Here is a 57,298-nt window from a genome sequence, read left to right on the forward strand (position 1 = left end):
GCGCAGCCGTTACGGCTTGGGCAGCACGCAGCCGCTCGCGCTCAGTTCGAGCTTGTTGTCCACGCCGAAGCAGGCGGGGAACTGGTAGGTCTGCTGGGCGTAGTTGATGCCCTGGCGGACCGTCACGTTCCCGCTCTCGTCGACCTCGCACGGGTTGTTGACCGTGCAGCGCTCGCCGTCCTCGTTGCCGGTGTTGTTGACGGCGACCACCGTGCGGGTGGCGTCGTCCACGACCGGCGAGCCGGAGGTGCCGCCGATGGTGTTGCACTCGGAGGTGTAACGGACCGAGTCCTTCCAGGTCCAGTCGCCCTCCTTCATGCGGTACACGAAGCCGTCCACGGAGCAGCTGTAGATCCGCTTCCAGTAGCCGGAGACCACGCTGATCGCGGTACCGGCCTGCGGGTGGCTGTCCGCGAGGGTCAGCGGGTCGATGCCGTACGCGCTCTTGATCTGCGCGTACGTCGTGCCGAGCCGGTAGACGGCCGCGTCCGTGTCGGTCATGGTCGCGTACAGCAGCCGGTCGGCGCGCAGGGTGGCGACCTTGGAGCCGGAGGAGTTCAGCAGCCCGAAGGTGCGGCTGGACGCCTGGTCGACGACGACCTGGCCGGGCGCCGGGAAGCCGCTCTCCAGGCAGTGGCCGTTGGTCAGCACCAGCGCCGGGTCGTCGGCCGCCGAGTCGGGCATGCGGACGACGGAACCGGAGCAGTTGCTGAGCGAGACGGTGCCGGCGAAGTTCACCGCGCCCTCCTTGGGCGCGGTGAGGCCGTTCAGGGTGTCCGCCGCGGTGCCGACCGTGCTGTTGACGACGTCCATCAACGTGGTCGGGCCCGCGCCCGTGGTCGTGTCCGCGCCCGTGGGGGAAGGCGCGGCGGCGACCGCGGGAGCCGCGCCCGCCCCGGCGAAGGCCAGGGCGCAGAGCGCGACGACGAGAGGTTTTCTCATGGGGGTCCCCTCAATGCGACGACGGGCGACCGGAAATCCTCCGGTCGCCCACAGAATTGTCATGCGCATTGTCAGCACGCGGACGGTGAGGGGGCAAGGACTTGTTTCCGGCCGGTAGCTTCGCCGGACGGCGACTCCGGCACCCGCACCGGAACCCGCGTCCACCTGGACCGTTGCGGGCCCCGACCGCGGCCCGGCCGGCCGTCGACGTCGCCCGGACCAGGGTGGCCCGGGGCCGTGGAGGCGGTGGGGGTCGCGGTGGGGAGGGTCGGTGTGGAGGTGATGGAGGCGTGGCCGCGGGCGTCGCGGGCCGGGCGCGGCGGCGTCCCGCGGGAGCACACGTTCGGCGGAACCCGGCGCTCCGGCACTCCACGCCTCCGCCGCCGCGGCCGAACGGGGCCGAACAGGGCCGCGCGGCGCGGGAACAGGACGACGTCCGGATCCTCGGGCGGACATTCCCGTACGAACCGGTTCGTCTCACGTGTCGGAAAACACGGCCCGAACGGCGATACCGGGTCGTAAGCTCCCAGCATGCAGGTGATCCAGTCGACCAAGCTCGCCAATGTCTGTTACGAGATCCGGGGCCCGGTGCTCGAGGAGGCGATGCGGCTGGAAGCGGCCGGTCACCGCATCCTCAAGCTGAACACGGGCAACCCGGCCGCGTTCGGGTTCGAGTGCCCGCCCGAGATCCTGGAGGACGTCCTCCGCAACGTGTCGTCGGCGCACGGCTACGGCGACGCCAAGGGCCTGCTGGCCGCGCGCCGGGCCGTGGTCATGCACAACCAGACCCTCGGCATCGAGACCGACGTGGAGCACGTCTTCATCGGCAACGGCGTCTCCGAGCTGATCGTGATGGCGATGCAGGGGCTGCTGGACGACGGCGACGAGGTGCTGGTCCCGGCCCCCGACTATCCGCTGTGGACGGCGGCCGTCTCGCTGTCCGGCGGTACGGCGGTGCACTACCGCTGCGACGAGCAGTCGGACTGGATGCCCGACCTCGCCGACGTGGAGCGCAAGGTCACCGACCGCACCAAGGCGATCGTCATCATCAACCCGAACAACCCGACCGGCGCCGTCTACGACGAGGCGGTGGTCAAGGGCCTGACGGACATCGCCCGCCGCCACAACCTGCTGGTCTGCTCGGACGAGATCTACGACAAGATCCTCTACGACGACGCGCGGCACGTCCCCACCGCCTCCGTCGCCCCGGATCTGCTCACGCTCACCTTCAACGGCATGTCGAAGGCGTACCGGGTGGCGGGCTACCGGGTGGGCTGGATGTCGATCTCGGGGCCGCGCGCGCACGCCGACTCCTACATCGAGGGCCTGACGATCCTGGCGAACATGCGCCTGTGCGCGAACATGCCGGGCCAGCACGGCGTGGTCGCCGCGCTCAGCGGACGCCAGTCGATCAACGACCTGGTACTGCCGGGCGGGCGGCTGCGCGAGCAGCGGGACGTGGCGTACGAGCTGCTGACGCAGATCCCGGGAGTGAGCTGTGTGAAGCCGAAGGGCGCGCTCTACCTGTTCCCGCGCCTCGACCCGGACGTCTTCAAGATCAAGGACGACCGGCGGATGGTCCTGGACCTGCTCCGCCGCGAGAAGATCATGGTCGTGCAGGGCACCGGATTCAACTGGCCGGAGCCGGACCACTTCCGGGTCGTCACCCTGCCGTCGGTCACCGACCTGCGGGACGCGGTGGGCCGGATCGCCCGCTTCCTGGACGGCTACAGCCAGCCCTGAGCTTTTTAAGACCGGCTCAACTTTAGACGGAATCCAAGCTAGGATGGTTTCCTGTCAGCACCCAGGAGGCCATCCCATGTACGAGCCGATCCGCAGCAAGTCGGTCCACAGCACGATGGCCGGCACCTCCCACGACTTCCCGCACCGGACCCGCGAGGAAGAGCTGGACATCCAGCTCGCGGGTCATCTGGCCGCGCTGCTCGCCGTCACCGACGAGCTGCGCGCCGCGGCCCCGACGGCCGACCTGGACGCCGCGGCCGAACGGCTCGCCGAGCAGGTCACGCGCCTGCGGGGAGGACATGCGCCGGCCCGCGCGTCGGTGACCACGACGGGCCGCGAGCCGAACGCGCAGGCGCTGCACCGCCGGGCGCACACCCTCGCGGGCCGTGCCCTGGTCGTCGCCGCCTCCCGCGCCGACACGGCGGCCGCGATCCTGGCCGCCGAGCGGATGGACGCGCACACCGCGGCGCTCCGGCCGCGCGAGCTCGCGCCCCGCTGAGCCCTCACCGGGCTCCCTCGGTCGGCCCCGGTCCGCGTGCACCCGCAGCGACGCGCGGACCGGGCGCCACACACCACCGACGGGGCGCCCCGGGCAGCACGCCCGGGGTGCCCCGTCGCCGTGTGCGCGGTCAGCGGGTGACGTCGACCGTCGCCGACGCCGTGGACCCCTCGTGCAGGGCGTCGCCGGGCCAGCTGACCGTGTAGGTCGTCTCGCGCCGGGTGCGCGGCAGGTCGTCGACGGTGAAGGTGCCGTCCGCGGCGACCGTCACCGACGACAGGGTGCCGGTGCCGAGCCGGTCGGTGCGCTGCACCGTCAGCGTGGCCCGCTCGGGCAGCGCCTTGCCGTGCGCGGTGAACGTGCCGGTGATGCGGACACCGGTGCTCATCGACGCCTGCGCGGGCGCGGTGAGCGCGATCGCGCTGGCCGCCTTGCCGACGTACACGGTGTGGGTGACGTCGGTGGCGGGGCGGTGCGTCAGGTCGCCGAGGAACGACACCGTGTACGTGGCCTCGCCGACCAGGTCCGGCTCGTCGAGCACGGTGAACGTGCCGTCGGCCCGGACGGCGGTGGTGCCGAGCTCGTGCGTGCCGTTCGCGTCGGTGCGGGTCGCCGTGACCTTCGGCGGCTCGGCCGGGGCCGGGCCGTCCAGCTCCAGCTTGCCGCGCACCGCCAGCGGCTCACCGGCGACCGCCTCGGCGGGGCCGTGCGTCAGCCCGCCGGTGAAGCGGGCGTCGTACTGGGCGGCCGGCGGCTGGACGACGTGCAGCCAGTACTGGTTGCCGGCGGTGTTGGTGGTGACCGCGAACAGCCGGGAGCCGTCGGCGGACCACTCCAGGCCGCGGGGCGCGACCCGGTCGCCGTCGAGGCTGCCCTCGAAGGCGAACTCCAGCGGCGCGGTCGCGTCGCCCGGGTCGGCGGGCGAGAGCAGCAGGTCGGGCGTCGAGCCGGACGCCGAGGCGCCGCGCGCCAGGTACTTCCCGTCGCCGCTGAAGGCGACGGCGGAGGCGGCGGAGCCGGCGGGCAGCGCCGGGTGGGCGGTCCCGGCGTCGGACAGGTCGGCGGTGTTCAGCAGCCGCGTACCGGCGGCCGCGTCGGCGACGGCGACCTTGGTGCCGTCCGGCGAGAACGCCATGTCCTTGAGGTTCAGCGCGCCCTTGCCGTCGCTGTCGGCGAAACGGCGGCCGGCGGTGCGCACCAGCGTCTCGCCGCTCGCGTCGAACACCGCGAGGAACGGGTCACCGGCCTTGGCGTTGACCGGCTGCCCCATCAGCAGCCGGTCACCGGGGCCGGCCTCCAGCTGCAGCTTGCCGCTGTCCTGCCAGCCGGTGCGCTGCCAGGTGTTGTCGGCCTGGTGGTTGTCCAGGTAGGTGAGCGTCGTGTCGCAGTCCGACATGTAGTTCGCGTACGTCGTCGTGTGGTACGGCTTGCCGCCCGCGAAGGCCATGCTGCGCCCGCAGGTGTCCGTGCCGGCGGTCCCCGAGGCCAGCGGCTGGTACGTGGCGGTGTCGTACCGCAGGATCCCCTCGCGGCCGCCCGCGTACAGGACGCTGCCGTCGGCGTTCAGCGCGAGGCCGGAGATGTGGCGGGTGGTGGTGAGGGTGGTGATCCGCTCGCCGGAGAAGTCGTAGACGGCGATGAGGCCCTTGTTGTCGTAGTAGCCGAGATTGCTGTCGGCGACGTACACGCGCTGGTGCGCGGAGTCGACGGTGAGCGCCGAGAACGAGGTGATCGGCAGCTTGGCCACCAGGGCGGAGGCCGCGGCGTGCGCGGCGGGCGCGGCGGCGACGGTCAGGCCGCCGCCGGTGAGCGCAGCGGCCAGCAGTGCGGCCGCGAGGCGTCTGGTGCGTCGTGCTGTCTTCAACTGTGCCCCCCACAGGATGAGTTGTGTACCCGTGCACCACGGCCGTCCCCCAACCCCCAGTCGGGGAACAGCCGTTCGGATCATGCAAGGTCAGTGAGCGTACATCGATATGCCCGCTGTACGGCGGATTTCCGGAAGTGCGGCGTAGAGCGTCGCGCCCGGGCAGAGCGTGGCGTAGCCGTCGCGGTGCCCGGAGATCGTGTCGAGCGTCGCCTGCTCACCGGTCCGGTAGACGCCGGTGTCGCCCGCGGCGGTGAGCGTCACCTTCGCCTCCGGGTCGACGCCGTGCAGACCGAGCTTCCAGGCGGAGAGGTCGGCGATCGCCTGCTGCGCCGCGGCGGTCGGGGTGCCGCCGTTCTCGTAGTCGCCGAGGAGCGAGACGCCGGAGGAGTAGCCGTTGAAGCCGTAGGTGTGGGCGCCGCGGACCGGCTTGTCGACGCCGCCGGCGCGGCCCTCGAAGACGGTGCCGCACTTGTCGACGAAGAAGTTGTAGCCGGTGTCGCTCCAGCCGTTGGTCTGCACGTGGTACGTGAGGATGGCCCGGATGACGGCGGGCGACTCGGCGCAGTCGTAGTCGTTGGTACCGGCGGTGTGGTGGACGAAGACGGCGTCGACCTTGTCCAGGTAGGACGGCGGGTCGGTGACCAGCGACTCGTCGGCACCCCATTCGGCGCGGCTGACGATGGCCGGTGCGGCGGGCGCGGACGGCGACGCGGAACCGGTCGGTTCCGGCTGGGCGCTCGGCTCCGTCGTGGGTTCGGTGGCCGGGGCCGCGGTGGGCTCCGCGGTCGGCTCCTCGCTCGGCGCGGGGCCGGCGGGGCCTTCCGTCGGCTCCTGCGTCGGGTCGGGCGAGGGCGTCGGTGCCGTGGGCTCCTCGCTCGGGCCGGCGGGCTCGGAGGCCGGCGCCTCGCTCGGGGCCGGGGCGCCGGCATCGGCCGTCGGTTCCTGGGTCGGCTCCTCGGAGGGGGTCGGGTCGTCGGAGGGGGTCGGCTGCTCGGCGGCCGGGGCGTCCGTGGGTTCCGGTGCCGGCTCGGCGGACTGCTCGGGGGCGGTGGTCGGCTCGGCGTCCCCGCCGACGGTCGGGGCACTGGCGGTGGCGCTCTCGCCGGCGGCGGGCCCGGCGGAGGGCTTGCCCTTGCCGTTGCCGTTCCCGTTGGCACTGCCGCCCTTGCCGCCGCTCCTGTCCTGCCCCGTGCCGCCCTTCTCGTCACCCGGGTCGATCATGTCGAGCCGCAGCGCGTCCGGCACGGCCGTCTCCTCGCCGTCGGCCACCACCCGGGCCTCGACCGCGTCCGACGGCCCCACCCACAGCGGCTCCGACGCACCCCGGACCGCCGAGGCGTCGCCCTCCTCCGTCTCCGGTGCGCGGATGCCGAAGTCGAGGTCGCGCCAGTCGGTCCAGGTGCCGCTGTCCGCGCTGCGCGTACGGATCTGCGCGGTGCCCTCGAAGTCGTCGGCGCTGTCCTCCCAGGAGACGCCGACGAGGGAGAACGACTGCGTGTCCGTGCGCGGCAGTTCGCGCTTCTTCGGGTCCTTGCCGTCCAGCGCGAGCGTGTGCGCCCGCGCTGGACGGGAGGTGTCGTCGGCGCCGGTGACCCCGGAGCCGCCGGTCACGGACACCGCCGTCGCCCCGGTACCCGCCAGGACGGCGACGCCGACCGCCAGCCACATCGTGCGCTGCGACGCCCTCGAACGCCGCGCGCGGATTCCCCTCGGACTCATGCCCACCCCTCGTGCAGTGTGTACGTCGTGATCAGTTGTGGCGCGCTGCGGCCGGCCCGGCCGTCGCCCGCGGTGTGCGTGCCGTTCCGCGCGTCGTCCTGTACGCCGCCCTGTGCGCCGTTCTCTGTGCCTCCCGAGAATGCCAAGGGCTGACATGAAAAGGGCTCAGCTTTCGACGACCCGGGTCAATGCGGCATACAACTGGCGTGCATCCGGGCGGTTGTACACCACCGGGAGTGCACCGCGCGAGCGCGCAGACATAAAGGGACGAAGCGACGACGCTTCACCCTTCAAATGCACCTGAATGTCCGCCTGCTTGACAGGCCACCAGACAGATGATCCATAATTCCGCCGCCGCGCCCGCGACCGGTGTTTCGCCTGTTCGCGCGGGTGCTGCACAGCCATGCATCACGCCACCTCCCGCCTGGAGGGCGCGAAGATCGCGGGCACGCCATTGCCGCACGCCGCTTGCGCGGCCCCGTCATCGGAGCCCGAAAGGAGTGGCCGAGCGGTCCCACCGGCCGGAGAGGTTTTTCCATGTGGGTTCAGCGGCTGATCGAGTTGACCAGCTGGGAGCCGTTGAGGCTCTCCGTCGACTGGGAGTCGGTCGAGGGGGAGTTGCAGGCTCCGCTGCCGGCGGACTACAAGTTACTCTTCGAGACGTTCGGTGGCGGCGTCTTCAGTGAGTCCGTCTACTTCTTCGGGCCTTCGGGACCTCCCGCCTTCGACTTTCTCACGCAGTGGCGGGCCTCCCTTTCGGCCGGTGGAGACGATGACGCATACCCTTTCTACTCTCCCGGAGAAAAGGGTGTCATCGTGTGGGCGGCAGCCGAATGGGCCGATGAATACGCCTGGCTTGTGGACGCGCGGAACCCTGGCGCGTATTCCGTTCTCGTCCGAGGTGACGTCGGCGAGTGGCGCACCTATGACATGTCGACTGCTGAATTCCTCTACCGGGTCCTTGCGGATGAGGATTTCAAGCCTTTCGGAATCGCGCAGTGCGACCTTGACCCGACGTTCGAGCCGGGCCGCCCGGTCCACGGCAGTTAGCAGAACAGGCAGCATCAGACAGATCAGATGGATCGGAAACGAGGAGCGTTCGTGACGTCGCGACGTGCGGGCCGCGGACTCAGAGTCGCCGCCTGGGTGCTGGTTCCGCTGGGGTTGGTGCTGTTGCTGGGAGCCGCTGCTGGGATCGTGGGCACCGGTGTCCTGGACCGGGAGCGGATCACCGTCGGAGGTGATGCGATGCGGCCCACCTATCGTCCGGGCGATCGGTTGACCATTGAGCGCGTCGACGAAGCCGGGATACGCCGCGGCGATGTCGTCCTCGTCAGTGTGCCGGGGCGGTACGGGGGTGCGCCGGTCCTGCAGCGGGTGATCGGACTGGGCGGCGACCATGTGGAGTCCCGCGACGGTGCGCAGGTCGTGGTGAACGGCAAGCGGATCGACGAGCCGTACGTGATGCGCGACGAACTCGGCACGACCGGCGCACCGTTCGACGTGACCGTGCCGGACGGGCGGCTGTTCCTTCTCGGCGACAACCGGCCCAACGCGAACGACTCGCGCTACTTCCTCGATGAGCAGTCGGGCAGCGTCGCGGCCTCGGGGGTGCGCGGCCGTGTGCCGCAGGAGGAGCGGGCCGTCTCCGTGGCGCCGCTGGCCCTGGGGGCCTTCGGAGCCGTGCTGACGCTCGTCGGGGTCGGGCTGGGCATCGGGGGGTTCATGGCCGGGCGGCGCACCGGCTACGGCTACGGCTACGGCTCCTGAGGTGCCGGCACGTGACCCGGCGTCCGCTGTCCGAGCGTGAGCATCGCCCCGGTCACGGCGTCGATCGCCGCATCGGGGATCGCCGTGGCGGCGTCCTCGAGGACGAGCAGCCGTGCCCCGGGGATCTCGCGGGCGATCGCCTCGGCGTTGCCGACGGGGAAGAAGCGGTTGCGGCGGCCGTGGACGACGAGCGTGGGCACCTTGATCTCGGGCAGGCGCTCGCGCCAGCGGGGTGTGCAGTCGAGCCGGGAGAACACCATGCCCAGGTGGTTGGCCATCCGGACCGCCGGTGCGGCGCCGGGCGTGCGGTCCCAGATGCGCGCGGCGACCGCGCGTGCGGCGACCGGGTCGTCGCCGAGGATCTCCGCGCCGGCGGCGGCGAAGTCCGCGACCGCCTCGCGGTCGGTCCAGTCGGGCATCGCGTGCGTGAACAGCCGGCCCATCGTCGCCCGGTCGTGGTCGGGCAGGTCGTCGTCGGTCGGGCCGGGCGCGACCGAGCGGGTGCCGACCAGCGTGAGCGCCGAGAACGCGTCCGGATGGTCGAGTGCGGCGACCTGGGCGACCATCCCGCCGACGCCGATCCCGGCGAGGTGCGCGGGCCGGCCGCCGAGCGCGTCGGCGAGGGCCGCCGCGTCGGCGGCGAGGTCGCGCAGGGTGTAGGCGGGCGCCTCCGGGTCCCTGGTCGTCGACTGCCCGCTGTCCCGCAGGTCGTAGCGCACCACGCGGCGCCCGCCGGCGGCGAGGCGTTCGCACAGCGCGTCGGGCCAGGAGAGCATCGTCGTCCCGCCCGCGAGCAGGACGAGCGGCGCGTCGTCGTCGCCGAAGGACTCGATGCCCAAGGTGATCCCATGGACGTTGACAGTGGTGGTGAGGTGAGTCATGCCGGGGCAGACCCGTCCCGCCGCCGGAACTCATCGCTCGCGTGCCGGCCGGTCGGCGCCCCCGTCCGGGTCGGCGCCGCCTGCTGTCGGTGGGCGGCCCCGACCGGTGAGCGAGGACGGACTGCCCAAGGGGTGGGCGCCGCCGTCCCGGTCGGTGAACCAGCGCCGATGCCGGTGGTCTCCGGGGCCGGCGCCCCGAGACCACCGGACGGGGATCAGCCGCCCAGGACGGAGCCGAACTCGGCGTTCGGGTAGGTGAGGCCGAAGGACGCCGCGCCGAAGGAGGTCGCGCCGGCCGCCGTCAGGCCGTCGGCCGTGCCGCGCAGCACCCAGTCGGCGCCGTCGCGCGCCGTGCCGTCGCCGGTGTCCTCGCCCTTCGCCGCGACCGTGAGGTCCGCCTTGCCGTCACCGTCCACGTCGGTGAGGGCCACCGCGGAGCCGAACCAGTCGTCCGCCGCCCCGGTGCCGGGCACGCCGTCGGTGTCCTGGTGGAACACCTGGGCGCCGGTGTCGGTCAGGCCGGTGGCCGAGCCCTTGAGCAGGACCGTCGCGCCGGTTCCCGGCACGCCCCGGAGCGTCGCGCCCGGCGCCCCGGCCGCCACGTCGGCGTAACCGTCGCCCGTGACGTCGCCGACCGCGACGGACGCGCCGAAGTTGTCACCGGACCGGCTTCCGCCCGGCGCCTCCAGCGTGCCGGTGCGCTGGGCGCCCAGGCCCTGCGCGCTGCCGTAGCGGACGTGGACGAAGCCCGCCGCGTCCGCGTACTCGCCGGAGGTCGTCGCCGACGCGGGCACGTGGCCGGTGACGAGGTCGGCGAAGCCGTCGCCGTCGATGTCACCGGCGGCCGTCGAAACGGTCGGCGCCTCGTTCGCACCGGTGGCGTCCGCGCCCGGGTCGGACAGCCAGACCTCCTGCAACCCGCTGTCGCTCCACGTGTAGACGCCGGTGAACTGGCAGCCGCCCTCCGTGCCGCAGTTCTCCGGCCCGGTGACGACGAGCTGGGCGCCCGCGGTGCCGGTGAAGCGGCCCGCGGTGAGGGTGCGCGGCTGGACGTAGGCGTTGTAGTTCTCGAAGTGCCGTACGTCGGTGGGCGCCGTGCGGCCCGCCAGGTCGTCGTACACCCACAGGTTGGTGCGGCTGAGCGTGGCGATCTGCGGGACGCCGTCGCCGTCCAGGTCGGCGACGACGACCTTCTTGCCGTAGTCCTTCTCGGAGGACCACTCGCTGGTGGCGTACGGGCTGGCCAGCGAGATGCCGTCGCCGGTCAGGCCGCTCGGGCCGCCCCACAGCACGCTGACCGTGCCGTAGGAGCTGCTGTACGGCACCGAGTCGCCCGGCGTGCCGACGACGAGGTCGGTGTAGCCGTCGGCGTCCAGGTCACCGGCGGCGTGGGTGGCGCCGAACAGGTCGTGCGAGCGGACGTCACCGGGGACGCCCGCGGAACTCTGGGTGAGGGTGGTCGAGCGGGCGGGCGCGACGCCGTCCGCGGAGCCGTAGAGGACGGTGACCGAACCCGCGTTGACGTGTCCGTCGACGGGAGCGTTGGGAGTGGCGACGACGAGGTCGGCGACACCGTCGCCGTTGAAGTCGTCGGTCGCGGAGGTGGCCGCGCTCGCCGTGGGGGCGAGGGTGAGGGACAGGCCCGCGGCCGCCGAGGCGACCGCCAGGGCGACGGCCAAGGTGCGTGTGCGCAAGATGGCTCCAGTTCGGAGAACAGGTGAGGCGTGGGGGGCCACTTGCACGACGGGCACGGTCGATCAAGGGTTGTACCCGGTCACAAACGACCCCGGTTCGTTCACCTGTGCTTCACAACCGAAGCGCGGAGCAGGACGCGGACGTCAGTCCGTGCGCACTGACTTCAGGGACGCGACGAACGACGTCCACGCCGGCGCGGCCACGGTCAGCACCGGGCCGTGCGGCACCTTGGAGTCACGGACGGGGACGACGGCGGTGTGTGCGTCGCACACTTCGAGGCAGTCGCCGCCGTCGCCGTTGCTGTAGGTGCTCTTGCGCCAGGCCGCCGCGCCGGGGAAAGCCTCGGCGACCTCGACGCAGTTGCCGCCGGTGCCGTTGCTGTAGCTGCTCTTACGCCAGACGGCTGCGCTCAAGTCAACTGCGTAGCTTGCCATTTCTGCCATCCTCAGCCGCTTGCTCGATCAGGGCGAGGGACGCCTCCGGAGGCAGCGCGGCGGCCCTGAGCAGATCGTAGGACCTGCGGTAATCCTCAACGAGGGCTGGATCTTCGATTGTGTCCCCGCTGTGCTGCGACTCCAAGTAGACCAGCGGCGGGGCGTCAGGGAAAGCCATAATCGTGGCCGCACCCATCATGAGGGGGTGTGGCCCACAGTCCCACGGAAGGATCTGCGGCACGATCCGGCGCCGCCGCGCCATCTCAGCGATGTGCTGCCATTGTTCCGCCGACCGCTCAGGCGGAAGGATCGGCTGCCGCAACAGCACTTCCGGCAGGATTGCCCAGTACATGGGGGTCCTGTGGTTCTCCTCGAAGAGCTGAGCTCGCGCCAGCCGCGCGCTGACCTTCTCCTCCACCTCCTCGTCCGGAGCCAGGGGCATGGCGGCCCGGACCAGCGCCCGAGCGTAGGCATCCGTCTGGAGCAGGCCTGGAATCAAGGTCGGGCACCACTCCTCAATGGACTTGGCGTGCTTCTCCGCCTCCAGCACCCGCTCGAAATAGCTGGCGTGCCCGCGCCGCTTCGCCCGTCGCACGTCCTCGCACCGGCGTCGGAAGAAGCCGTCCGTGCCGAGGACCTTGTCCACGTGCTCGGCCAGTTCCGCCGGCATGCGGCGCGTGCCGCGTTCGATCTCGCTGAGGTGGCTCGGGCCGTAGAAGCTGCCCTCGACCAGTTGCTGGAGGGTCAGTCCGGCTTCCTCGCGTTTCCACCGCAACTCGCTGCCGTAGAACGTCGGGACGCTCGTCGAGCCGTCGATGTCCTTGCGCTGCCCCATGGTTCACCGTCCTTGGTGTGCCGTTGCCGCCCGCTTCCCGGCCGCTACCAACTGCCCCGCGCATCCGTGCAGTTCGGAGCCGGGAGCCCGAACCCCTGTCACGCTACGCACACCGGCGGCACAGTGTGAACGGTTCGTCACACAGCGCACCGGAAGGTATGAACCCCACATGCACGACCACTCCCCCGAGGCGGCCGACGCCTGCGTCGAGGAACTGCGGGCCGCGCTCGCCGCCCACGGCATCCGCCTGCCGTCCCTCGGCGTCGACGTCCCGACGTTCGCCTCGCGGTACCCGGCCCGGCCGCTGATCGCGCTCGGCAACTGCAACCTGCTCACCGCGCGGGCCCTGACCGCCGCACTGCGCCGGGACGGCGCGTGATGCGCGCGCCGCTGACGCTGGGGCTGCTCGCCACTCCGGCGGCCGTGGCCGGTGTGCGGCGGGCCCTGGCCGACTACGGCACCGACGTCCAGCTGTGTGCGAGCGAGCTGGTCACCAACGTGGTGGTGCACCTCGGCGAGGGCGTGCCCGTGACCGTCCGCGTGTTCCGTGACGGCGGCCGTACGCGCCTGGAGGTCACCGACCCCGACCCGTGCGCGCTGCCCGTCCGGCGCCCGGCGGTCGGCGCCGACGAGGAGTCGGGGCGGGGACTGGCGCTGCTCGACGCGCTGGCGCTGGACTGGGGCGTGACGCAGGGGTCCGGTGAGAAGACCGTGTGGTGCGAGCTGGTGGCGGAGCCGCCGGAAGGCCGCGTCCTGCCGGGACGCGGGGCGATGTCGGTGGCGTCGGTTTGAATGGCGGCCATGGACGTGGTGGAGGAGTTGCTGTCGAGCATCCACCGGCTGACCGCTCAGCGGGCGGGCACGCCGGTGTGCGGGCGGCACGGGCAGGCGCCGGGGCACGTGTGCCTGGTGCCGACGGCGGAGACCGGTCTCGCGGAGATCGGTCTCGCGGAGCTCGAGGAGGCGATCGGTTCGCGGTTCGGTGAGCCGCGCAGCCTCGCCAGGCGCGGCGCCGTCGACCCGGCCGTGAGCGCGCGGACCGGTCTGCCGCTCCTGGCGCCGTTCGGTGAGCGGACCGTCGAGATGCGGGCGTGGGCGTACGGGGACCGGTGGATCGGCTGCGGTACGGCGCGCGACGACGACGGTGACGGTGACGTCCGGGTCGTGGTGCTCGTCGCCGAACGGCCCGGCCCGGCGGAGGGTCCGGCGGAGCCGGCGTCCTGGGTGGACCGGATCGTCGCCGTCACCGGGTGGGACACGACGCGGACGCGCACGGTGGACTGGGCGGCGGTCGAGGACCGGCTCGGCACGCGGCTGCCCGGCGACTACAAACGGCTCGTCGAGATCTTCGGCGGGTCGGGCGCCTTCGACGGGTACCTGCAACTCCAAGTCCCCGACGCGTACGACAGGAGCACCGACATCGTCCGGCACACCGAGTGGCTGGCCGAGTGGACCCGTGCGCGGGGCAGCCGCCTGTGGGATCCGTACCCGGTGTACCCGGCTGCGGGCGGGGTGCTGCAATGGGCGAGCACGGAACAGGCCGACGGCTTCTACTGGCTCACCGGGGACCCCGACCCGGACACGTGGCCCGTGCTGGCGCAGGAGGAGATACCCGACTCCTGGCAGCGGTCCGAGGCCACGACCGGTGAGTTCCTGTACCGGCTGCTCACCGACCCGGACCACCCGTTCTCCACGGCCCGGCACTTCGACGTCCACTGGTTCCAGAGCTACGGCGCCGACGAGCCACCGGCGGAAGGGAACTGACGGCGGGCGGAGCGCCCGGAGACCGAGTGACGCGGCCGACGACGACACGCGACGGGAAGGGAGCGGGGTCCCCGGCCGTGGTCCGATGTCGGTGGCGTCGGTTTGAATGGCGGCCATGGACGTCATGGAGAAGCCGGGTGCGGCGGACGGCAGCGGGACGGGGAGCCGGCCATGAGCGGAGCACCCGACGCGCGGGACACGGCCCGGAGGCTGCGCGCGATCCGCGACGAGTTGTCGGAGCGGTTCTACGAGCGGGCCGACGTCGTACGGACGCTGGTGGTGGCGTTGCTCGCCGGGCAGCACTCGCTGGTGCTCGGGCCGCCGGGCACCGCGAAGTCGGAGCTGGCGCGGGAGCTGACGGGCCGGATCGAGGGGGCCGCGTACTGGGAGATCCTGCTGTCGAAGTTCACCGCGCCGACGCGGATGTTCGGCCCCATCGACGTCGCCGCGCTGGCCCGGGGCGAGTACCGGCAGGTGTACGACGGGCGGGCCACGACCGCGCACGTCGCGTTCATCGACGAGATCTTCAAGTGCTCCACGGCGGCCCTGAACGAGACGCTGGGCTACCTCAACGAGCGGATCTACCACCCCGAGAACGGCGGCGCCCCGATCCGCTGCCCCCTGATCGCGGCCATCACCGCGAGCAACGAACTCCCCAGCGGGGAGGACTCCGCCGCGATCTACGACCGGCTGCTGGTGCGGATCGAGGTCGGATATCTGGAGGACCCGTCGAACTTCGCCGCGCTGGTGCGTTCCGCCGTCGGCCGCCCGGCGGCACCGGCGCCTCCGACCACCGTCGAGCTGGCCGCGTTGCAGCACGCCGTGACCGGGGCCGTCCCGGCCGTGGACGTGCCCGACACGATCGTGGACGCGATGGTGACGCTGCGGGCCGCCCTGCGCCGCAAGGAGCTCGTCGCCTCCGACCGCCGCTGGCGGCAGGCGGTGCGGCTGCTCCAGGCGTCCGCGTACCTCGACGGGCGTACGGCGGTCACGGAGACCGACCTGTCGGTGCTGACCCATGTGCTGTGGGACTCCCCCGCCCAGCGCCCGGTCGTCGAACGGGAAGTGCTGCACCTGGTGAACCCGGACGCCAAGGAGGCGCTCGACCTGGCCGATGTCATCGACGAGCTGGAGGCGCAGCTCGACGCCATGGCCGGGCAGTCCCGGGAGGCGCTGAGCGAATGGGTGATCAAAAAGGCGCACAACCAGCTCGCCATGGCGGGCAAGCGGCTGGAGAAGCTGCGGGAGGAGGCGGCGGGCGCCGGGCGGTCCACCGCCGCGATCGACCGGGTCACCGGCCGCCAGCGCGCCGTCCGCGCCCGCGTCCTCACCGAGGCCCTCGGCATGGACGCGAGCATGGTGCAGGCCCAGCTCTGAGACGCCGCGATGGGTGAACAGCGCAGCAGCATCGACGCGTTGGCGGTCCGGTCCGGGCCGTGGCTGGCCCGGACCGCCACCGCCGCCGAACGCAACACGACGGCCGTCGTCGCGGGCCCGTTCGACCGGGTCGTGTGGCGGGAGGTGTACGAGCAGTCGGCCGGGCTGCGGGAACTGGCGGCCGAGCTCGGCTCCCGCCACGCCCACACCGACGACCTCCTGACGGACGTGTTCCTGGCCGCCTACCAGGCCGCCCCGCGACTGCGGGAGGCCACGGCGATGGCGCCCTCCCGTCTGGTCAACCACCAGGTCGTCACCTCGCTGGTACGGTCACCGGACTTCGCCGGACTGCACCGGGAGACGGCCGGCGACGCCTACGCCGCCGCCCTGGCCGTGCTCGCCCAGTCCTCCGTGCTGCGCGGGCTCCTGGAGCGCTCCCAGGACGCCCGGGACCGGGCCGGGCAGGCCGAGGCGGCCTGGCAGAACGCCGTCGCGGCGGCCACCGCGGTGAGCGAGGCGGTCCGCCGGGCAGCCGACGAGGCCGGGACGGACGGCACCGTGCCGGCCCCGGCCGCCGACGCCGTACGCCGGGCGATCCAGGCCGCCGAAGCCGCCGAGGCCACCGCCCGGCAGGAGACCCGTGCCGCCGCGCAGGCCCTCGCGGCGGCGCTCCCCGGTATCCGTGCCGCCGCCCGGAACGCGACGGCGTCGGCCGCCGAAGCGGTCCGGCAGGAGGCCGCGCTGATGCGCGCGTGGGGCGTCGGAGCCGGCGAACTGGAGCGGATGCCGTTCGACGAGCGGGCCCGGCTCGCCGAACGGCTGCGCTCCGGACGGCTCGCGCGGTGGGCCGAACTGATCGGCCGATTCCGGCAGATGGCGGGCGGAGAGCGGGCCCGCAAGGTGGAGAACGCCACCGGGGAACTGGTCGGCGTCACCCTCGGCGACGACCTCTCCCGGGTCGTCCCCTCCGAGCTGGCGGTCCTCGGCCTGCCCGCGCTGCGGGCGGTGTTCGCCGCCCGCTACGCCGCCGGGGAGCTGATGCTGTACGACAGCCGGGGCGAGCAGACGACCGGCCAGGGCGCCGTCATCGCCTGCGTGGACACCTCGCACTCCATGTACGCGGAGGGACCCGGCGGGATCACCCGGGAGGCGTGGTCCAAGGCGTGCGCACTCGCCCTGCTGGACCAGGCCCGGCACGCGGGGCGGGACTTCGTCGGCATCCTGTTCTCCGCCGCCGACAAGATCCGCGTCTTCCGCTTTCCCGGCGACCGGCCCGCCGGTGTCACCGAGGTCCTGGACTTCGCGGAGACCTTCCTCGGCGGCGGCACCGACTTCCAGCGTCCGCTGGGCACGGCCGCCGCACTGCTGGAGGAGGAGTTCGACGACACGGCCCGCAGACGCGGCGACATCGTGCTGATCACCGACGACGCGTGCGAGGTCACGGAGCAGTGGGTGCGCGGCTGGAACGACGCCAAGCGGCGCCTGGGCTTCCGCCTGTTCGGCGTGGCGATCACCGGCCCCGACGCCACCGGGACCGGTTCGGTCCTGGAAGCCCTGTGCGACAACCTGCGCACCATCGACGACCTGACGGACGTCCACGCCACCGCCGACCTGTTCCGCGTCATCTGAGCCCACGTTCGGAGTGGCCGGTTCCCGTTGCGTACCGGTATCGGGCGGCCACCGCCCGTTCACCGGGCCCGCCGGGGAACGTTGGATTCCGGCGGGATGCTCCGCACGTGAGACGCATCGTGGGAATCGTCCTCGCGGTCCTGTTGATCGGTGGCGTGGCGGCCGCCGTCGTCGCGGGCCGGGACAGCGAGGAGACGGGCACGGCAACGAAGACCGTGCGCATGGTCATCGGATCGGAGAAGGCCGCGTTCTTCGCCGATCCGGACGTGGTGGAGGCCCTGGCCGCCCAGGGCTACACCGTCGAGGCCGAGACCTCCGGGTCCTGGGCCATGGAAGGGCTGGACCTCTACGGGTACGACCTGGCGTTCCCGTCCAGCCGGGCGCCCGCCGCCGAACTGGCCCAGAAGCACGGAGTGCGCGGGATCCTGCCGCGCCCCTTCTACTCTCCGCTCGTCGTCGTCTCCCGCCGTGGCGCCGCCGAGGTGCTCGCCGCGAACGGGCTGGCCACGCCCGTCGGCAGGACCCCGGGCACGCTGAAGATGGACGCCTACCTCGACGCGGCCCGGCGCGAACGCACCTGGCAGCAGCTCAAGGGCTCCGAGCGGTACGGCGAGCTGACCGGCACCCTGTTCATCTCCAGCACCGACCCGCAGACGTCCAACTCCGGCGCCCTCTACCTGGCCGCCGCCTCCTACGTCGCCAACGGCGGCAAGGTGGTCGCGAGCGACGCCGAGGTGGAGCGCACCGCCCCGCTGATGCGCACGCTGGTCAGCGTCCAGGGCGCCCAGCAGTCCAGCACCGACGCCGCGTTCCGGGACTTCGTCAGCGGGGCCGGCAACCCGCTCGTCCTCGTCTACGAGTCGCAGGTCGCCGCGCTCCTCGACGAGCAGCAGAACGCCGACGACCTCGTCGTCCTCTACCCGGACACCACGGTCAACAGCGACCACACCGTCGTCCCGCTCACCGACGACGGCCGGAAACTCGCCGAACTCCTGGGCAGCGACCCGACCTTGCGGAAGCTGGCCGTCCGGCACGGTTTCCGGCCGCAGGGCGCCATCACTGAGTTCACGGCGGCCACGGTGGGCCGCACCGCCTACCTCAAGCAGCAACTGACCGGCGTCCGCCAGGCGCCCGTGCCCACCTCCGCGGTGCTGCGCGAACTGGCGCGACGGGCGCGCGGATAAAGGGGGGACCCGCAAGTGAGCAGCACCGACAGAGACGTCACCCTCACACCGCCCGAGCCCGTGGCCCCCGTGCCGCGGGAGCGGGCCGGCGGACTCGTGCCGGTCGACGGGGCGGTCCGCGCCGGCCTGGCCGCCAGGGCCGCCGCCTACGTCGAAGGGCCGGCCGCGCCGGACGCCCGCTCGCCCGAGTTCGCCGGGAAGGTCGGCGACATCACCGCGCTCGGCGCCGGCGGGATGCGCCCCGCGACCGCGCAGTCCCACCGCATGCCGGACCGCGGCCGGGCGCAGGACGCGCCGGAAGGGGGCCTCGCATGAGACGGCCGTCACCCGCGGCGGCGCGCCGGCACCTGGCCGTCCTGCTCGCCGCCGGCGCCCTGCTCACCGCCTGCACATCCGGAGCCGAGCCGCGTGAGGACACCGACCCGCACACCGCCGAACCCGGCACCCTGCGGGTCCTGGCGTCCAGCGAACTCAGCGACATGACCCCGGTGTTCGAGCGGATCGAGAAGGACACCGGCGTCACCCTGCGGCCCACCTACATCGGCACCCTCGACGCCGTGGACATCCTGGCCACCGGCAAGGCCGACGGCCGGTACGACGCCGTGTGGCTGTCCTCCAACGACTACCTGCGGCTGCGCCCGGCCGCCGCGGACAAGGTGGTCTCCGAGACGCCCGTGATGTCCAGCCCGGTGGCCATCGGCGTGAAGACGGCGACGGTGGAACGGCTCGGCTGGAAACCCGAGGAGGTCACCTGGTCCGCGGTCGAGAAGGCCGTACGGGACGGGCGGCTCACCTACGGCATGACCGACCCGGCCCGCTCCAACTCCGGTTTCTCCACGCTGGTCGCGGTCGCCTCCGCGCTGTCCGGCGCGCAGTCCGCGCTCACCGACGCGGACGTGGCGAAGGCCGGGCCGCGGATGGAGGAGTTCTTCCGCGGGCAGCGGCTGACGTCGGGCTCCTCGGGCTGGCTCGCGAGCGCGTTCGCCCGGCGCGGCGACGTGGACGCGCTGCTCAACTACGAATCCGTGCTCGAAGGGTTCAAGAACCTGACGGTGATCCGCCCGAAGGACGGCGTCGTCACCGCCGACTATCCGCTCTCCTCCCTCGCCGCGACCGGCCCGGCCACCCGCGAGGACGTGCGCCGGGTCGCCGAGGCGCTGCGCACGGACGCCGTGCAGCGGCTGATCACCGAGCACACGCACCGCCGCCCGGTCGTCGCCTCGGTGCCGCCCGCCGCCGGCCTCGACCCGTCCCGGCGGCGCGAACTGCCCTTCCCGGGCAGCCGGTCGGTCGCCGACGGCCTGCTCGACGCGTACGAGAACGAACTGCGCCGGCCCTCCCGGACCGTGTACGTCCTCGACACCTCCGGCTCCATGGAGGGCGAGCGCCTCAGCCGGCTGAAGCAGGCCCTCACCAGGCTGACCAGCGACTTCCGGGACCGCGAAGAGGTCACCCTGATGCCGTTCGGCTCGGCGGTGAAGAGCGTGCGCACCCACGTGGTGCGGCCCGAGGACCCGGAGACGGGACTGTCCGCGATCCGCGCCGACACCGCGCGGCTGAGGGCCGAGGGCGAGACCGCGATCTACACGTCGCTGCGCACCGCGTACGACCATCTCGGCGGCGACCGGGACACGTTCACGTCGATCGTGCTGATGACGGACGGCGAGAACACCGCCGGCGACGACGCCGACGGTTTCGCCTCCTTCCACCGGGGCCTGACCGGCGAACGGCGGGACATCCCCGTCTTCCCGATCCTGTTCGGCGACTCCGACCGCACGGAACTGGAGCACATCGCGGAACTGACCGGTGGCCGGCTCTTCGACGGGCGGGGCTCGCTCGACGGCGCCTTCGAGGAGATCCGCGGCTACCAGTAGGGCGACGGCGTGGCTCCGGCACCTCCCCCCGGACGCCACCTCGTCCGCCACCTCGTCCGCCGGCTCGGCCTCCTGCGGGCGGAAGCCGAACGGCTCGCCGGGACGCTGCGCGAGGCGGAAGCCGAACGGCTCGCCGGGACGCCGCGCGAGGCGGAGGCCCGCCGGCAGGAGTCGCACACCCGCTACCTGGAGGACCGGGACCCGGCCGCGGGCGGCCTCGGCGACGCCTGACCCGCGCCCCGCACGGCGCCGCGGGTCAGTACGGCTGGACCAGGACCTGGGCGGCGCCCGGCACGCCGACCTTCAGCAGCTCGTCCTCCTCGGGCGTCGTCTCCCCGCCCGTCTCCTGCTTCAGCACCGCCCGCGACAGGGCCTGCACCCACAGCGCGCGGGGCCGGCGCCGCTCCTCCCACGCCGCGAGCGCCGCCGGCACACCGTCGTACGCGTCCAGCGACTCGGCGAGCACGATCGCGTCCTCGACGGCCATCGCCGCGCCCTGCGCCAGCTGCGGGGCGCTCGCGTGGGCGGCGTCACCGGCCAGCGCCACCCGGCCCACGTGCCACGGCGCGTCCACCGTCACCTGAGAGATCCTGGAGTAGACGACGGCCGCGGGGTCGGTGGCGGAGGCGAGCGCCTCGGCGATCGGCCCGGAGAACATCGTCAGCCGCCCGGCGAGCTGTTCGTGGGCGCGCTCCGGGTCCGGCCGGAAGTCCGGGTCCTCCGCGAACACCGCGCCCAGGTACATCGAGTCGGGGGTGATCGGCGTGAGCAGCGCCTTCGCCTCGTGCCCGGCGGTCGCCATCACCACGCCCCGCACCTCGGGCAGCCGCGGCAGCGTGACCCGCCAGTTGGCGAAGCCGGTGTACTCGGGCGTGAACCGGTCGCCGTAGAGGCGGCTGCGCAGCGGGGAGCCGATGCCGTCGAAGCCGACCACGAGGTCCCAGCGGCCGGACGAGCCGTCCGAGAGCGTGACGTCGACGCCCGCGCCGTCGTCGGTGAGGTCCGTGACGGTGGCGGAGAAGCGGATCTTCGCGCCGGCCGCGGCCGCGGCGGCACCGAGGACGCGTGCGAGCGCGGGCCGCGGGATGCCGTTGGTCGCGGGGGCGTCGCCCATGCGGGGCTGCGGGATGCGGGCCAGGGTGTTGCCGGCCGGGTCGGCGATGGTGAGGACCTCCCATGCGAACCCGGCGGCGAGGCAGTCGTCGAGCACGCCGATCTCCCGCATGACGTGCAGCGCGTTGGAGGGCTGGATGATGCCCACGCCCAGCGCCTCCAGTTCCCCGCGCAGCTCGGCCACCTCCACGGTGTGGCCGCGCCGGGCCAGCGCCGTGGCGAGGGTGAGTCCGCCGATGCCGCCGCCGTGGACGAGTACGCGCAGTCGTGAGGCCATGTCGGTGTCTCCGGGAGAGAGTCGGGAAGAGGTGCGTGCGGGTCAGGCGGCCGGCGCGTTCAGGCGGTCCAGGTGGTCGACCAGGGCGAGCAGCGTCTCCTTGCCGTAGGAGCGCTCGCGGACGTCACCGATCAGCAGCGGCACGTACGGGTCGAGGTCGAGGGCCGCCCTGATCTCGTCGGCGGTGCGGGTGTTGCGGCCGTGGAAGCAGTTGATGGCCACCACGAACGGTATGCGCCGGCTCTCGAAGAAGTCGATGGAGGCGAAACTGCTGTCCAGGCGCCGGGTGTCGGCGATGACCACACCGCCGAGCGCACCATGGACCAGGTCGTTCCACATGAACCAGAAACGTTCCTGTCCCGGTGTGCCGAAGAGGTACACGACCAGGTCCGAGTTGATCGTGATGCGTCCGAAGTCCAGCGCGACGGTGGTGGTTTCCTTCTCACCGACGCCGGCGAGATCGTCCACGCCGACACTGGCCCGCGTCATGTACTCCTCGGTGTGCAGCGGCGCGACCTCGCTGACCGCGCCCACCAGAGTGGTCTTGCCGACGCCGAAACCGCCCGCGACGAGGATCTTGAGGGCGGCGGGCGCCGCCTGACTGGTGTTCATGGTTCCTACAGTCTCCGGAGTCCGTCACGCACGGCGGCCAGCAGGCTCGGGTCGACGCCGCCCGCGGCCCAGGCCACCGTGATCGGCGCCCGCGCGGCGAGCAGGCCCTGGCCGACGAGGTCGGCCAGCAGGATCTTCGTCACCGACACGGCGAGGTCGAGGTCGGCGGCGACCTCGGCGACGGCCGCCGGCCGGCGGCAGCGCTCCAGGATCCGGCGGTGCTCCGGCTGGAGCCTGCCCGGCCGCACCGGCGCCCCGTGCTCGTCGCGCGGGTCCTCCACGGTCGTGAGCACGGTGATGAGGGTGAGGTCGTCCCGTGCGGGAGCGGTGCGACCCCGCGTGATGGTGTACGGGCGCACCATGCTCTCCGCGCCGTCCTCACCGTCCTCGCCCGGATCGTCCCAGGCCGGGTCGTCCCGCGCCCACGCCGTGGCGTCCGGTGCCCACGCCGGCTCGTCGTGCTCCCGTCCCGGGTTCACGCTCCGCTGCCCTGCCCCGTGCCGAAGGCGTCGAAGCCGCTGCGGGCCGGCGTGCCGAGCTTCTGCCCGACCTGCTGCACCAGGTTGTGCATGGCGAGCGACATCACCTCCGCGTCGACCTCCTGGGAGGCGACCACCGCCAGGTGGGTGCCCTGTCCGGCCGCGATGATGAAGAGCCACAGGTCGGCGAGTTCGACGATGACCTGGTGGACCACACCGCCGTCGAAGAGCTGCCCCACACCGCGGGCCAGGCTCTGCTGGCCGGTGCAGATGGCCGCCAGACGCTCGGCGTCCGCGCGGGCGATGCTCTGCGAATGGCTCACGACCAGGCCGTCGTCGGAGAGCAGGACCGCGTTCCTGGTCTCGGCGACCGAGTCCACGAGGCCGTCCAGCAGCCAGTCCAGGTCCTGGTGGGTCGCGGTGCTACGTGTCATGGTTCTTCTTCTTTCATCGGGTGGCGAGGAACGCTGGGTCGGGGCGGTGTCGGAGTCCTCCCCTCACGGGCGGCGCGCGACCGGCGCTGGAACGCGCCGATCGTCGCCCCGGCGCGACGCGGTGCGGGGCGCAGCATCGGATCGTCCTGCCAGCGGGGCGGCCGGGGCTGCGGGGGTCCGGCCGTGGGGTCGACGCGCAGTTCGTCGACCAGGCTGGCCTGGCGCACCCGCCGCGGCAGCGGGGCCTCGTCACCGGTCAGGGCGGGGGCGCCGGGGGCTGCGGGTCCGGCCGGGTGGGGCGGGTGGGCGGTGCCGTGGGGGGCTTCGCCGGTGTTCTGGGCGGACGGGGTCGTCCCGTACGGGGTGTCGGTCGTTTCCGGGGTGTACGCGGCCGGTTGGTACGAGGTTTCGGGGGGCGGCTGGGGCGTTCCGTACGGGGTGTCGGTCGTGCGCGATCCGTACGGGGCTTCGCCGGTGTCCGGAGCGGACCGGGTCGTCCCGTACGGGGTGTCGGTCGTTTCCGGGGTGTGCGGGGCCGGCTCGTACGGGGTGCCGGGGGTCGGCTGGGGCGTTCCGTACGGGGTGGGGTGGCCGGTGTCCTGCGCGGGGGCGGGGTCGGTGGGCCAGGGGGTCGGCGCGCGGTGCGGGTCGGAGGGCCGCGAGGCCTCCGGTTGCCGGGATCCGGCCGGGATCAGCGCCGTGACCTCGGCCATCGCCCGGCCCTGGACCCGTGCGGGCAGCGGCTCCTGCGCGCCGTGCGCGGGAGCGGCCGGGCCCTGCGCGGGCTCGGGGTCCGGGACGGGCGAGGGCACCGCCACCGGGCCCTGCGGCGGTGCCGGGACGGTGAGTTCGGCGGGGACGAGGACGACCACGCGCGTACCGCCGAACGCGGACGGGCGGAACTCCACCCGCAGCCCGTACTGGTGCGTCAGGCGGGCGACCACGTGCAGGCCCAGACGGATGTCGTCGGAGTGCGCCAGCACGTCGAGCCGGGGCGGACGGGCCATCAGCTCGTTGGCCGCGGCCAGCGCGTCCTCCTCCATGCCGAGGCCACGGTCCTCGATCTCGATGACCAGACCGCGGCCCACCTCGGCCGCCCGCACCTCGACCGGGGTCGGCGGACGCGAGAAGGCGAGCCCGTTCTCCACGAGTTCGGCGAGCACGTGCGTGACCGGACCGACGGCCCGGGCCGCGAGCCACGGCCCGCCCTCCACGTCCAGCACCACCCGCCGGTAGTCCTGCACCTCACCCTGCGCCGAACGCAGCACGTCCAGCAGCGCGACCGGCTTGCGCCACCGCCGGTGCGGGGTGCCGCCGGCGAGGATGACCAGGTTCTCCTCGTAGCGCCGCAGCCGGGCGGTGAGGTGGTCGAGGTCGAAGAGGCCGTCGAGGACCTCGGAGTCCTCGTGCCGGCGCTCCATCTCGTCCAGCTTCTTCAGCTGCTGCCCGATCAACTGCTGCGTGCGGCGGGCGACGCGCTGCAGCAGCCGCTCGAACCCGCGGTGCTGGTCGGCCTGTTTGACCGCGGCCTGCAGGGCGCTGGTGCGGGCGAGGTTGAGCGCCGCGCCCAGCCGGGTCAGCTCGTCGTCGGCGCGGCCGACGGCGTCCGGGATGGCCTTCGCCTCGGCCTCGACGTCGATCCGCTCGCCCCGCGCCAGCCGCTCCACGACGTCGGGCAGCGCCGCCTGCAGCATCTCCGCCTGCTCGTGGAGGCTGCCGATGCGCTGGCGCAGGCTGCGGGTGAGGCGCCACGTCGTCCACATCACGGCGACGACGGCGGCGAGGCCGACGAGGGTGGTGAGCACCATCCTGAACAGCAGCGCCATCACACTGTTCTTGCCCTGCTCGCCCACCAGCGCGGTCCGGTGCTCGAGGAGTTCCTCGAGGTCCGGGGTGAGGTCGTCCATCGCGGCACGCCAGGTGGCGCGGTCGGCGTCCAGGGTGACCCGGCCGCCCGCGTCGGACGCGCCCGCGGCGAGTACCGCCTCCTCCACGCCGGTCTTGCTCTTCCACGCAGCGCTGCCGGTGATCCGCTGCCACATGGCGCGTTCGTCGGCGGGCAGCCTGGGCGCGACCTTCACGGCGCCCAGGAACGACTGGGCCTCGACCGCCTCGCGGACCTGCCGCAGCTCCCCGGTGGTCAGCGCGCCCGCGCCCCAGCCGCGGGCCAGCAGCGCGTCCGAGCGGGAGATCATCTCCTTGGTCCAGAACAGGTCGACCAGCGGCTGGGAGAGCACGGTGATCCGGCCGTTGTCCACCTGGCTGAGCGACGTGAACAGTTCCAGGTCGACGGCGATCAGGTCGGTGTAGTACCGGTACACCGCCGCCTGCTGGTCCTCGTCACCGCTGTCGACCAGGGAGCGCTGCGCGGGCAGCCGGTCGATCGCCTCGCGTGCCGCACCGACCGCCTCACGGACCTGGCGGGGTGCGGCCCCGGCCGACGACAGGTCGTCCGACAGGGTCCGGAAGACGTCCACCGCCTCGTCGGTCTCGGCCCGTTGCCGTGCCAGCGCCTCGGCCGCACCGCTCTGACCGGCGAGCACCTCGGCGCTGAGGCGCCGTTCCTCCTGGAGGTTGTAGTAGACGATGTTCGACGGGTTTCCGGCCTTCTCGGCCAACAGGCCCTGGTCCGCCTGCCGCTGGAAGTCGAGATAGGTCTGGCCGCTGGTGACGGCCCACAGCGCGATCAGTGCGATCCCGGGGACGAAGGCCAGGACGAGGAGTGCCGTCCGCAACGACAGGCTCGTCGAGATGGGCTGTCTTGCACGCGAACGCAGGGGAACTCCCTCGGGCGGACCGGCTTCACAACCGGATGGTTTCGATTCGGACATGATGACGCGCGCATATTAGCCACACCGTACGTTCGACCACCCGGGTGGGGACGACGTCAGAGAGCGTCCGGCACGGGGCACTTCGGGCATCACCGAACGGAACGATCCGCTCTGCGGCATTCCGACACCGGCCGGGCACCGCCCGTTCACGTCACCGCCCGGCCGACGGCCGGTCACGGACGCGGCCCGGTGACGCACTCCGACCGGGCGGTACACACCGGCCGCCGGGCGACGCGCACCGGCCTGGGCGACGTGCACCGGCCACCGAGGGGGCGCGCACCGGCCGCCGAAGGGCGTGCACCGGCCGCCGTGGGGCGCCGGAAACGGCCGCTGTGGGCGCCGCAAACGGCCGCTGTGGGCGCCGGAAACGGCCGAGCGCTCCAGCCGGCCCGTTTCGGCCGTCCGGAGCGCTCGGTCACCCCGTTGACCCGTTCGTGAGAGCCCGCCGAGGCGGGCCGGGCCGGGGAGGCGGGCCGGTGTGCGTCACCGCGGGTGTCCGTCGGGGCGGACGGAGGGCGGTGACGGGTCCGCACCCGCACGCCGTTGTGCGGGCTCCCGCCGGTGTGTTCCGCGGCCGGTCGTGACGATCGCTGGTCAGGGCATCCCATCCCAACCGGCCGCGGAGTCCGTGCCGGGCGTTCAGCCCAGGCGCTTCACCAGTGCGTGGTACTGGTCCCACAGCTCCTTGGGCGTGTGGTCGCCGAAGGTGTTGAGGTGCTCGGGGACCAGGGCGGCCTCCTCGCGCCACACGTCCTTGTCGACGGTGAGCAGGAAGTCCAGGTCGGCGTCGGACAGGTCCAGGCCGTCGGTGTCCAGCGAGCCCTTGGCCGGGAGCACGCCGATCGGCGTCTCCACGCCCTCCGCGCGGCCCTCCAGACGCTCCACGATCCACTTCAGGACGCGGGCGTTCTCACCGAAGCCCGGCCAGACGAACCGGCCCTCGTCGTCCTTGCGGAACCAGTTGACGTAGTAGATCTTCGGCAGCTTGGACTGGTCCTTGTCCTTGGCCACGTCGATCCAGTGCGCCATGTAGTCGCCCATGTTGTAGCCGCAGAACGGCAGCATGGCGAACGGGTCGCGGCGCAGCTCGCCCACCTTGCCCTCGGCGGCGGCGGTCTTCTCGGAGGCCACGTTCGCGCCCAGGAAGACGCCGTGATTCCAGTCGAAGGACTCCGTCACCAGCGGTACGGCGCTGGCGCGGCGCCCGCCGAAGAGGATCGCGGAGATCGGCACGCCCTTGGGGTCCTCCCACTCCGGCGCGATGATCGGGCACTGGGCGGCGGGGGTGGTGAAGCGGGCGTTGGGGTGGGCGGCGGGCGTACCGGACTCGGGCGTCCAGTCGTTGCCCTTCCAGTCGGTGAGGTGGGCCGGGACCTCCTCGGTCATGCCCTCCCACCAGACGTCGCCGTCGTCGGTGAGCGCCACGTTGGTGAAGACCGAGTTGCCCCACAGGGTCTTCATGGCGTTGGCGTTGGTGTGCTCGCCGGTGCCGGGGGCGACGCCGAAGAAGCCGGCCTCGGGGTTGATGGCGTACAGGCGGCCGTCCTCGCCGAAGCGCATCCAGGCGATGTCGTCGCCGATCGTCTCGACCGTCCAGCCGGAGATCGTCGGCTCCAGCATGGCCAGGTTGGTCTTGCCGCAGGCGGACGGGAAGGCGGCGGCGACGTACTTGGGCTCACCGGTGGGCGGGGTCAGCTTCAGCACGAGCATGTGCTCGGCGAGCCAGCCCTCGTCGCGGGCCATGACGGAGGCGATGCGCAGCGCGTAGCACTTCTTGCCGAGCAGGGCGTTGCCGCCGTAGCCGGAGCCGTAGGACCAGATCTCGCGGTCCTCGGGGAAGTGCGAGATGTACTTGGTGCTGTTGCACGGCCACGGGACGTCCTCCTGGCCGGGCTCCAGCGGGGCGCCGACGGAGTGGACGGCCTTGACGAAGAAGCCGTCGGAGCCCAGCTCGTCCAGGACCGGCCGGCCCATGCGGGTCATGGTGCGCATGGAGACGGCGACGTACGCCGAGTCGGTGATCTCGACGCCGATGGCGGACAGCGGCGAGCCGAGCGGGCCCATGCAGAAGGGCACCACGTACATGGTGCGGCCCTTCATGGAGCCGCGGAAGACGCCCTGCTCGCCGCGGAAGATCTCCCGCATCTCCGCGGGGGCCTTCCAGTGGTTGGTCGGGCCGGCGTCCTCCTCCTTCTCGGAGCAGATGAAGGTCCGGTCCTCGACGCGGGCGACGTCGGTGGGGTCGGACGCGGCGTAGTAGGAGTTGGGGCGCTTGATCGGGTCGAGTTTCCGGAAGGTGCCCTTGGCGACGAGCTCCTCGCACAGGCGCTCGTACTCGGCCTCCGAGCCGTCGCACCAGACCACGTTGTCCGGCTGGGTCAGCTCTGCGATCTCGTTGACCCAGGAGATCAGCCCCTGGTGAGTGGTGGGGACGCCGGGTTCCGCGATGTCGCGCGCCACGATTGCTCCTAAATGAGGGTTTTTTGTCTGTGGAGGCCCCGTGGGGGCTGCGACCCGGATGCTTCACGGTTCAACTTCTGGCGCTCATCCGGTGTCGACCGCACTCATTTGATCATCCGACGAGAGCGCCCATCTGTCCAGAGGGCCGCACAGGTGAGCAACGTGACGATGACCACGGTTGACGCCGTCGCTTTACGTGCACGTTGCGTACACCTTGCGGTTTCTTTGCGTAACAACCGGAAATGCCGACGTCGGGCGGGCGTGAGACGATGGCCACTTCCCGGCCCCCAATTCGTCACCGATATCCGTAACTTACGGCTCCGTAGGTACGATGCGGACATGACTGCGCTCGTCCCCGACGCGTCCACCGAGCCGCCGGCCGAAGGCCGCGGCCCGGTCGAGACCTCCCTGCCGCACCCCGTCAAGCCCAAGCTCCGCGGCTGGCTGCACCTCGGCATGTTCCCCGCCGCCCTCGTGGCCGGGCTGGTGCTGACCGCCTTCGCCGACTCCCCCCGCGGTCGCCTGGCCTGCGCCGTCTACGCGCTGACCGCCTGCCTGCTGTTCGGCGTGAGCGCGCTGTACCACCGGGGCAACTGGAGCCCCCGCATGGACGGGGTGCTGCGCCGCCTCGACCACGCCAACATCTTCCTGATCATCGCGGGCACCTACACCCCGCTGACCATCCTGCTGCTGCCGCACTCCAAGGGCCGGTGGCTGCTGTGGGGCATCTGGGCGGCGGCCGCCGCCGGGATAGTCTTCCGGGTCTTCTGGGTCGGCGCGCCCCGCTGGCTCTACACGCCCTGCTACATCGCGATGGGCTGGGCCGCCGTCTTCTTCCTCCCCGACTTCCTGCGCACCGGCGGCATCGCCGTCCTCGTCCTGGTGGTCGTCGGCGGGCTGCTCTACAGCGCCGGCGGAGTGATCTACGGCATCAAGAAGCCCAACCCCTCCCCCCGCTGGTTCGGCTTCCACGAGGTCTTCCACTCGTTCACCCTGGCCGCCTTCGTCGCCCACTACGTCGGCATCTCCCTGGTCGCCTACCAGCACGCGTGAGAACCCCCGGCCCGCGCGGGAGCACCGGCCCGCGCGGTGGCCGACAATGATCGTCATGAAGGCCGCACGCCCCCCGCAAGCCCCCGCCCGACCGCCCCGCCCCGGGCTGCGCGAGCGGAAGAAGACCAAGACCCGCGAGGCGATCCGCGAGGCGGCCTTCGCACTGATCGCCGACCAGGGCTACGAGGCCACCACGATCGAGCAGATCGCCGGGCGCGCCGAGGTGTCGCCGTCCACCGTCTCCCGGTACTTCCCCGCCAAGGAGGACATCGTCCTCGGCTACGGATACGACCGGCCCCTGCTCGCGGAACTCTCCACCCGGCCCGCCGACGAGCCCTGGCCCGCCTCCGTCCGGCACGTGCTGCGCACGGCCGTCGGACGCGCGCTGGCCGAGCAGCCGGACCTGACGGCCCTGCGGGCCCGGCTGATGCTGGAGGTGCCCGCGGTGCGCTCCCGCATGCTGGAGAGCATGGCGGCCGTCGGCCGCGTCCTCGGCGAGACGGTCGCCGCCCGCACCGGTCTGGAGGCCGACGGCCTGGAGGTGCGGGTCTGCACGGCGGCGCTCACGGCCGGCCTGCTGGAGACCACGCGGTACTGGGCCGAGCACGGCCACGGCGACGACCTCACCGCCCTCGTCGACCGGACCCTCGACGTGTTCGAACACGGTCTGCCCGCACCGGCGCGGCCCGCCGGACCCGCCGGAAATCCCCCGGTCGGCACCACCCCGGCATGACATCCTTGGCCGCGTGAACGGTCCCGAGATCCACCTCGAGTTCGCCCCCGAACTGCTGCTCTTCGTCCCCCGGGCCAGGCCCACGGGCAGGACGAAGGCGGCCACCGACGGCGTCTCCAGCCTCGGCCACGTCGTGGAGTCCCTCGGCGTGCCGCTGACCGAGGTCGGCGCGCTGCTCGTGGACGGCCACGAGGTGTCCGCCGGCCACGTCCCGGCCGCGGGCGAGTCGGTGACCGTACGCGCCGTCGCACACCCCCAGCGGGTACCGGGCGCGCCCCTGCGGTTCCTGCTCGACGTGCACCTCGGCACGCTGGCCCGCCGGCTGCGGCTGCTGGGCGTGGACACGGCGTACGAGTCGACGGACATCGGCGACCCGGCGCTGGCCGCCCGCTCCGCCGCCGAGCGGCGCGTCATGCTCAGCCGCGACCGCGGCCTGCTGCGCCGACGGGAGCTGTGGGCGGGCGCCTTCGTGTACAGCACCCGGCCCGAGGAGCAGCTCGGCTACGTACTGGACCGGTTCCGGCCCGAGCTGCGTCCCTGGACCCGCTGCACCGCCTGCAACGGCCTGCTGCGCCGGGTCACCAAGGACGACGTCGCCGACCAGCTCAAGGGCGGCACCCACCGCACGTACGACGTGTTCGCGCAGTGCTCCGCGTGCGGCCGCGCCTACTGGAAGGGCGCGCACCACGAGCAGCTGGAGGCCATCGTGCAGCGCGCCGTGGCCGGCACCGGCCGGGACGGCCGGCCGTAGGGCCTGCCGTGCGGGTCGACCCGGGTCTCGGGGCCCGGCCCGGGCTGTCGAAAGGCACCGCACGGCACGACCGGGCGGCACCGGACAGCAGGCCCCGGCGGCCACGGCGACCGTGCAGGTCGGCCCGGATCTCGGAGCCCGGCCCGGGCGGTCGAAAGGCACCGCACGGCACGACCGGGCGGCACCGGACGGCAGGCCCCCGCGGCCGCGGCGACCGCGCAGGTCGGCCCGAGTCTCACGGCCCGGCCCGGGCGATCGAAAGGCACCGCACGGCACGACCGGGCGGCACCGCACGGCAGGCCCCCGCGGCCGCGGCGACCGCGCAGGTCGGCCCGGATCTCGGGGCCCGGCCCGGGCGATCGAAAGGCACCACACGGCACGACCGGGCGGCACCGCACGGCAGGCCCCCGCGGCCGCGGCTCAGCCGCTCAGCCGCTCAGCGCCGTACGCAGCCGGTCCGGGTCGGTCGTCGGCGCGTCGCAGGTGAAGTTGCGGCACACATAGGCGGCCGGCTCGCCCCCGACCAGCCCTCGCCCGTCGAGCAGCGGGAACTCGTCGCTGCCCGCGGTGCCCGCCGCGACCACCGCGCCGGGCGCCGTGCCCAGCAGCGCCGTACGGTGCAGGGCCGCCGTCGCCGGGTCGTCGAGCGAGGGGCCGACGACGGCGACCTCCCGCGGACCGTCCAGCACCGCCTCGGCGACCGCCAGACCCCAGCCGATGAACCGCGGCACCCGCGGACCGAGCGCCTTCACCACACCCAGCGCCCGCTCGGCGGCGGTGCGGTGCGGCTCGGACCCGGTGTGCGCGGCATACCCGAGCAGCGCGCCCGCGGCGGCCGTCCAGCCCGACGGGGCGGCGTTGTCGGTCGGGTCCTGGGGACGCCGGATGAGCCGTTCCGCGTCGGACGCCGTGTCGTACAGGGCACCCGACTCCGGGTCGGCGAACCGGGCCAGCACATGATCGAGCAGCAGCCCCGCGAACTCCAGCCACACCCCCTCCCCCGTCACCGACGCCAGCGCCAGGAAGCCCTCGGCGACATCCGCGTAGTCCTCCAGCACCCCCGCGTTCGCCCCGACGTGGCCGTCCTTGCTGGTGCGGGCGATCCGGGCCTGGTCGTCCATGTGCAGCCGGACCAGCAGGTCACCGGCGGCGACGGCGGCCTCGACCAGGTCCGGCCGGTCGAAACAGGCGCCCGTCTCGGCGAGCGCGGCGATCGCGAGCCCGTTCCACGCGGCGACCACCTTGTCGTCCCGGCCGGGCGCGGGCCGTCCGGCGCGCGCCGCGAGCAGCCGCTGCCTGACGGCGTCGATCCGGTCGGCGTCGAACACCTCGTCGCGCTGCGGCAGTTGCAGCACCGAGGCGCCCTCCTCGAAGGTGCCCTCCTCGGTCACCCCGAAGTACCGGGCGGCGAGTTCGGCGTCCGCCTCCCCCAGCACCTCCCGCAGCTGCGCCGGCGTCCACACGTAGTACGCGCCCTCGACGTGCCGGCCGCTGCCGTCGTCGCTGTCGGCGTCCAGCGCGGACGCGAACGCACCCTCGGGCGTGCGCAGTTCACGGACCATGAAGTCGGCGGTCTCCAGCGCCACCCGGCGCGCGAGCCCGGAGCCGGTGGCCCGCCACAGATGCGTGTAGACCCGGCACAGCAGCGCGTTGTCGTACAGCATCTTCTCGAAGTGCGGCACCACCCAGTCCCGGTCCACCGAGTAGCGGGCGAAGCCGCCGCCGAGCTGGTCGTAGATCCCGCCGCGCGCCATCCGCTCACAGGTGTCCCGCGCCATCTGCAGCGCGCCCTCGGCACCGGTGCGTGCGTGGTGCCGCAGCAGGAACTCGATCACCATGGACGGCGGGAACTTCGGCGCGCCGCCGAACCCGCCGCGCTGCGGGTCGTACTCCCTGGTCAGCCCGAGCAGCGCCTGCGCGAGCTGCTCCTCGCCGGGCACCTGGTCGTCGCCGTAGGCGATCTCCCGTCCGGCCAGGTCCCGGGTGATCTTCCCGGCGACCTCGTCGACCTCGCCGCGCCGCTCGGACCACGCCTGGTGGACGCCCTGCAGCACCTGCCGGAACGACGGCATGCCGTGCCGGGGCGCGGGCGGGAAGTACGTACCGAAGTAGAACGGCTCGGCGTCCGGTGTGAGGAACACCGTCATCGGCCAGCCGCCCTGCCCGGTCGCCGCCTGCACCGCCTCCATGTAGACGGCGTCGACGTCCGGACGCTCCTCGCGGTCCACCTTCACGCTGACGAAGTGCGCGTTCAACTCCTCGGCGGTGGCCGGGTCCTCGAACGACTCGTGCGCCATGACGTGGCACCAGTGGCAGCTGGAGTAGCCGACGCTCAGCAGCACCGGCACCTGCCGTCGCCGTGCCTCCGCGAAGGCCTCCTCGGACCACGGCCACCAGTCGACCGGGTTGTCGGCGTGCTGGAGGAGGTAGGGGGACGTCTCGTGCGCCAGTCGGTTCGGCATGCCGCCATCTTCCCGCACCCGGTGGCGGTCCGCGTGACGGGCGGCCCGGCCCTCGCGTGTTGTGCGCCGGAACCGGGCAGAGGATCCGGCGGCCGACCATCCACGGACGACGGGGGAAGACATGCCGAACGGGTTCCTGCGCGGCCTGCGGAAGCGGGCCCCGCGCGAGCTGCTGGTGATCGGCGCCGGCGGCATGGGGCGGGCGATCGCCTCCCTGTGCGCGCGGGAGACCGACGCGGCGGGGCGGCCGGTGTGGAACGTGCTGGGCTTCGTCGACGAGGACCCGCGCCTGCACGGCGCGGCCGTCGACGGCCTGCCCGTCCTCGGCGGCCTGCCGGTCGTCGCCCGCCACCCCGGCGCGCGGCTGGTCGTCTCCATCTGCCACGTCGACTTCCACGGCGCGCGCCGCAGGATCGTCGAGACGCTGGGACTGCCCGCCCACCGGTACGCGACGATCGTCCACCCCACGGCCGTGATCGACCCGAGCTGCACCGTCGGACCCGGCGCCGTCGTGATGCCGCAGGTGTGCGCACTGCCCGGCGGCACCGTCGGCGCCCACGCCGTCGTCCGGCCGCAGACCGTGATGGCGGCCGACGTCACCGTGCGGGACTACGCCACCGTCGCCGCGCAGGTGTTCCTCGGGCGTGGCGTCGTCGTGGAGGAGGAGGCGTACGTCGGGGCCGGCACCAAGGTGCGCGAGCGCGCCGTGGTGGGACCCCGGGCCGTCGTCGGGATGGGGTCCCTCGTGCTCGGGCCGGTCCCCGGACACGAGGTGTGGGCGGGCAGCCCGCTGCGGCGCCTCGGACCTGCCGTCTAGATCACCCGGGGACGCGGGGCCCGGCACGCGCATCCGGACCCCGCCCGGGCCGGCCGGCAAGGCGCCGCGCCTCACGGCCGGGCTGATCCGGACGACAGACCCCGGGCCCGGTCAGGGCCTGGGGACGACAGACCCCGGGCCCGGTCAGGGCCTGGGGACGACAGACACCGGGCCCGGTCAGGGCCTGCGGGCCTCGATGACCCGCTGCTCGGCCGCCTCGACCTGGAAGCGGGCGGCGGGGTCGCCGCCCGCGGCCCGTACGGCGCCGCGCACCAGGGCGAGGTAGAACAGCGCCGGGGCGCACGGCGTCCACAGCTCCGGCGGCTGGTCGGCGATGAAGCCCAGCACCGATTCGGGGTCGGCGGGCACGAACTCGAAGCGGTCGTGCTCCCACTTGTCGGTGACGCCGCGGCTCCAGCGCAGCCGCAGGGTCTCCTCGTCCAGATCCGGCAGCACCGCCCGGAAGAAGCCCGCCCACTGGTGGTTGTCCAGGTCCAGACCGAAGCCGAGCATCTCCAGGTCGAGGGTGTCGGTGGCGTGGACGGCCAGCTCCTCGTACAGGGCCCGCCGGGCCACCGCGTACAGGCTGACCGGGCTGCCGTCCTCGGGGAGGTCGTGCCGGCGGGCCAGGCCCTCGTTGGCGGAGGAGTTCCACCGCGAGCTGTTCGGCCCGGCCACGTGGGCGCTGCGCCGCGAGAACAGCATCCGGCCGTCCCGGCCGGTCTCCAGCGCCACGTTGACGCCGAAGCTGCAGTTCATCCACGCGGGCGCGTGCGCCGGGTCCTCGCCCTCCAGGTACTGCTGACGCAGGGTCAGGCCGTTGCTCTGCTTGCGCTCCAGGTTGAGGGAGGTGGTGAGGAAGTCGTAGTAGTCGGCGTCCTGAAGGGTGAGCGTGACCACCGGTTCCTCGGCGAGGTGGGTGCGGGTCACCACCACCCGCTCCACGGCGAAACGCTGGTTGTTCCAGCGGTGCGGCAGACCGAGGGCCTCCTTGCGCCGCTCCTCCTCCTGGATGGCGTGCCGCCAGCCGGCGATCTCCTCCGGGAACTCCACCCGCCGGGGCCGGTACTTGACACGCATCTCCTCCTCCAGGACGGGACGCGTCCCGTCGCCTTCGAAGATGTGACAGCCCGTCTCCCGGCCGACCACGGTGAACCTGTCCCGACGCATCGTCAACACCCTCTTCAGTAAGCTGCGTTCAGCAGGAAGCCGCAGGCCCAAGACCTCGTCATGATACGGAGCCGCATGGGCGATCACCTGGCACTGGTCAAATCCGAACGGCGCTCCTCGTCCCTGGTGGGCACCGTGGCGGTGGCCGACTACGCCCACCCGGACGAGGACAGGCGGCAGCAGCTGAGGCTGCGCAACGTCACCGCCGTACGCGACCGTTTCACCCGCATCGCCCGCTCCTCGCTCGGATTCGGCGAGAGCATCCGCGTCGACGGGGCCGGAGCCGGCCGCCGGAACCTGTGGGACGGCCTGGAGAACTTCCTCGCCCACGGCGCCCGGCGGAAGATCCTCTACTGGACGGGCCACGGCGTGCAGCACGGCGACCGGGGCTACTACCTCGCCTGCGCCGACTCCTGGCAGGACGGCGCCTTCGACCCGGAGCGGGCGCTGGCGCTGACGGACCTCGTGGACCGGCTGCTGCGGCCCGAGTGCGAGAGCGACACCCTGCTCGTCGTCGACGCCTGCTCCTCCCACGGCCACCACCTCACCACGGCCCTGGGCCACGCCCTGCACCTGGAGCGGACCAGCGTCGACCGGGCACGGCGGACCCGGCGGGCCGGGTTCGTCGTCGTCGGGACCTCGGGGTTCGAGGCGGAGGTTCCCGAGGGCCGCTGGGTGCGATGGCTGGAGGAGGCCCTCGCCAAGCCCGACTTCGTCGCGCCCGACCACGCCCGCCCCTTCGAACCGTCCGCCCTGTACCTGCCGCTGCCGTACCTGCTGGACGGGGTGGACGCGGCGGCCGCGGCCTCCGGGCTCGACGAGCCCGCGCAGCGCCCCTCCCGCACCGAGGTCCGCTCGCTGCCCAACAGCTTCCTCGACAACCCCTACTTCCAGGACGGCGAGCGGCGCGTGTACACGCCCGCGGTGCTGACGGGACGCGAGCCATGGTCCGCCGCCGGGCAGTTCGACCTGGAGGAGGGCAGCCACCTCAGCCGCCACTTCGCGGGCCGGCAGCGGGCCCTGGGCCGGGTGGTGCGCTGGATGGACACCCACCCCAACGGGCTCCTCGCGGTGACCGGCCTCGCCGGGACGGGCAAGACGGCCCTGCTCGGCCGCCTGGCCCTCACCTCGCTGCCGGAGTGGCGCGAGACCCTCGGTCCCGGCGTCGACCCCTCGGCGCTGCCCCGCCTCGGCACCGTGCACGCCGCCCTGAGCTGCCGGGGGCAGTCCGTGCACTCGCTGATCACGGCGCTGTGGGGCGTGCTGTCGTCGTTCGACGGCATGGACCCGCTGCCCGCGGGCCCGGTCACACCGGAGCAGTGCCGCACGGCCGTGGACGGTCTCGTCTCCCGGGCCGGCTCCCTGAACCTGCTGTTCGACGCCCTCGACGAGGCGCTGCCCGACCAGGCGCACGACATCGCCCGCCACCTGCTCAACCCGCTGTCGGGGCTGCGCGGCGTGCGCGTCGTCGTCGGGACGCGGCCCCAGCCGCGCAGACGCACCGCGGCGCCCGCCGAGGAGGAGTCGCTGCTGGACACCCTGGACCAGAGCGTCGACCCCGTGGTGCTGGGGGACGACGAGGACGCCCGCCGCAGCATCGAGGCGATGGCCCTGTCCGTGCTCGGCGCGGAGGGCTCCCCGTACCACGGGCGGGCGCGGGACGCAGACCGCGAGTGGACGGCCCGGCTCATCGCCTCCGGCAGCCGCGGCTCGTTCCTGGTGGCCCGGCTCGCCGCGACGGAACTCGCCCGCCGGCAGCGGCCCGGAACCGAGGCGGACCTCACCGAGTGGATGCGCTCCGGCGGCATGGACCTGCGCAAGCGGCTCACCGAGGAAGTCGACCACCTCACCTCCCAGCAGGGGGCCGAGCGGGCGCACGAGGTGCTGCGTCCGCTGGCCGTGGTGCAGGGGCGCGGGCTGCCTCCGGGCCGGACCTGGCTGGCCCTCGCCAACGCGCTGCGCGACCCGGACAGCCCCGAACTCACCTCCGGTGACGTGCAGTTCGTGTGCCGCAGCGCCAACGGCGGCATCGTCGCCTCGCAGTCCGCGGCCCACGACGAGGACATCACGTACCACCTGGCCCATCCCAGCTACGGCGAGTTCTTCCTCACCGGTGCCGGGCTGAGCGCCCGGGCCGCCCACCGCAAGGTGGTGGCCGTGCTCCGCGCGCAGTCCCGGGCGGGCTGGGCCGGCGCGGACCCTTACCCCCTCGACTACCTGGGCGCGCACGCCGCGCAGGTCGGGCCGGAGGAGCTGACGGCGCTCTTCCGGGACGTGGACTTCCTGCTGTGCACCAACCCCGACGTGATGCTGCCCCCGGCCTCCGCCCTGGCCCGGGACTGCGACGGGGCGGCCCTGTACGGGCGCGTCGGCGGCTCCTTCCGCAACGCCTCCTCGCCCCTGGCCCGCAAGGCCCTGCTGCGGGCCACCGCGTTCGTCAGCCACCGGGAGGCGACCTACCGGGCGCTGACGGGCGACGGGTTCCTGCCGTGGCAGGAGTACTGGACCGACATGCCGCCGGACCCCCTGGAGTGGCGCCGGGCCGCGCCGCTGGGCGGGGCGAGGACGCTGAGCTGGCGCGCCGGCACGGGCGCGGCGGAGGCGGTGCTCGGGGACACGCTGACCGCCGGCGGGCGCGGCGAGATCCTGGTGCTGAACCCGGAGTCGGGCAAGCGGCTGCTGACCCGGCGCACCCGGGAGGCGTCCGGCGAGCACGGGGGCGCGCTGACCGAGGTGCGGGAGGTGGGCAGCGGGCCGCACTGGACCACCGTCGCCCGCGACGACCGGGCCGTGTACTTCTGGCGCGCCGGCTCCCGCATGCCCGACCACGTCTACCGCTGGGGCGGTGCCGTGGGCGCGCTGGCCGCGGCGGAACGGGCCTCGGAGACCGTCGTGCTGGCGGCCGACGGGCAGCGGCTGTGGATGTGGTCCTGGAAGGGCGGGATGCGCGGGCGCGGCACCCATCTGACGGACATCCGCATGACGGACGCCGAACGGCTCGCCGCACTCCCCATGGGCCCCCGCCTGTTCGCGCTGGTCGCCGGCGACCGGGCCGAGCTGCTGGAGGTCGACCGGGGCACGAGGGGCTCCGGCGGTCTCCTCCCGGAGGGCATCCACCTCGCCGACCTCCAGGCGCCCGCGCTGGCCGCCGCGGCGACCTCCGCGCCGGTGCGGGACGGCGGGAGGCTGCGCGGCTGGATCGCGGCCGCCGACGGGAGCCGGGTGTGGATCTGGCGCTGCGAGACCGACGACGCGGCGCCCGTCGCACCGCCCGCCGTGCACCTGGTCCGGCAGCTCGACTCCCCGGCGCGCGGGCTGGTCTTCGGCCGGCACGGCGACGAACTGCTGCTCGCCGGGTACGAGGCGGTCACCGTGCGGGTGTGGTCGGTCGAGGACCCCGGGCGCGAGGCGGCGTTCCAGATGACCGCGCCACGCGACCGGGCCATGGCCTTCGAGCCCGGCGGGCAGGGACTGCTCGCCATGGCGGACGGGCCCGACATCCGGGTGATCGACGTGGCGCCCGCGCTCGCGGCCCGGCACGGCACCCGGCGCCGGCCCAGCGACCAGCGGCCGGCCGTCGCGCTGGCCGGCGCCCCGGACGGGCCGCCGCTGCTGTGCCGCACCTGGGGCGACCGGGTGCGGGTGTCCCGGCCGGAACCCGGCGCACCGGCCGACGCGCCGGTCGTCGAGCTGGTCCATGTGACGCAGGTGACGACGGTGGACGCGGTGCGGGTGGCGGACGCGTGGATCGTGGTCGCGGCGGCGGGACGCACCGTGCGGCTGTGGCGGCTGCGGGAGGACCTGTCCGTGGAGGCCCGGCACGACCTCGCGCTCGGCCGGGACGCCGGCGAACAGGTGCCCTCGCTCGGCGTCGCCGTCGACCGCACCGCCGGGCGGCTGCGGGTCCATGTGCCGGACGGAGGTCGCGTCGTGCACGCGGAGCTGCCCGTCGACGCCTCCACCGGCTGGCGCGCGGGAACGCCGACGCCGGCGGGGCCGAGCTGCTGCGGCGTCGCCGCCCGGGGCATGCGGGACGGGACGGCCTGGCTGGCCGCCGACCTCGGCGACGAACTGCTGCTGTGGCAGGACACCGAGGAGCCCGCCCGGAACCGGCACCGGCACCGGGTCGACGACGTACGGGCCGCGCACCTGGCGCTGGGAGAGCTGTACGACCCGGAGGACGAGGAGTCGTTCCCGCTGCTGGCCTGGGTGGACGGCGGCGTCTTCGTGAAGGACCTGTCGGCCGGGGACGCCAAACCGGCCCGGCGGCTCCCGGGCGAGTTCACCGGGGTGACGTCCCTGGTGTTCGCGGGCCCGGCGGAGCGGCCGGTGCTGCTGGTCTGCGACAGCTGGACGGCACCGCGGGTGTGGGACGTGCGCGGCAGGACGTGGCTCCACGGGGAGGGCGTGCCCTGGCGCGGGTACGCCGTGCACGCCGCGGCCGCGGCCCCGGATCCGCAGGGCGTGGTGGTGGCGCTCCAGGGCAACGACCGGTGCGACCTGATCCGGCTGCCCCACACGTTCTTCGAGCCGGGCGCCGACGGGTGAACCGGCGACGGACACCGGCAGGCACACCGGCAGCGGGGACCGGGCGGCCGACACCGGGGCGCCCCGGCAGCGGACACCGGCGCGTCCCAGGCGGCCGACACCGGCAGGCACGCCGGAACCGGGAGCGGGGCGGCCGACGTCGGCAGGGACCGGGGCGGCCGACACCGGCAGGCACGCCGGAAAGCGGGAGCCGGGCGGCCGACGTCGGCAGGGATGGGGGCGGCCGACGTCGGCAGGCGACCTGGCGGCGGACACCGGCAGGCACGCCGACAGCGGGGGTCCGGCAGGGACCGCGCAGGCGACCGGCGAGGACCGGGCAGCCGACACCGGCGCTGTCCCAGGCGACCGACACCGGCAGGGACCGGGGCGGCCGACACCGGCACGTGACCCGGCGGCCGGGTCCCGGGCCGGTCACGGGGCCGGTCAACGGCCCCGGGCAGGTCCGCGCGGCCGGGCGGCAGGGAGCAGTGCAGGACAGGACACCACGGTGACGGACGCACCGTGTGACACGGGAGGGCGCAGTGGAGCACGACCTCGTGGTCTTCGTACCGGGATTCCTCGGCAGCAGGCTGACCCGGGACGGCAGGGACGTGTGGGCCGAGTGCAGCGACGCGCTGCTCAGGTCCCGGCCCTCGGCGCGGGCCCTGGCGGATGTCGCCCTGCCGCCGGGCCTCGGTGACGAGCCGCCCGAGGACCGGTTCCGGCTGACGGCCGACGCGTTGACCACGGAGCCGGACTCGATGCCCGGGCTGCTCTCCTGCATGGGCTACTCGGGCATCCGTGCGGCGCTCGGCGACCCGGTCGACGGCCAGTACGTGCCCTTCGCCCACGACTGGCGGCTGTCCCACCGGTTCCTCGCCGAGGAGTTGAGGGCCCGGGTGCAGCGTGAGCTGGACCGGTGGAGCGAGCAGGTCGACGCGTACTACCCGGACCGGCCCGACGACCCGAAGGTCCTCCTGGTGTGCCACTCGACGGGCGGTCTGATCGGGCGGCACTACCTGGAGTGCCTGGGCGGCCGGACGACGGCCAGGGCCCTGGTCACGCTCGGCACCCCGCACCAGGGCGTGGCCCGGGCCGCCCGGCTGCTGGCCGGGCACGCGGTCGCGGACGGCGGAGGCCCGGCGGCGTCCGCGCTCAACGCCGTCCTGCGCGAACTCGCCCTCACCCTGCCGTCCGTGGGGCAGCTGCTGCCGGTCGTCGACGACGCCGTCCGGGTCGCCGGCCGGAGCCGCCCGCGCGCCCTCACCGACCGCCGCTACCCCGTCCCCGGCCTGCCCGCCGGCCTCGTCGAGGACGCCTTCGCCTTCCACCGCGAGTTCTCGCAGGCGCGCGAGGCGCACCGCCGTACCGACGCCGGCGGCCGGCTGCCGTACGAGGTGTACTGCATGGCGAGCACGGCCCGTCCGACGGTGCGCGGCATCGGGCTGTCGGCCGACGGGCTGCACCTGGAGGACGGCGGGGACGGTCTCCTCGGGCCCGGTGACGGGACGGTGCCGCGCGAGTCCGCCGTCCCGGAGTGGACGCTTCCGGACCGGGTGGAGGTGCTGTGGACCGGTGTCCCGCACGGCGCCATGGCGACTGCCACGGCCCTCGGCGAGCGGCTTGCCGCCATCCGCAAGGGCCTGCCGGTGACCGGCATGCTCGCCGGTCACGACCACATCACCCTGCACGCGCCGTCGGAGGCCGTCGCCGGCCGGCCGTTCGTCGCCCAGGTCCTCGGCGTCAATCTGCACGCGCGGAGACCGCGGGCCGTGATGCGGCGCGTGGGAGCCCGCACGCGGGAGGAGATCGCCTTCGCTCCGGACCCGGCGGGCCGCTTCCGGGCGGAGCTGAGAGGAGGCCCGGGCCGGTGGGTGGTGGAGGCGGTGGTGGAACAGCCGAACGGCGCGGACCACAAGGTCGTCACCCTGTACAGCGCCTGAGCACCGGTCACCGCACCGCGCCCGTCCCGTCGAGACCCGCGGACGTCCCCGACGCCCGCCCGCACCCCAGGAGTACGGCCATCGTCCCGCCGCCCGGCACCACCGCGTCCGAAGCCCCCGACTGGCCGCAGTGCGCCCACGGTTCCGGCGCCGACCGCTGCCGCGGCCGCCGGGTCGACCCGCACCCGGCGTGCCTGGCGCACCTCGGCTCCGCCGAACGCGCCGGCCACCTGGCCGGCCTGCGTCCCGGTGCCGCGCTCGACCACCGGGGCACGCCGTTCACGCCGGACCTGCTGGACGAGCTGCTCGCCGCGCTCGACGACCCGGCGACGGGCCGCCGCGTCCTGGGACCCGCCGAGTTCGACGAGGCGCACTTCAGCGGTGAGGCCATGTTCGAGCGGGTGGACTTCACGGGTGACGTGTCCTTCGGCGGGTCCCGGTTCGGCGGCGCGCACTTCACCGGGAGCCGGTTCGGCGGCGGCATCGGCTTCGGGGAGGCCGAGGTGGCCCGCGACGCCTGGTTCGACGACGTGCAGGTCGACGCCGACGCCTGGTTCTACGGGGCCAGGATCGGCGGCGCGCTGCGGTTCCCGTCCGCGCGGATCGGCGGGAGCGCCGTCTTCAACGGGCTGGTCGCCGGCGGTGACGTGACGTTCGGCGCGGCCGCGTTCGACGGGACGGCCCTGTTCACCGGGGCGGAGATCGCGGGGGAGGCGTGGTTCGACGGGGCCCGGTTCGCGGACGACGCCTCGTTCGACCGCCTGCGGACCGGCCGCCCGGCGCTGTTCGACGGGGCGCTGTTCCACGGCGAGGCGTGCTTCGACCTGGCGGTGATCGGCGACGACATCTCGTTCCGGGACACCGAGTTCCGCCGGGGCGCCGGGTTCTCCGGGGCGACGTTCGGCGGCGGCGTGGCACTGCGCGGCTGTGGCACCGGCGGCGACATCACCTTCCGCGGGGCGACCTTCCAGCGCACGACGGTGCTGGGCCCGCTGGCGCTGCCCGGCCTGCTGGACCTGTCGGACGCGGTGTTCCAGTCGGCGGTGACGGTCGAGGCGGCGGCCCGCGACCTGCGCTGCCGGCGCACCCGCTGGGCCTCGACCGCGGCGCTCCGGCTGCGTCACGCCAGGGTCGACGTCCGCGACGCCGTCCTGGAGTTCCCGGTGAGCATCGCCTCCCGTTCCCGCCGGTTCGTCGCGGACGACGGCCGGGAGATCGACGAGCCGGGCCTGACCGACGCCCGGGTGCGGGTGGTGTCCCTCAGCGGCGCCGACGCCGCCCATCTGGTGCTGACCGACGTGGATCTGACGGACTGTCTGTTCGCGGAGACCGTGCACCTGGACCAGTTGCGGCTGGGCGGGCGGTGTCCGCTCGCGCTGCCTCCGTCCGGGATCCGCTGGACCCGCCGGCGGACCCTGATCGAGGAGCACCACTGGCGTGCCGAACGGCACGGCGGGCCCGGCTGGACGCCCGCGCCGCCGGGCACGGACGTCCGCGCACCGGCCGTACTGGCGCCGGTCTACCGGCAGTTGCGCAAGGCCCTGGAGGACGGCAGGAACGAGCCGGGGGCCGCCGACTTCTACTACGGCGAGATGGAGATGCGCCGCCACGACCCCGAGACGCCCCGGGGTGAGCGGGTGCTGCTCGGGCTGTACTGGGCGGTGTCCGGGTACGGCCTGCGGGCGACGCGGGCGCTCGGCTGGCTGCTGCTCGCCGTCGTCGCCACCGTGCTGGCGATGACCCTGTGGGGCCTGCCCCAGGACGACCCCCGGCAGACCAGCACCGGCAGGGTCAGCGGCGGCGGCATCACGCTGACCACCGAGAAGCCGGACCCGGTCAACCCGCAGGGCCCGTACGCGCGGCGGCTGTCGGGCAAGCGGGCCGAGAAGGCGCTGCGGACGGTCGTCAACTCCGTGGTGTTCCGGTCCTCCGGGCAGGAACTGACCACCGCCGGCACCTACATCGAGATGACCTCGCGGGTCGTCGAGCCCGCCCTGCTCGGGCTCGCGGTCCTCGCCGTCCGCAGCCGCGTGAAGAGATGAGCTTCCTCCGCGCCGGGCGCGCACCGCTGATCGTGCCCCCTCGCGCCGGCGCCGCGTCCGCAGCACACTCGTAGGCGAAGACGTTGCCGCCGGAGGGGGACATGACATGCGGGACGGTCATCGGGCGGATGCCGAGAGGCTGTTGGCGCGCGCCGTGGAGGAGGAAGTGCGCCGGTCGGGCGGGCGCACGGACGGCAGAGTGCTGCTGTCGCGGGCGCGCGGATCGCTGGAGGCGATCGCGGCGACGGCCGCCGAGGAGTACGAGGCGTACACGCGCGCCCTGGACGAGGCCGAGGCCGGGCAGCTCACCTTCCGGCAGCGCTACGCCCGCGACGGCGCCGGGACGCCGCTGCTGGTGGCCGGGGTGGCGGGCGTCGCGGCCGTGGTCGCCGACATGGCGCTCGGCACGGACACCGGGACTGCGCTGGGCGCCGGCGTGGCCGTCGGTGTCGTCGGCGCGGCGGCCACCGTGGTGAAGGTGGCCGGCTCGCACGTGCCCGCCGCCCACCACCGGGCCGGCGCGGTGAGCCAGCCGGGCGGGCCGGAGCAGTTGCGGCTGCAGTGGCTGACGGCGCTGGAGGTGCGCGGCATCCGCCCGTTCCTGGACCAGCAGCGGGTGCTCGCCGCGTCCACCGGCCCGAAGAAGACGGGGCCGCGGCTGCGCGGCACGGACAAGAGCGCGGCGGCCCGCGGGCGCAGCGTCCTGGAGCAGTCGTTCGCCCAACTGCCCGAGCCGCTGGGCCCGTTCGCCGGTCGGCGGCAGGAGATGGCGCGGATCCTGCAGTGGGTGCAGGCGGCCCGCGCGAGCACCGAGACCCAGCCGACGGTGGTGGTGCTGCACGGGCCGTCCGGCAGCGGCCGCACGGCGCTCGCGGTGCGCGCGGCCCACGAGCTGAAGGACTACTTCCGCGGTGCCTGCGTGGTGGACCTGCGCGGCGACAGCCCCGGCGAGCCGCCGCTGTCCACCCGGGACGCGCTGCTGCACCTGCTGAACCGGCTCGGCGCACCCCGCGAGCAGCTGCTGTTCCGTGAGCGGTCCTCCCCGGACCAGCAGGTCAGGCGGCTGAGCGAGCTGTACCACCAGCATGTGACGGGCATGCCGGTCACCGTCGTCCTGGACGACGCCTGCGACCCGCAGCAGGTGCGCACCCTGATCCCGGAACGCTCCGACAGCCTGGTCCTGGTCACCGCCCGCTCGCCGCTCGGCCTGCCCGACGACCTGCCCGCGCGGATCCACCAGCTGCCGGTGCGGCCGCTGGACGCGGCGGGAGCGGAGGAACTGCTGGCGGCCACCGCGCAGGACGCCTCGGGTCCCTATGACGCCGAGTCCGCCGACCGGGTGCGGGAGCTGTGCGGCGGCCTGCCGCTGGCGCTGCGCATCGCCGGCGCGGCCCTCGGCCCGCGCTCGCCGCTGGCCCTCGCCACCGACCTGGGCGCCTACGGTCCGGTCGAACCGGTCGAGCGGGCCCTGTGGCTGCGCTACACCGACCAGCCGGAGACCGTACGGCGGCTGCTGCGCCGGCTGGCCCTGGCCGGCCGGGCCTCGCTGGGCGCGGCGGCCGCGGCGGCGCTGCTGGCCACCGACGAGGCGGAGGCGACCCGGCACCTGGAGGCGCTGTCCCGCGCCGGCCTGATCGACCGCGTGCGGCACGGCCGCTACCGGCTGCACGACCTGGTGCGCGCCTTCGCCCTGGCCCGCCTCCTCGACGAGGAGGACCCGGCCGAGCGCACGGCGGCGCAGGAACGGCTGATCGTGAACTACGCCGAGCTGGCCGACTCGGTGCTGCGGCTGGTCGACGGCAACATGTCGACCCGCTCGGACCGGTTCGGCCCGTACGGCTTCACCTCGCTGGACGAGGCGCTGCGCTGGCTGGACGACGAGTCGAGCTTCATCACGGCGGCGCTGCGGCACGCGGAGGGCGTGGACCGGGCGGCGGTGCTGAACCTGCTCGGCGCGCTGTGCGACTACTGCCTGCTCCGCGGCGACCTGTACCGGCTCGGGGAGATCAACGAGCTGGCGCAGGCCGTGGACGGGGGGCTGCTGGTCCGTTCGGTGCAGTGGCGCACCGGCATCGCGGCCCGCCAGCTGGGCGAGCTGGACAAGGCGCGCACCACGCTGGCCTCGGTGGTCGACCTGTACCGGGAGGCGCACCACGACGCGGGCGCGGCCCGGGCGCTGACGTCGCTCGGCATCACGCTGCACCACCAGGGCAACCTGACGGAGGCGTCGGCGAAGCTGCGGGAGGCGATGGCGCTGCAGGCCGCGCCGGAGCTGGCGACGGACCGCGCCTGGACGATGCACGCGCTGGCGGCGGTGGAACGCGACCGGGCCCGCCTGGCGGAGGCGCTGGACCTGCTGACGGAGTCGCTGGTGCTGCACCGGGCCGGCGAGTCCGTGCACGGCCAGGCGTGGGCGCACTACCAGCTCGGCCAGCTGCACCTGCGCGCCGGCGACGTGCCGCGCGCCGAGAGCGAGCTGCGCGCGGCCCTGGAGCTGTACGGCCGCACCCGCGACGCCCGCGGTGAGGCCTGGGCGCTGACCCAGCTGGCCCGGGCGCGGCTGGTGGACGGCGACGCCTCGCCGGCGGTGGAGGAGCTGCGCGGGGCCGCCGCCCGGCACCGGGACAACGAGGACGCGCGCGGCGAAGCGTGGACGCTGTACTACCTGGGCCAGGCGCTGGAGGAGACCGGTGACCTGGACCGTGCGGTGCGCGAGCTGGAACGCGCCCGCACGATGTTCTCCCGGATGCGGGACGTCTACGGCCTGGCCTGCGCCCGGCACCACTCGGCGCGGGTGACGCGCGACCAGCGGGCGGCGCAGACGGGTTCGCTGCGCAACTCCGGTTTCGCCCGCCAGCTCCTCGTGGACGCGCGCGCCGACTTCCAGCGCATCGGCGTGGCCCACGGCGAGGCGTGGACCTGCCTGGAACTGGCGGTCGTCGACGCGGGCAACGCCCGCACCCAGCAGGCGCTGGCCCTGTGCGACGAGGCGGTGTCCCTGTTCGGCTCGTACGGCGACCGGCGCGGCGAGGACTGGGCGCGCTTCCTGCGCTGCACGCTGCTGCCGTACGCGGCACCGGGCGGCACGGAGGTCGGCACGGCCGTGGCCCAGGAGGAGCTGTCCCGGCTCGCCCGCGCCACCCATCCGGCCCGTGACGGAAAGCTCGGCGACTGCGTGGAGGCCTACCGGCTGCTGCTGGAGCGGGGCGTCAGCCTCGACGCGGGCTGGCAGGCCTGGCACCTCGGCCTGGTCCCGGCCCGCCACGCCCGGGAGGTCATGGGCGTGGAGGTGGGGCCGACGGCGTGACGGCACGACCGCGCGACCCTCCGGGTGGTCCGGAGGGCCGCGGCGGGCCCGGCCTAGGCCTGCTTCCTGCCGCCCTCGGCCACGGCGTGCTCGGAGTCGGCCCCCGGCTCGCCGGCCTCGGTGAAGTTCACCCGGCCCATGTGGCGGTTCATCGACTTCATCAGGGCCCACACGGCCAGGGCCATCACCGCGAAGACGATGAAGCCGAGGACGCCGGGGGTGACCTTGTCCTCGTCGAGTTCCTTGGCGAGGGGGACCAGGTGGGTCATTGCCAGGCTTGCGCTTGCGCTCATGTCAGGCATTGTCCCGGATGCCCGCGAAGAGGTCGTCCTCGGGGAGGGAGGTGTCCACGAGGGACTTGGCGAGCTCGTACTCCTCCGTGGGCCAGACCTCCTTCTGGAGGTCCATCGGCACCCGGAACCAGCCGCCGTCGGGGTCGATCTGCGTGGCGTGCGCGATCAGGGCCTTGTCGCGGATCTCGAAGAAGTCGGCGCACGGCACGTAGGTGGTGAGCGTGCGCTCCTTGCGCTCGAACTCGCTCCACCGCTTCAGCCAGTCCCCGTACGGCGACTCCAGGCCCCGGTCCAGCATGGCCTGGTGCAGCGCCTCGGTGCGGGGACGGTTGAAGCCCTGGTTGTAGTACACCTTCAGCGGCTGGTAGGCCGGGCCGAACTCGTCCTCCGGGTACTTCGCGGTGTCCGCCGCGCCCTCGAACGCCACCATCGTGATCTTGTGGGTCATGATGTGGTCGGGGTGCGGGTAGCCGCCGTTCTCATCGTAGGTGGTGATCACCTGGGGGCGGAAGGAGCGGATCCTGCGGACCAGCTCACCGGCCGCCTTGTCGACGTCCTCCAGGGCGAAGCAGCCCTCCGGCAGCGGCGGCAGCGGGTCGCCCTCGGGCAGGCCCGAGTCGACGAAGCCGAGCCACTCCTGCTTCACGCCGAGGATCTCCCGGGCCTCGTCCATCTCCTTCTTGCGCACCTCGTGGATGTGCTCCTCGATGTACGCGTCACCTTGCAGTTTCGGGTTGAGGATGGAGCCGCGCTCCCCGCCGGTGCAGGTCACCACCAGCACGTCCACCCCCTCGGACACGTACTTCGCCATGGTGGCCGCGCCCTTGCTCGACTCGTCGTCGGGGTGGGCGTGGACGGCCATCAGTCGCAGCTGGTCAGTCAAGACTCAATCCTCAAGTCGTAAGGCGCCCTGTGTGCGGCGGCGCAGTCGCAGGCTTCTATAGTGACCGAATCGGGGGACGAATAATTCCGGGGCTGCGTTCCGGGACGAGCCAGGGGGCGCCCTCCCCCTCCTGCCGAGGAGACGATCATGAGTACGCCGAGCACGCGGCTGCCCGAGGGCCGTTACGGCCGCTCCTCGGACGAGCGTGCCGACCGCACCCTGAAGGTCGTCGGCGCGGTGCTGGGGGCGCTGCTGCTCGCGCTGGTCGGCTGGTTCGGCTACCACTACGTCGCCCAGAACGAGATCAGCGGCGAGCTGATCGGCTTCGAGGCCGGCGACGACGCGGTCAAGGTGCACCTGGAGGTGCGCAAGGACGCGGGGACCTCCGGCTACTGCACGGTGCGCTCGCAGGCCGAGAACGGCGCCGAGGTGGGCCGCGCCGACTTCCGCTTCGACACCGACGACACCCGCATCGACCGGGTCGTCACCCTGCGCACGACCTCCCGGGGCACCACGGCCGAGCTCGTCGGCTGCCACGCCGACTGACCCCGACCGGCGCGGCCGGTACCCACCGGCACGGTCCGGCACAGGCGGGTGCGGCAGGGAATACCTGGCCGTTGACCTGCGCTGACATGAGTCTGGTGGCTTATGTCCTCCCCTTGCGGGCCCTGAATTGTTAGGCTCGTGGTTTCGCCCATCCCTGGTGGAACATGCTTCCTGGGAGGGCGATGCTTTGTATTCCCAGTACCTACGAGGAGCACCTGTGACCCAGACCAGCGAGAACGTCACCTGGCTGACCCAGGAGGCGTACAACAAGCTCAAGGACGAGCTTGCGTACCTTACTGGTCCCGCGCGCACGGAGATCGCCGCCAAGATCGCCGCAGCGCGCGAGGAGGGCGACCTGCGGGAGAACGGCGGGTACCACGCGGCCAAGGAGGAGCAGGGCAAGCAGGAGCTCCGTGTGCGCCAGCTCACCCAGCTCCTCGAGAACGCGAAGGTCGGCGAGGCTCCGGCGGCCGACGGCGCGGTGGCGCCCGGCATGGTCGTGACGATCGCCTTCGACGGCGACGAGGACGACACGCTGACGTTCCTGCTCGCCTCGCGCGAGTACGCGAGTTCCGAGATCGAGACCTACTCGCCGCAGTCCCCGCTGGGCTCCGGCGTCATCGGCCACAAGGTCGGCGAGGACGCGGAGTACGAGCTGCCCAACGGCAAGAAGGCCTCGGTGAAGATCCTCAAGGCCGAGCCGTACAGCGGCTGAGCCCGCATCCCAGTTGAGTCCGCGCACGGGCTGAGCCCGAGCAGGCGGCCGACCCGCCCCGCGAGTCCCCACGAGACCCCCGGCGCCCATCGACGGCGCCGGGGGTCTCGTCCTGCTCGCACGACGCCCGCGCCGGCCGGGACGCGGCGAGGAGGGCGGCGCCCGCCCGGGTTCAGCCGATCACCGTGTACCCGGCGTCCCGCAGCGCCTGGCCGACCTCCGTGCAGTGCGCCGGCCCCTTGGTCTCCAGGTGCAGCTCCACCTCCGCCTCGGTCAGCCCGAGCCGCGGATCGGTCCGTACGTGGCTGACGTCGAGGACGTTGGCGTCCGCCGCGGACAGGGTCCCCAGCAGCGAGGCGAGCGCGCCCGGCCGGTCCGTCAGCCGCAGCCGGACGGCCAGGTAGCGGCCCTGCGCCGCCATGCCGTGCCGCAGCACCCGCTCCATCAGCACCGGGTCCACGTTGCCGCCGGACAGCACCGCCACGACCGGCCCCTCGAACGCGCCGGGCCGGCTCAGCAGCGCCGCGACCGGGCTCGCCCCGGCCGGCTCCACGACCAGCTTGGCCCGCTCCAGGCACAGCAGCAGCGCGGCCGACAGCTCGTCCTCGGTGACCGTGCACACCTCGTCCACCAGCTCGCCGACGATCCCGAACGGCACGTCGCCGGGCCGGCCCACCTTGATGCCGTCGGCCATCGTCGCCGGATTGCGCACCGACACCGGGTGCCCGGCCGCCAGCGAGGGCGGATACGCCGCCGCGCCCGCCGCCTGCACCCCGACGATCCGCACGTCGGGCCGCAGCGCCTTCACCGCGACCGCGATCCCCGCGGCCAGCCCGCCGCCGCCGACCCCGACGACGATCGTGCGCACCTCCGGGCACTGCTCCAGGATCTCCAGCCCCACCGTGCCCTGGCCCGCGATGACGTCCGGGTGGTCGAAGGGGTGGATGAACACCGCGCCCGTCTCGTGCGCGTAGTCCATCGCCGCGGCCAGCGTCTCGTCGACCACCTGGCCGTGCAGGCGCACCTCGGCGCCGTACTCCCGGGTCGCGCTGATCTTCGGCAGCGGTGCGCCCTTCGGCATGAACACCGTGGACCGCACCCCGAGCAGCGACGACGCCAGCGCGACGCCCTGCGCGTGGTTGCCGGCGCTCGCCGCGACCACACCGGCGGCCCGCTCCTCCGGCAGCAGCCCCGCGATCCGCACATACGCGCCGCGCAGCTTGAACGATCCCGTCCGCTGGAGGTTCTCGCACTTCAGGTGCACCGGCGCCGCGACCGCCCGGGACAGGTGCCTGCTGCCCTCCATGGCGGTCATCCGGGCCACTCCGGAGAGCATCTTCCGGGCACCGCGGACATCGTCGAGGGTGACGGTCCGCAGTGCCTGGGCCGTGCTGTAGCTCATGACTCCAGCATCGCAGTTCACACGCGTCGGCGGCCGGTGTGACCAACCCGCGGACTCCGCTTTGCGCAGCGCCGGTACGGGCCGCCTCCCGGCCGCGTACCCTGTCCCCCAATTAGCAGCCCTCCACGAAGTGAGCCCCCGGCCATGCCCACAACACCTGAAATGTCGATGGACATGACGACGGACCTGACGGCCGTCGGTGACACCGGTCTTCTCGACACGCTGCAGCACGAGGTGGCGTTGTTCGCCCGCCGCGCCGAACAGACGCGGCTCGGCGGGGTCGGCCAGGTGCGCAACTCGATGGACCGCGCCGCGTACCTGCTGCTCAACCGTCTCGACAAGGAAGGCCCCATGGGCGTCAAGGCGCTCGCCGCGAGCATGGGCATCGACTCCTCGACGGTCACCCGTCAGGTCGCCCCGCTGGTGGACACCGGCCTGGTCAAGCGGACCTCCCACCCCGAGGACGGCCGCGCGGTGGTGCTCCAGCTGTCCCCGCGCGGCAAGTCGCGCCTGGAGGAAGTGCGCTCCTCACGGCGTCAGTTGATGGCCGAGCTGACACACGACTGGGCGCCGGAGGAGCGCGAGCAGTTCTGCGCGCTCCTGACGCGCTTCAACGGCGCCCTGTCCGCGCGGATGTCGGTGCAGCCGGAGGACCGGCCGGCCTCCTGAGCACGCGCCGCACCGGCCGCCGCGAGGCGGCGGGGAAGCGGAGTCCGCCCGGTCCGTGCGCGGCTCTTGACCGCGGGGTGCGCCCTGGCCTGATATGAGACCGGGGTCCCCGTCGTACGCGCCCGCCGAGGCCGTACGCGGCCGGGACCGCTCTCTCAGGGGTGGCGGGAGGCGCGGGTGCGACCACGGCATGCGTCCCGGGACGCGCTCCGGGCCCGCGAGTTCGAGGCGTACGTCGCGGGCGCGGGCGGACGGCTGCTGCACACCGCGACGCTGCTCACCGCCGAGGCCCCGGACGACAATCCGCGCGCCCGGCACCTGCTGACCCTGGCGCTGGCCCGGACGTACGCGTGCTGGGACGGGCTGCGCGGCGACGACCCCTACGACCGCACCCGCCAGTACCTGGCGTCCGGCTTCGCGCGCGGCGCCTGGCACCGGCACGGCCGGCTGCTCCGCCGGCGCCCCCACCCCGGCAGCCCGCTGGCCCGGCTCTCCCCGCGGGAGCGCCTGGTCCTGGTGCTGCGGCTGTACGAGGGCGTCGCCGAGGAGCAGACGGCGGCGCTGCTCGGGCTGCCCGCGGAGCGCGTGCGCGCCGTGTACCACCGGGCGATGGCGGTCGTGCTGAGCCCGCCGCGGCGTCCGGCCGGCGCGGTCCGCGACGTGCAGGCGGCGCGGTCGTGAGGCGGGGGCGGGCATGGCGCGGATGAACCGGGAGGCGACCGTACGGCGGCTGCTGGCGCAGTCGCCGCCGCCCGTGCCGCCCGAGCTCCACGCGGAGGCGGTGCGCCGCGGGACGCGCATGCTGCGCCGCCGGGAACTCGCCCGCCGGACGATGTGGCTGCTGTTGCTGGTGGCGGCCGTGGTGTTCGTGGTGTGGGCGCTGACGGTGCGTGCCTGGGTGGAGCCGCCGCCGGGGACGGCCCCACCGCTGACGGGCCGGTGAGGCCGGGGCCCTACCGGCCGAGCGCCTGCTGGAGGTCCTCCAGCAGGTCGTCGACGTTCTCGATGCCGACGGACAGGCGCACCAGGTCGGCGGGGACCTCGAGCGCGGAACCGGCCGTGGACGCGTGCGTCATCCGCCCCGGGTGCTCGATCAGCGACTCCACGCCGCCGAGCGACTCGCCGAGCGTGAACACCCTGGCCCGGTTGCAGACCTCGACGGCCGCCTCCTCGCCGCCCTCCACGCGGAAGGAGACCATGCCGCCGAAGGCCCGCATCTGCTTGGCGGCGACCTCGTGGCCCGGGTGGTCCGGCAGCCCCGGGTACAGGACGCCCGTCACCCGCGCGTGACGGGTCAGCATGTCGGCGATCTTCGTCGCGTTCTCGCTGTGCCGGTCCATGCGGACCGAAAGCGTCTTGGTGCCGCGCAGCACCAGCCAGGAGTCGAAGGGCCCGGCGACCGCGCCCATCGCGTTCTGGTGGAACGCCAGCTCCTCGCCGAGCTCCGCGTCCGCGGTGATCAGCGCGCCGCCGACGACGTCGGAGTGGCCGCCCATGTACTTGGTCAGGGAGTGCACGACGACGTCCGCGCCCAGCGCCAGCGGCTGCTGCAGGTAGGGCGTGGCGAAGGTGTTGTCGACGACGAGGCGGGCGCCCGCGTCCCGGGCGACCTGGGCGACGGCGGCGATGTCGGTGACGCCGAGCAGCGGGTTGGAGGGCGTCTCCACCCAGACGACCTTGGTGTTCGGGGTGAGGGCGGCCCGGACGGCGGCCGGGTCGGAGGTGTCGGCCACCGACCACTCGACGCCCCAGCGGGCGACGACCTTGGCGAAGAGGCGGAACGTGCCGCCGTACGCGTCGTTCGGGATGACCACGTGGTCGCCCGGCGCGAGCAGCGTGCGCAGCAGGCAGTCCTCGGCCGCCAGCCCGGACGCGAACGCGAGGCCGCGGCGGCCGCCCTCCAGGGCGGCGAGGTTCTCCTCCAGCGCGGTCCTGGTCGGATTGGCGCTGCGGCTGTACTCGTAGCCGCCGCGCAGGCCGCCGACGCCGTCCTGCTTGTAGGTGGACACCTGGTAGATCGGCGGGACGACCGCGCCCGTCAGGGGGTCGGCGGTGTTGCCCGCGTGGATCGCGAGCGTCTCGAAGTGCTGACTGATGTGCCTGTCGCTCATGGGGACCGAGCGTAGTCCGCCGGGGCCGCCGATGCCGGACACGGCGTTCTCCACAGGTTCGGGGACCGGGTTGGCCAAGTGTCGGCGCGGTCTGGTTCGCTGGTGGCATGGAGATTCTGTGGGTGCTGATCGCGCTCGTCATGCTCTGCTTCGTGGTGCTGCCGTTCCTCAGGCGTTCGCGCGGCGCGGTGGGCCTGGTGCCGCCCGGCCACCCGGACGCGGCGGACCCGGCGAACTACGGCTTCGCCCGCGAGGAGGAGCTGGACGTGCGCATGCCCGGCCCCGACCAGGACCTGCTGGACGTGCTGGACCTGGTGCAGCGCACGCAGGACTACCGGGCGGCGCAGCAGTTGCTGGCCGGCACCGACGCCGGGGGCGAGCTGCGCTGGCAGCGCGTCCAGGCCTTCGCGGGCGCGGCCTCCCTCGAGCTGAACCAGCGGCCCGGCGGGGTGGGCGAGGCGCCGGGCGGGCAGTGGCTGCGGGTGTGGCGGACCGAGATGCCCAAGGACGCGGCCGGAGCGGCGGTGCACGCCGAGTTCCTGGTGCAGCAGGCGTGGCGTACGGCGGCGGCCGGGACGGACGAGTTCCGGATCATCATGGAGGAGGCGAAGGCGGCGTGCGGCGAGGCGGCGCTGCTGGCCCCCGGTGACCCGGTCCCGTACATCGTCGAGCTGTCGGTGGCCCGCGGACTCGGTTACTCCCAGCAGGACTTCGAGCAGCTGTGGCTGAAGATCCTGGACCGGGCGCCGAACCACATGGGCGCCCACCTGGCCGCGCTGCACTACTGGTGCGAGAAGTGGCACGGCTCGCGGGAGCAGGCGTACTCCTTCGCGGAGGCCGCGGCCGCCCGCGCGCCGCAGGGCTCGCTGCTGGCGGCGATGCCGCTCTTCGCGGTCTTCGAGCACCTGCCCGAGGTGAACCTGGTCAGCGGCTTCTACCAGGGCGAGGTCGTCGGCAAGGCGATCCACGGCGCGCTGCACGCGGTGCACTCGGCCCGCCCGGACGACCCGATGCTGGCGCACGTGCGGCACCTGCTGGTCTTCTTCCTGGTCCGTGCCGAGCGCTGGGCGGAGGCCATGAGCCAGCTGATACACGTCGACGGCCACGTCGGCGCCCTGCCCTGGACACTGTCCCCCGACCCCGCCGCCGAGTTCGCCGTCTACCGGGCACTGGCCGTGGCCGGCTACGAGGCCAACGGCGGAAGCCCGGCGACCCTGCCGCACTGACGCGGGCGGGGGCCGCCGGGCCGGACGCCGGGATACCTCAGATCGTCGCCGTGTCGATCACGAAGCGGTAGCGGACGTCGCTGTTCTGGACGCGCTCGTACGCCTCGTTGATCTCCGCGGCGCCGATCAGCTCGATCTCCGCGCCGATGCCGTGACCGGCGCAGAAGTCCAGCATCTCCTGGGTCTCGGCGATGCCGCCGATCATCGAACCGGCGAGGGTCTTGCCGCCGCCGATCACCGAGAAGAGGTTGAGGGAGACCGGCTCCTCGGGGGCGCCGACGTTCACCAGCGCGCCCTCCGTCTTCAGCAGGGACAGGTAGGCGTTGAAGTCCAGCGGCGCCGACACCGTCGACACGATCAGGTCGAAGCTGCCCTGCAGCTCCTCGAAGGTCTTCGGGTCGGCGGTGGCGTAGTAGTGGTCGGCGCCCAGCTTGAGGCCGTCGTCCTTCTTGCGCAGGGACTGCGACAGCACGGTCACCTCCGCGCCCAGCGCGTGCGCGATCTTGACGCCCATGTGGCCGAGGCCGCCCATGCCGAGGATCGCGACCTTCTTGCCGGGGCCGGCGCCCCAGCGCTTCAGCGGGGAGTACACGGTGATGCCGGCGCACAGCAGCGGCGCGGCGGCGTCGAGGGGCAGGCCGTCGGGGATGCGGACGACGTAGTTCTCGTCGACGACGATCTTCTGCGAGTAGCCGCCGTAGGTCGGCTCGCCGTTCTTGTCGAGCGCGTTGTACGTGCCGACCATGCCGCTGCCGGTGCAGTACTGCTCACGCCCGGCACGGCAGTTGTCGCACTCGCGGCAGGAGTCGACCATGCAGCCGACGCCCACCCGGTCACCGACCCGGAACGTCGTGACACCGGAGCCGACCTCGGACACCACACCGGCGATCTCGTGACCGGGGACCATGGGGAAGATCGCCCCGCCCCAGCCCTCACGGACCTGGTGGATGTCGGAGTGGCAGATGCCGGCGAACTTGATGTCGATCAGGATGTCGTGCTCGCCCACCTCGCGCCGCTCGATGGTGGTCCGCTCCAGCGGAGCCTTGGCGGCGGGTGCGGCGTACGCGGCAACAGTGGTCATGCCGGGGTTCTCTCCTCGGGAAGTCGTGCGGCCGGCTGCCTTCCGTCCGGCCGGGCACGGGCTCCAGCCTGCGTCATCGGCCGCGTCCCACCCAGTCCACGGCTCTGCCTACGTTGGCTGTGCGTACCACTGGCGGGGACAGGATGGTGTGCGTACGACCGGGAATACTGGAGGGCATGGACGAGCGGCACACCGACCGGGCCGGCCCCACCGGGGGCGGCCTCGACCCGCGCGCGGAGCTGAGCGAGTTCCTGCGCACCCGGCGTGCCCGGCTGAAGCCGCAGGACGTGGGCCTGCCGGACTTCGGCCGGCACCGCAGGGTGCCGGGCCTGCGCCGCGAGGAGCTGGCGCAGCTCGCCGGGGTGTCGGTGGCGTACTACACGCGCCTGGAGCAGGGCAACGGGCAGAACGTGTCCGCGGAGGTCCTGGACTCGATCGCGCGCGCCCTGCGCCTCACCGACGCCGAGCGGGCCCATCTGACGCACCTGGCGAAGCCGAAGCGGCTGCGGAGGAAGCAGCCGGCCCGGGCGCAGCAGCCGCGCCTCGCGCTGCGCCAGCTGCTGGAGTCGATGGACACGGTGCCGGCGTACGTCGTGGGCCGGCGTTCGGAGATCCTCGCCTGGAACCGGATGGCGGCGGCCCTCTTCGGCGACTGGGGCCGGCTGCCGGTGGCGGAGCGGAACTGGGCGCGGCTGGTGTTCCTCGACCCCGAGTACCGGGAGCTGTTCGCGGAGTGGGACCAGAAGGCGTCCGACATGGTCGCCTACCTGCGCATGGACGCCGGCCGGCATCCCGACGACCCGCAGCTGTCCGCGCTGGTGGGCGAGCTGTCGGTGAAGAGCGAGGAGTTCCGGCGGCTGTGGGCGGCGCACGACGTCAAGGAGAAGACGCACGGCCGCAAGCGGGTCCGGCATCCGCTGGTCGGCGAGCTGGACCTGTTCTTCGAGTCGTTCTCCCCGGCCGGTGACACCGAGCAGTCGCTGGTGACGTACTTCGCCGAGCCGGGCTCGCCGTCGGCGGAGGCGCTGCGGCTGCTGGCCAGCTGGGGTGCGGACGCGCACCGGTCCGGCACGTCGGCGCCCACGGCCTGAGACGCACGGACGGCCCGGCGGAAGCAGCGCTTCCGACGGGCCGTGCGCGGTCGGGAC

General features: G+C 73.6%; 47 protein-coding genes and 2 pseudogenes. 28 read left to right on the forward strand and 21 right to left on the reverse strand.

The window, feature by feature from the left end; genetic code table 11:
- Nucleotides 1-9: 9 nt before the first annotated feature.
- The gene (locus FGW31_RS12240; RefSeq protein WP_142193446.1) at nt 10-942 is read right to left on the reverse strand and encodes a trypsin-like serine peptidase; all 933 of its coding nucleotides are present in this window, start codon (nt 940-942) and stop codon (nt 10-12) included.
- Nucleotides 943-1,473: 531 nt separating this feature from the next.
- On the opposite strand from FGW31_RS12240, the gene FGW31_RS12245 reads away from it, so the two are divergent.
- Nucleotides 1,474-2,685 (forward strand): pyridoxal phosphate-dependent aminotransferase, encoded by a 1,212-nt coding sequence (locus FGW31_RS12245; protein ID WP_142193447.1) that lies wholly within the window; start codon nt 1,474-1,476, stop codon nt 2,683-2,685.
- 76 nt (nt 2,686-2,761) lie between these two features.
- Entirely contained in the window at nt 2,762-3,184 is a 423-nt protein-coding gene (locus tag FGW31_RS12250) for an SCO4983 family protein (RefSeq protein ID WP_142193448.1), read from the forward strand.
- A 130-nt stretch (nt 3,185-3,314) separates the two neighbouring features.
- Here FGW31_RS12250 and FGW31_RS12255 read toward each other — a convergent pair whose 3' ends face one another.
- From FGW31_RS12255 to FGW31_RS12265, 3 genes are all read right to left on the reverse strand, one after another.
- Nucleotides 3,315-5,048 carry a TolB-like translocation protein gene (locus FGW31_RS12255; protein ID WP_142193449.1) on the reverse strand — a complete coding sequence of 578 codons (1,734 nt, stop codon included), beginning with the start codon at nt 5,046-5,048 and terminating at the stop codon, nt 3,315-3,317.
- A 90-nt stretch (nt 5,049-5,138) separates the two neighbouring features.
- Nucleotides 5,139-6,770 carry an N-acetylmuramoyl-L-alanine amidase gene (locus FGW31_RS12260; RefSeq protein WP_142193450.1) on the reverse strand — a complete coding sequence of 544 codons (1,632 nt, stop codon included), beginning with the start codon at nt 6,768-6,770 and terminating at the stop codon, nt 5,139-5,141.
- A gap of 165 nt (nt 6,771-6,935) precedes the next feature.
- A complete protein-coding gene (locus FGW31_RS12265) occupies nt 6,936-7,175 on the reverse strand; it encodes a hypothetical protein (protein ID WP_142193451.1) in 240 nt (79 codons plus the stop codon).
- Nucleotides 7,176-7,307: 132 nt separating this feature from the next.
- Between FGW31_RS12265 and FGW31_RS12270 the strand changes: the two genes are divergently transcribed.
- On the forward strand, nt 7,308-7,820 hold the full coding sequence (locus FGW31_RS12270) for a hypothetical protein (protein WP_142193452.1): 513 nt from the start codon (nt 7,308-7,310) through the stop codon (nt 7,818-7,820).
- 96 nt (nt 7,821-7,916) lie between these two features.
- Entirely contained in the window at nt 7,917-8,540 is a 624-nt protein-coding gene (lepB, locus tag FGW31_RS12275; protein WP_233452472.1) for a signal peptidase I, read from the forward strand.
- On the opposite strand, the gene FGW31_RS12280 is transcribed toward lepB, so the two are convergent.
- The 4 genes from FGW31_RS12280 to FGW31_RS12295 all read right to left on the reverse strand — a co-directional run bounded on the left by FGW31_RS12280 (nt 8,528) and on the right by FGW31_RS12295 (nt 12,385).
- Nucleotides 8,528-9,421: an alpha/beta fold hydrolase gene (locus FGW31_RS12280; protein ID WP_142193454.1), complete on the reverse strand. Its 894-nt coding sequence runs from the start codon at nt 9,419-9,421 to the stop codon at nt 8,528-8,530. The two genes, lepB and FGW31_RS12280, sit on opposite strands and share 13 nt — an antisense overlap.
- 215 nt (nt 9,422-9,636) lie before the next feature.
- On the reverse strand, nt 9,637-11,115 hold the full coding sequence (locus FGW31_RS12285) for an FG-GAP-like repeat-containing protein (protein ID WP_161174196.1): 1,479 nt from the start codon (nt 11,113-11,115) through the stop codon (nt 9,637-9,639).
- A 144-nt stretch (nt 11,116-11,259) separates the two neighbouring features.
- A complete protein-coding gene (locus FGW31_RS12290; RefSeq protein ID WP_142193456.1) occupies nt 11,260-11,550 on the reverse strand; it encodes a DUF397 domain-containing protein in 291 nt (96 codons plus the stop codon).
- A complete protein-coding gene (locus FGW31_RS12295; RefSeq protein WP_142193457.1) occupies nt 11,531-12,385 on the reverse strand; it encodes a helix-turn-helix domain-containing protein in 855 nt (284 codons plus the stop codon). The genes FGW31_RS12290 and FGW31_RS12295 overlap by 20 nt, the downstream gene beginning before the upstream one ends.
- Nucleotides 12,386-12,554: 169 nt before the next feature.
- On the opposite strand from FGW31_RS12295, the gene FGW31_RS12300 reads away from it, so the two are divergent.
- From FGW31_RS12300 to FGW31_RS12340, 9 genes and pseudogenes are all read left to right on the forward strand, one after another.
- On the forward strand, nt 12,555-12,764 hold the full coding sequence (locus FGW31_RS12300) for a hypothetical protein (RefSeq protein ID WP_142193458.1): 210 nt from the start codon (nt 12,555-12,557) through the stop codon (nt 12,762-12,764).
- On the forward strand, nt 12,764-13,177 hold the full coding sequence (locus FGW31_RS12305; RefSeq protein WP_142193459.1) for an ATP-binding protein: 414 nt from the start codon (nt 12,764-12,766) through the stop codon (nt 13,175-13,177). Before FGW31_RS12300 ends, FGW31_RS12305 begins: the two co-directional genes overlap by 1 nt.
- A gap of 9 nt (nt 13,178-13,186) precedes the next feature.
- Nucleotides 13,187-14,149, forward strand: coding sequence for an SMI1/KNR4 family protein (locus FGW31_RS12310; RefSeq protein WP_233452473.1), 963 nt, complete (start codon nt 13,187-13,189; stop codon nt 14,147-14,149).
- Nucleotides 14,150-14,320: 171 nt separating this feature from the next.
- On the forward strand, nt 14,321-15,526 hold the full coding sequence (locus tag FGW31_RS12315) for an AAA family ATPase (protein ID WP_142193461.1): 1,206 nt from the start codon (nt 14,321-14,323) through the stop codon (nt 15,524-15,526).
- Between the two features lie 9 nt (nt 15,527-15,535).
- Entirely contained in the window at nt 15,536-17,155 is a 1,620-nt protein-coding gene (locus tag FGW31_RS12320; RefSeq protein WP_142193462.1) for a VWA domain-containing protein, read from the forward strand.
- Between the two features lie 107 nt (nt 17,156-17,262).
- Complete coding sequence (locus tag FGW31_RS12325) at nt 17,263-18,339, forward strand: hypothetical protein (protein WP_142193463.1); 1,077 nt, start codon at nt 17,263-17,265, stop codon at nt 18,337-18,339.
- A 15-nt stretch (nt 18,340-18,354) separates the two neighbouring features.
- Nucleotides 18,355-18,645 (forward strand): annotated as a pseudogene (locus FGW31_RS12330) (toxic anion resistance protein); the annotation flags it as partial.
- A gap of 5 nt (nt 18,646-18,650) precedes the next feature.
- Nucleotides 18,651-20,213 (forward strand): substrate-binding and vWA domain-containing protein, encoded by a 1,563-nt coding sequence (locus FGW31_RS12335; protein ID WP_142193464.1) that lies wholly within the window; start codon nt 18,651-18,653, stop codon nt 20,211-20,213.
- Between the two features lie 45 nt (nt 20,214-20,258).
- Nucleotides 20,259-20,444, forward strand: a pseudogene (locus tag FGW31_RS12340) (hypothetical protein); the annotation flags it as partial.
- A 25-nt stretch (nt 20,445-20,469) separates the two neighbouring features.
- Here FGW31_RS12340 and FGW31_RS12345 read toward each other — a convergent pair.
- The 6 genes from FGW31_RS12345 to FGW31_RS12370 form a co-directional block, all read right to left on the reverse strand.
- Entirely contained in the window at nt 20,470-21,603 is a 1,134-nt protein-coding gene (locus FGW31_RS12345) for an FAD-dependent monooxygenase (protein WP_142193465.1), read from the reverse strand.
- Nucleotides 21,604-21,645: 42 nt separating this feature from the next.
- Nucleotides 21,646-22,215 carry a GTP-binding protein gene (locus FGW31_RS12350; protein ID WP_142193466.1) on the reverse strand — a complete coding sequence of 190 codons (570 nt, stop codon included), beginning with the start codon at nt 22,213-22,215 and terminating at the stop codon, nt 21,646-21,648.
- A 5-nt stretch (nt 22,216-22,220) separates the two neighbouring features.
- Nucleotides 22,221-22,694, reverse strand: coding sequence for a DUF742 domain-containing protein (locus FGW31_RS12355; protein WP_373303428.1), 474 nt, complete (start codon nt 22,692-22,694; stop codon nt 22,221-22,223).
- The gene (locus FGW31_RS12360; RefSeq protein WP_142193467.1) at nt 22,691-23,128 is read right to left on the reverse strand and encodes a roadblock/LC7 domain-containing protein; all 438 of its coding nucleotides are present in this window, start codon (nt 23,126-23,128) and stop codon (nt 22,691-22,693) included. Before FGW31_RS12360 ends, FGW31_RS12355 begins: the two co-directional genes overlap by 4 nt.
- Nucleotides 23,125-25,863, reverse strand: coding sequence for a sensor histidine kinase (locus tag FGW31_RS12365; RefSeq protein ID WP_233452474.1), 2,739 nt, complete (start codon nt 25,861-25,863; stop codon nt 23,125-23,127). Before FGW31_RS12365 ends, FGW31_RS12360 begins: the two co-directional genes overlap by 4 nt.
- 735 nt (nt 25,864-26,598) lie before the next feature.
- Complete coding sequence (locus tag FGW31_RS12370; protein WP_142193468.1) at nt 26,599-28,419, reverse strand: phosphoenolpyruvate carboxykinase (GTP); 1,821 nt, start codon at nt 28,417-28,419, stop codon at nt 26,599-26,601.
- Nucleotides 28,420-28,758: 339 nt separating this feature from the next.
- On the opposite strand from FGW31_RS12370, the gene trhA reads away from it, so the two are divergent.
- The 3 genes from trhA to FGW31_RS12385 are packed head-to-tail and all read left to right on the forward strand — an operon-like array spanning nt 28,759 to nt 30,956.
- On the forward strand, nt 28,759-29,472 hold the full coding sequence (trhA, locus tag FGW31_RS12375; RefSeq protein ID WP_142193469.1) for a PAQR family membrane homeostasis protein TrhA: 714 nt from the start codon (nt 28,759-28,761) through the stop codon (nt 29,470-29,472).
- A 55-nt stretch (nt 29,473-29,527) separates the two neighbouring features.
- Nucleotides 29,528-30,205, forward strand: coding sequence for a TetR/AcrR family transcriptional regulator (locus tag FGW31_RS12380; RefSeq protein WP_142193470.1), 678 nt, complete (start codon nt 29,528-29,530; stop codon nt 30,203-30,205).
- Nucleotides 30,206-30,218: 13 nt separating this feature from the next.
- A complete protein-coding gene (locus FGW31_RS12385) occupies nt 30,219-30,956 on the forward strand; it encodes a Mut7-C RNAse domain-containing protein (protein ID WP_142193471.1) in 738 nt (245 codons plus the stop codon).
- Between the two features lie 428 nt (nt 30,957-31,384).
- On the opposite strand, the gene FGW31_RS12390 is transcribed toward FGW31_RS12385, so the two are convergent.
- Entirely contained in the window at nt 31,385-33,418 is a 2,034-nt protein-coding gene (locus FGW31_RS12390) for a thioredoxin domain-containing protein (RefSeq protein ID WP_167530034.1), read from the reverse strand.
- A 121-nt stretch (nt 33,419-33,539) separates the two neighbouring features.
- Here FGW31_RS12390 and FGW31_RS34990 point away from each other — a divergent pair, with 121 nt between their 5' ends.
- On the forward strand, nt 33,540-34,235 hold the full coding sequence (locus tag FGW31_RS34990) for an LbetaH domain-containing protein (protein ID WP_233452475.1): 696 nt from the start codon (nt 33,540-33,542) through the stop codon (nt 34,233-34,235).
- Between the two features lie 177 nt (nt 34,236-34,412).
- On the opposite strand, the gene FGW31_RS12400 is transcribed toward FGW31_RS34990, so the two are convergent.
- Nucleotides 34,413-35,405 carry a translation initiation factor 2 gene (locus tag FGW31_RS12400; protein ID WP_167530035.1) on the reverse strand — a complete coding sequence of 331 codons (993 nt, stop codon included), beginning with the start codon at nt 35,403-35,405 and terminating at the stop codon, nt 34,413-34,415.
- A 75-nt stretch (nt 35,406-35,480) separates the two neighbouring features.
- On the opposite strand from FGW31_RS12400, the gene FGW31_RS12405 reads away from it, so the two are divergent.
- The 4 genes from FGW31_RS12405 to FGW31_RS12420 all read left to right on the forward strand — a co-directional run bounded on the left by FGW31_RS12405 (nt 35,481) and on the right by FGW31_RS12420 (nt 47,224).
- Nucleotides 35,481-39,953: a P-loop NTPase family protein gene (locus FGW31_RS12405; protein ID WP_182675325.1), complete on the forward strand. Its 4,473-nt coding sequence runs from the start codon at nt 35,481-35,483 to the stop codon at nt 39,951-39,953.
- Between the two features lie 521 nt (nt 39,954-40,474).
- The gene (locus FGW31_RS12410) at nt 40,475-41,875 is read left to right on the forward strand and encodes an esterase/lipase family protein (protein ID WP_142193475.1); all 1,401 of its coding nucleotides are present in this window, start codon (nt 40,475-40,477) and stop codon (nt 41,873-41,875) included.
- The gene (locus FGW31_RS12415) at nt 41,803-43,917 is read left to right on the forward strand and encodes a pentapeptide repeat-containing protein (RefSeq protein WP_233452476.1); all 2,115 of its coding nucleotides are present in this window, start codon (nt 41,803-41,805) and stop codon (nt 43,915-43,917) included. Before FGW31_RS12410 ends, FGW31_RS12415 begins: the two co-directional genes overlap by 73 nt.
- A 106-nt stretch (nt 43,918-44,023) precedes the next feature.
- Complete coding sequence (locus FGW31_RS12420; protein WP_142193476.1) at nt 44,024-47,224, forward strand: tetratricopeptide repeat protein; 3,201 nt, start codon at nt 44,024-44,026, stop codon at nt 47,222-47,224.
- A 53-nt stretch (nt 47,225-47,277) separates the two neighbouring features.
- Here the strand turns inward: FGW31_RS12420 and FGW31_RS12425 are convergent, their stop codons facing one another.
- The gene (locus tag FGW31_RS12425; protein ID WP_161174225.1) at nt 47,278-47,526 is read right to left on the reverse strand and encodes a hypothetical protein; all 249 of its coding nucleotides are present in this window, start codon (nt 47,524-47,526) and stop codon (nt 47,278-47,280) included.
- On the reverse strand, nt 47,519-48,400 hold the full coding sequence (gene mca, locus FGW31_RS12430) for a mycothiol conjugate amidase Mca (protein WP_142193478.1): 882 nt from the start codon (nt 48,398-48,400) through the stop codon (nt 47,519-47,521). The genes FGW31_RS12425 and mca overlap by 8 nt, the downstream gene beginning before the upstream one ends.
- 147 nt (nt 48,401-48,547) lie before the next feature.
- Here mca and FGW31_RS12435 point away from each other — a divergent pair, with 147 nt between their 5' ends.
- The gene (locus FGW31_RS12435; RefSeq protein ID WP_142193479.1) at nt 48,548-48,946 is read left to right on the forward strand and encodes a DUF4307 domain-containing protein; all 399 of its coding nucleotides are present in this window, start codon (nt 48,548-48,550) and stop codon (nt 48,944-48,946) included.
- 217 nt (nt 48,947-49,163) lie between these two features.
- Nucleotides 49,164-49,661: a transcription elongation factor GreA gene (gene greA / locus FGW31_RS12440; RefSeq protein WP_142193480.1), complete on the forward strand. Its 498-nt coding sequence runs from the start codon at nt 49,164-49,166 to the stop codon at nt 49,659-49,661.
- A 172-nt stretch (nt 49,662-49,833) separates the two neighbouring features.
- Here greA and ilvA read toward each other — a convergent pair whose 3' ends face one another.
- Entirely contained in the window at nt 49,834-51,063 is a 1,230-nt protein-coding gene (gene ilvA, locus FGW31_RS12445; protein ID WP_142193481.1) for a threonine ammonia-lyase, read from the reverse strand.
- 174 nt (nt 51,064-51,237) lie between these two features.
- Between ilvA and FGW31_RS12450 the strand changes: the two genes are divergently transcribed.
- The 3 genes from FGW31_RS12450 (at nt 51,238) to FGW31_RS35610 (ending at nt 52,675) form a co-directional block, all read left to right on the forward strand.
- The gene (locus FGW31_RS12450; protein ID WP_370011379.1) at nt 51,238-51,732 is read left to right on the forward strand and encodes a MarR family winged helix-turn-helix transcriptional regulator; all 495 of its coding nucleotides are present in this window, start codon (nt 51,238-51,240) and stop codon (nt 51,730-51,732) included.
- Nucleotides 51,733-51,909: 177 nt separating this feature from the next.
- The gene (locus FGW31_RS12455; protein ID WP_142193482.1) at nt 51,910-52,413 is read left to right on the forward strand and encodes a sigma factor-like helix-turn-helix DNA-binding protein; all 504 of its coding nucleotides are present in this window, start codon (nt 51,910-51,912) and stop codon (nt 52,411-52,413) included.
- A gap of 13 nt (nt 52,414-52,426) precedes the next feature.
- Nucleotides 52,427-52,675, forward strand: a complete 249-nt coding sequence (locus FGW31_RS35610; protein ID WP_142193483.1) for a hypothetical protein — start codon at nt 52,427-52,429, stop codon at nt 52,673-52,675.
- A 10-nt stretch (nt 52,676-52,685) separates the two neighbouring features.
- Here FGW31_RS35610 and FGW31_RS12465 read toward each other — a convergent pair whose 3' ends face one another.
- Nucleotides 52,686-53,843: a cystathionine gamma-synthase gene (locus tag FGW31_RS12465; RefSeq protein WP_142193484.1), complete on the reverse strand. Its 1,158-nt coding sequence runs from the start codon at nt 53,841-53,843 to the stop codon at nt 52,686-52,688.
- Nucleotides 53,844-53,950: 107 nt separating this feature from the next.
- Between FGW31_RS12465 and FGW31_RS12470 the strand changes: the two genes are divergently transcribed.
- Complete coding sequence (locus FGW31_RS12470) at nt 53,951-55,069, forward strand: hypothetical protein (protein WP_142193485.1); 1,119 nt, start codon at nt 53,951-53,953, stop codon at nt 55,067-55,069.
- Between the two features lie 37 nt (nt 55,070-55,106).
- Here the strand turns inward: FGW31_RS12470 and FGW31_RS12475 are convergent, their stop codons facing one another.
- A complete protein-coding gene (locus tag FGW31_RS12475) occupies nt 55,107-56,150 on the reverse strand; it encodes an NAD(P)-dependent alcohol dehydrogenase (protein ID WP_142193486.1) in 1,044 nt (347 codons plus the stop codon).
- A 176-nt stretch (nt 56,151-56,326) separates the two neighbouring features.
- Here FGW31_RS12475 and FGW31_RS12480 point away from each other — a divergent pair, with 176 nt between their 5' ends.
- Nucleotides 56,327-57,241: a helix-turn-helix transcriptional regulator gene (locus FGW31_RS12480; protein WP_142193487.1), complete on the forward strand. Its 915-nt coding sequence runs from the start codon at nt 56,327-56,329 to the stop codon at nt 57,239-57,241.
- Nucleotides 57,242-57,298: the final 57 nt, after the last annotated feature.

This window comes from Streptomyces calvus, assembly GCF_006782915.1.
Lineage (GTDB): Bacteria > Actinomycetota > Actinomycetes > Streptomycetales > Streptomycetaceae > Streptomyces > Streptomyces calvus.

Bases quoted from the DNA above. Each gene is read 5' to 3' on its own strand.
- FGW31_RS12240 (WP_142193446.1), bottom strand. From the start codon at position 942: ATGAGAAAACCTCTCGTCGTCGCGCTCTGCGCCCTGGCCTTCGCCGGG.
- FGW31_RS12245 (WP_142193447.1), top strand. From the start codon at position 1,474: ATGCAGGTGATCCAGTCGACCAAGCTCGCCAATGTCTGTTACGAGATC.
- FGW31_RS12250 (WP_142193448.1), top strand. From the start codon at position 2,762: ATGTACGAGCCGATCCGCAGCAAGTCGGTCCACAGCACGATGGCCGGC.
- FGW31_RS12260 (WP_142193450.1), bottom strand. From the start codon at position 6,770: ATGAGTCCGAGGGGAATCCGCGCGCGGCGTTCGAGGGCGTCGCAGCGC.
- FGW31_RS12265 (WP_142193451.1), bottom strand. From the start codon at position 7,175: ATGGCTGTGCAGCACCCGCGCGAACAGGCGAAACACCGGTCGCGGGCG.
- FGW31_RS12270 (WP_142193452.1), top strand. From the start codon at position 7,308: ATGTGGGTTCAGCGGCTGATCGAGTTGACCAGCTGGGAGCCGTTGAGG.
- FGW31_RS12280 (WP_142193454.1), bottom strand. From the start codon at position 9,421: ATGACTCACCTCACCACCACTGTCAACGTCCATGGGATCACCTTGGGC.
- FGW31_RS12290 (WP_142193456.1), bottom strand. From the start codon at position 11,550: ATGGCAAGCTACGCAGTTGACTTGAGCGCAGCCGTCTGGCGTAAGAGC.
- FGW31_RS12295 (WP_142193457.1), bottom strand. From the start codon at position 12,385: ATGGGGCAGCGCAAGGACATCGACGGCTCGACGAGCGTCCCGACGTTC.
- FGW31_RS12300 (WP_142193458.1), top strand. From the start codon at position 12,555: ATGCACGACCACTCCCCCGAGGCGGCCGACGCCTGCGTCGAGGAACTG.
- FGW31_RS12305 (WP_142193459.1), top strand. From the start codon at position 12,764: ATGCGCGCGCCGCTGACGCTGGGGCTGCTCGCCACTCCGGCGGCCGTG.
- FGW31_RS12310 (WP_233452473.1), top strand. From the start codon at position 13,187: ATGGACGTGGTGGAGGAGTTGCTGTCGAGCATCCACCGGCTGACCGCT.
- FGW31_RS12315 (WP_142193461.1), top strand. From the start codon at position 14,321: ATGAGCGGAGCACCCGACGCGCGGGACACGGCCCGGAGGCTGCGCGCG.
- FGW31_RS12320 (WP_142193462.1), top strand. From the start codon at position 15,536: ATGGGTGAACAGCGCAGCAGCATCGACGCGTTGGCGGTCCGGTCCGGG.
- FGW31_RS12335 (WP_142193464.1), top strand. From the start codon at position 18,651: ATGAGACGGCCGTCACCCGCGGCGGCGCGCCGGCACCTGGCCGTCCTG.
- FGW31_RS12345 (WP_142193465.1), bottom strand. From the start codon at position 21,603: ATGGCCTCACGACTGCGCGTACTCGTCCACGGCGGCGGCATCGGCGGA.
- FGW31_RS12350 (WP_142193466.1), bottom strand. From the start codon at position 22,215: ATGAACACCAGTCAGGCGGCGCCCGCCGCCCTCAAGATCCTCGTCGCG.
- FGW31_RS12360 (WP_142193467.1), bottom strand. From the start codon at position 23,128: ATGACACGTAGCACCGCGACCCACCAGGACCTGGACTGGCTGCTGGAC.
- trhA (WP_142193469.1), top strand. From the start codon at position 28,759: ATGACTGCGCTCGTCCCCGACGCGTCCACCGAGCCGCCGGCCGAAGGC.
- FGW31_RS12380 (WP_142193470.1), top strand. From the start codon at position 29,528: ATGAAGGCCGCACGCCCCCCGCAAGCCCCCGCCCGACCGCCCCGCCCC.
- FGW31_RS12390 (WP_167530034.1), bottom strand. From the start codon at position 33,418: ATGCCGAACCGACTGGCGCACGAGACGTCCCCCTACCTCCTCCAGCAC.
- FGW31_RS34990 (WP_233452475.1), top strand. From the start codon at position 33,540: ATGCCGAACGGGTTCCTGCGCGGCCTGCGGAAGCGGGCCCCGCGCGAG.
- FGW31_RS12400 (WP_167530035.1), bottom strand. From the start codon at position 35,405: ATGCGTCGGGACAGGTTCACCGTGGTCGGCCGGGAGACGGGCTGTCAC.
- FGW31_RS12405 (WP_182675325.1), top strand. From the start codon at position 35,481: ATGGGCGATCACCTGGCACTGGTCAAATCCGAACGGCGCTCCTCGTCC.
- FGW31_RS12420 (WP_142193476.1), top strand. From the start codon at position 44,024: ATGCGGGACGGTCATCGGGCGGATGCCGAGAGGCTGTTGGCGCGCGCC.
- FGW31_RS12425 (WP_161174225.1), bottom strand. From the start codon at position 47,526: ATGCCTGACATGAGCGCAAGCGCAAGCCTGGCAATGACCCACCTGGTC.
- FGW31_RS12435 (WP_142193479.1), top strand. From the start codon at position 48,548: ATGAGTACGCCGAGCACGCGGCTGCCCGAGGGCCGTTACGGCCGCTCC.
- ilvA (WP_142193481.1), bottom strand. From the start codon at position 51,063: ATGAGCTACAGCACGGCCCAGGCACTGCGGACCGTCACCCTCGACGAT.
- FGW31_RS12450 (WP_370011379.1), top strand. From the start codon at position 51,238: ATGACGACGGACCTGACGGCCGTCGGTGACACCGGTCTTCTCGACACG.
- FGW31_RS35610 (WP_142193483.1), top strand. From the start codon at position 52,427: ATGGCGCGGATGAACCGGGAGGCGACCGTACGGCGGCTGCTGGCGCAG.
- FGW31_RS12465 (WP_142193484.1), bottom strand. From the start codon at position 53,843: ATGAGCGACAGGCACATCAGTCAGCACTTCGAGACGCTCGCGATCCAC.
- FGW31_RS12470 (WP_142193485.1), top strand. From the start codon at position 53,951: ATGGAGATTCTGTGGGTGCTGATCGCGCTCGTCATGCTCTGCTTCGTG.
- FGW31_RS12475 (WP_142193486.1), bottom strand. From the start codon at position 56,150: ATGACCACTGTTGCCGCGTACGCCGCACCCGCCGCCAAGGCTCCGCTG.
- FGW31_RS12480 (WP_142193487.1), top strand. From the start codon at position 56,327: ATGGACGAGCGGCACACCGACCGGGCCGGCCCCACCGGGGGCGGCCTC.